The sequence below is a fragment of the Rhodococcus sp. OAS809 genome (assembly GCF_040546695.1).
GTDB lineage: Bacteria > Actinomycetota > Actinomycetes > Mycobacteriales > Mycobacteriaceae > Rhodococcus_F > Rhodococcus_F qingshengii.
Window position 1 is genome coordinate 4627323 of sequence record NZ_JBEPOI010000002.1, and the last position, 57671, is coordinate 4684993.

Annotated in this window: 49 protein-coding genes (2 of these 49 cut by a window edge); 27 read left to right on the plus strand and 22 right to left on the minus strand. The window is 61.8% G+C overall.

The genetic code is table 11. The features are described 5' to 3' along the window. Positions 1 to 35, minus strand: partial view of an SDR family oxidoreductase gene (locus ABIE52_RS24485; RefSeq protein WP_003942902.1) — the 5' portion only. It extends 793 nt beyond the left edge of the window; only the first 35 of its 828 coding nucleotides appear in the window; the start codon lies at positions 33 to 35; its stop codon lies off the left edge, out of view. 162 nt (positions 36 to 197) lie between these two features. Between ABIE52_RS24485 and ABIE52_RS24490 the strand changes: the two genes are divergently transcribed. Then, positions 198 to 1430: a PucR family transcriptional regulator gene (locus ABIE52_RS24490; RefSeq protein ID WP_042451555.1), complete on the plus strand. Its 1233-nt coding sequence runs from the start codon at positions 198 to 200 to the stop codon at positions 1428 to 1430. A gap of 4 nt (positions 1431 to 1434) precedes the next feature. Here ABIE52_RS24490 and ABIE52_RS24495 read toward each other — a convergent pair whose 3' ends face one another. Continuing rightward, a complete protein-coding gene (locus ABIE52_RS24495) occupies positions 1435 to 1782 on the minus strand; it encodes a hypothetical protein (RefSeq protein ID WP_030536118.1) in 348 nt (115 codons plus the stop codon). A gap of 225 nt (positions 1783 to 2007) precedes the next feature. Between ABIE52_RS24495 and ABIE52_RS24500 the strand changes: the two genes are divergently transcribed. Further along, entirely contained in the window at positions 2008 to 3093 is a 1086-nt protein-coding gene (locus ABIE52_RS24500; RefSeq protein ID WP_003942925.1) for a TerC family protein, read from the plus strand. Positions 3094 to 3154: 61 nt separating this feature from the next. Here the strand turns inward: ABIE52_RS24500 and ABIE52_RS24505 are convergent, their stop codons facing one another. Beyond that, positions 3155 to 4201, minus strand: coding sequence for an NADP-dependent oxidoreductase (locus tag ABIE52_RS24505; protein WP_030536117.1), 1047 nt, complete (start codon positions 4199 to 4201; stop codon positions 3155 to 3157). A 368-nt stretch (positions 4202 to 4569) separates the two neighbouring features. On the opposite strand from ABIE52_RS24505, the gene ABIE52_RS24510 reads away from it, so the two are divergent. Next, positions 4570 to 5835: a cytochrome P450 gene (locus ABIE52_RS24510; protein ID WP_007730518.1), complete on the plus strand. Its 1266-nt coding sequence runs from the start codon at positions 4570 to 4572 to the stop codon at positions 5833 to 5835. 138 nt (positions 5836 to 5973) lie between these two features. After that, the gene (locus ABIE52_RS24515; RefSeq protein WP_050656919.1) at positions 5974 to 6555 is read left to right on the plus strand and encodes a PadR family transcriptional regulator; all 582 of its coding nucleotides are present in this window, start codon (positions 5974 to 5976) and stop codon (positions 6553 to 6555) included. 95 nt (positions 6556 to 6650) lie between these two features. Here ABIE52_RS24515 and ABIE52_RS24520 read toward each other — a convergent pair whose 3' ends face one another. Next, entirely contained in the window at positions 6651 to 7373 is a 723-nt protein-coding gene (locus ABIE52_RS24520; RefSeq protein ID WP_007730520.1) for an IclR family transcriptional regulator, read from the minus strand. Positions 7374 to 7653: 280 nt separating this feature from the next. On the opposite strand from ABIE52_RS24520, the gene ABIE52_RS24525 reads away from it, so the two are divergent. Further along, positions 7654 to 8580 carry an alpha/beta hydrolase gene (locus ABIE52_RS24525; RefSeq protein ID WP_007730522.1) on the plus strand — a complete coding sequence of 309 codons (927 nt, stop codon included), beginning with the start codon at positions 7654 to 7656 and terminating at the stop codon, positions 8578 to 8580. A gap of 5 nt (positions 8581 to 8585) precedes the next feature. On the opposite strand, the gene ABIE52_RS24530 is transcribed toward ABIE52_RS24525, so the two are convergent. Continuing rightward, a complete protein-coding gene (locus tag ABIE52_RS24530; RefSeq protein ID WP_192712749.1) occupies positions 8586 to 9236 on the minus strand; it encodes a Dabb family protein in 651 nt (216 codons plus the stop codon). Continuing rightward, on the minus strand, positions 9229 to 9576 hold the full coding sequence (locus tag ABIE52_RS24535; RefSeq protein ID WP_007730530.1) for a hypothetical protein: 348 nt from the start codon (positions 9574 to 9576) through the stop codon (positions 9229 to 9231). Before ABIE52_RS24535 ends, ABIE52_RS24530 begins: the two co-directional genes overlap by 8 nt. Positions 9577 to 9817: 241 nt before the next feature. Here ABIE52_RS24535 and ABIE52_RS24540 point away from each other — a divergent pair, with 241 nt between their 5' ends. Both ABIE52_RS24540 and ABIE52_RS24545 read left to right on the plus strand, forming a co-directional pair. Then, positions 9818 to 10705, plus strand: a complete 888-nt coding sequence (locus ABIE52_RS24540) for an SDR family NAD(P)-dependent oxidoreductase (protein WP_192712794.1) — start codon at positions 9818 to 9820, stop codon at positions 10703 to 10705. Positions 10706 to 10752: 47 nt separating this feature from the next. Continuing rightward, complete coding sequence (locus ABIE52_RS24545) at positions 10753 to 11616, plus strand: SDR family NAD(P)-dependent oxidoreductase (RefSeq protein WP_162114094.1); 864 nt, start codon at positions 10753 to 10755, stop codon at positions 11614 to 11616. Between the two features lie 27 nt (positions 11617 to 11643). On the opposite strand, the gene ABIE52_RS24550 is transcribed toward ABIE52_RS24545, so the two are convergent. From ABIE52_RS24550 to ABIE52_RS24560, 3 genes are all read right to left on the minus strand, one after another. Continuing rightward, positions 11644 to 13140, minus strand: a complete 1497-nt coding sequence (locus ABIE52_RS24550) for an MFS transporter (protein WP_231917407.1) — start codon at positions 13138 to 13140, stop codon at positions 11644 to 11646. Positions 13141 to 13294: 154 nt separating this feature from the next. Beyond that, positions 13295 to 14758: a benzaldehyde dehydrogenase gene (locus ABIE52_RS24555; protein WP_050656920.1), complete on the minus strand. Its 1464-nt coding sequence runs from the start codon at positions 14756 to 14758 to the stop codon at positions 13295 to 13297. A 93-nt stretch (positions 14759 to 14851) separates the two neighbouring features. Then, positions 14852 to 15742, minus strand: coding sequence for a LysR family transcriptional regulator (locus tag ABIE52_RS24560; RefSeq protein ID WP_003943104.1), 891 nt, complete (start codon positions 15740 to 15742; stop codon positions 14852 to 14854). A gap of 124 nt (positions 15743 to 15866) precedes the next feature. On the opposite strand from ABIE52_RS24560, the gene ABIE52_RS24565 reads away from it, so the two are divergent. The 4 genes from ABIE52_RS24565 to ABIE52_RS24580 all read left to right on the plus strand — a co-directional run bounded on the left by ABIE52_RS24565 (position 15867) and on the right by ABIE52_RS24580 (position 20517). Then, the gene (locus tag ABIE52_RS24565; RefSeq protein ID WP_003942969.1) at positions 15867 to 17234 is read left to right on the plus strand and encodes an NAD(P)/FAD-dependent oxidoreductase; all 1368 of its coding nucleotides are present in this window, start codon (positions 15867 to 15869) and stop codon (positions 17232 to 17234) included. A gap of 49 nt (positions 17235 to 17283) precedes the next feature. Then, positions 17284 to 18036 carry an IclR family transcriptional regulator gene (locus ABIE52_RS24570; RefSeq protein ID WP_003943227.1) on the plus strand — a complete coding sequence of 251 codons (753 nt, stop codon included), beginning with the start codon at positions 17284 to 17286 and terminating at the stop codon, positions 18034 to 18036. Positions 18037 to 18134: 98 nt separating this feature from the next. Further along, positions 18135 to 19325 carry a 4-hydroxybenzoate 3-monooxygenase gene (locus tag ABIE52_RS24575; RefSeq protein WP_192712750.1) on the plus strand — a complete coding sequence of 397 codons (1191 nt, stop codon included), beginning with the start codon at positions 18135 to 18137 and terminating at the stop codon, positions 19323 to 19325. A gap of 322 nt (positions 19326 to 19647) precedes the next feature. Continuing rightward, positions 19648 to 20517 (plus strand): TIGR03619 family F420-dependent LLM class oxidoreductase, encoded by an 870-nt coding sequence (locus ABIE52_RS24580; protein WP_192712751.1) that lies wholly within the window; start codon positions 19648 to 19650, stop codon positions 20515 to 20517. Between the two features lie 44 nt (positions 20518 to 20561). Here the strand turns inward: ABIE52_RS24580 and ABIE52_RS24585 are convergent, their stop codons facing one another. Continuing rightward, positions 20562 to 21884 carry a ClC family H(+)/Cl(-) exchange transporter gene (locus ABIE52_RS24585; RefSeq protein ID WP_192712752.1) on the minus strand — a complete coding sequence of 441 codons (1323 nt, stop codon included), beginning with the start codon at positions 21882 to 21884 and terminating at the stop codon, positions 20562 to 20564. A gap of 114 nt (positions 21885 to 21998) precedes the next feature. Further along, complete coding sequence (locus ABIE52_RS24590; RefSeq protein WP_064113644.1) at positions 21999 to 22619, minus strand: LysE/ArgO family amino acid transporter; 621 nt, start codon at positions 22617 to 22619, stop codon at positions 21999 to 22001. 75 nt (positions 22620 to 22694) lie between these two features. Here ABIE52_RS24590 and ABIE52_RS24595 point away from each other — a divergent pair, with 75 nt between their 5' ends. The 5 genes from ABIE52_RS24595 to ABIE52_RS24615 all read left to right on the plus strand — a co-directional run bounded on the left by ABIE52_RS24595 (position 22695) and on the right by ABIE52_RS24615 (position 29881). Continuing rightward, positions 22695 to 23588: a LysR family transcriptional regulator ArgP gene (locus ABIE52_RS24595; RefSeq protein WP_007730552.1), complete on the plus strand. Its 894-nt coding sequence runs from the start codon at positions 22695 to 22697 to the stop codon at positions 23586 to 23588. Positions 23589 to 23720: 132 nt separating this feature from the next. Then, complete coding sequence (locus tag ABIE52_RS24600; protein WP_192712753.1) at positions 23721 to 25193, plus strand: class I adenylate-forming enzyme family protein; 1473 nt, start codon at positions 23721 to 23723, stop codon at positions 25191 to 25193. Positions 25194 to 25278: 85 nt separating this feature from the next. Continuing rightward, entirely contained in the window at positions 25279 to 27126 is a 1848-nt protein-coding gene (locus tag ABIE52_RS24605; protein ID WP_042451545.1) for a DUF3556 domain-containing protein, read from the plus strand. After that, positions 27123 to 28556 (plus strand): phytoene desaturase family protein, encoded by a 1434-nt coding sequence (locus ABIE52_RS24610; protein WP_192712754.1) that lies wholly within the window; start codon positions 27123 to 27125, stop codon positions 28554 to 28556. The genes ABIE52_RS24605 and ABIE52_RS24610 overlap by 4 nt, the downstream gene beginning before the upstream one ends. A gap of 35 nt (positions 28557 to 28591) precedes the next feature. Further along, complete coding sequence (locus ABIE52_RS24615) at positions 28592 to 29881, plus strand: PucR family transcriptional regulator (protein WP_030536101.1); 1290 nt, start codon at positions 28592 to 28594, stop codon at positions 29879 to 29881. Between the two features lie 107 nt (positions 29882 to 29988). Here the strand turns inward: ABIE52_RS24615 and ABIE52_RS24620 are convergent, their stop codons facing one another. Further along, the gene (locus ABIE52_RS24620; protein WP_192712755.1) at positions 29989 to 31299 is read right to left on the minus strand and encodes an HNH endonuclease signature motif containing protein; all 1311 of its coding nucleotides are present in this window, start codon (positions 31297 to 31299) and stop codon (positions 29989 to 29991) included. 116 nt (positions 31300 to 31415) lie between these two features. Here ABIE52_RS24620 and ABIE52_RS24625 point away from each other — a divergent pair, with 116 nt between their 5' ends. The 7 genes from ABIE52_RS24625 (at position 31416) to ABIE52_RS24655 (ending at position 42907) form a co-directional block, all read left to right on the plus strand. Then, positions 31416 to 32723, plus strand: coding sequence for an SWIM zinc finger family protein (locus ABIE52_RS24625; RefSeq protein WP_230359183.1), 1308 nt, complete (start codon positions 31416 to 31418; stop codon positions 32721 to 32723). Continuing rightward, complete coding sequence (locus ABIE52_RS24630) at positions 32720 to 34204, plus strand: DUF5691 domain-containing protein (protein WP_192712756.1); 1485 nt, start codon at positions 32720 to 32722, stop codon at positions 34202 to 34204. The genes ABIE52_RS24625 and ABIE52_RS24630 overlap by 4 nt, the downstream gene beginning before the upstream one ends. A gap of 59 nt (positions 34205 to 34263) precedes the next feature. Further along, positions 34264 to 35334: an ATP-binding protein gene (locus tag ABIE52_RS24635; RefSeq protein WP_031330719.1), complete on the plus strand. Its 1071-nt coding sequence runs from the start codon at positions 34264 to 34266 to the stop codon at positions 35332 to 35334. Next, positions 35331 to 37517 carry a DUF5682 family protein gene (locus ABIE52_RS24640; RefSeq protein WP_192712757.1) on the plus strand — a complete coding sequence of 729 codons (2187 nt, stop codon included), beginning with the start codon at positions 35331 to 35333 and terminating at the stop codon, positions 37515 to 37517. The genes ABIE52_RS24635 and ABIE52_RS24640 overlap by 4 nt, the downstream gene beginning before the upstream one ends. Further along, positions 37514 to 38677, plus strand: coding sequence for a VWA domain-containing protein (locus tag ABIE52_RS24645; protein WP_047269390.1), 1164 nt, complete (start codon positions 37514 to 37516; stop codon positions 38675 to 38677). The genes ABIE52_RS24640 and ABIE52_RS24645 overlap by 4 nt, the downstream gene beginning before the upstream one ends. Before the next feature lie 42 nt (positions 38678 to 38719). Further along, the gene (locus tag ABIE52_RS24650) at positions 38720 to 40342 is read left to right on the plus strand and encodes an MFS transporter (protein ID WP_042446444.1); all 1623 of its coding nucleotides are present in this window, start codon (positions 38720 to 38722) and stop codon (positions 40340 to 40342) included. A gap of 237 nt (positions 40343 to 40579) precedes the next feature. Next, positions 40580 to 42907 carry a putative bifunctional diguanylate cyclase/phosphodiesterase gene (locus ABIE52_RS24655; RefSeq protein WP_192712758.1) on the plus strand — a complete coding sequence of 776 codons (2328 nt, stop codon included), beginning with the start codon at positions 40580 to 40582 and terminating at the stop codon, positions 42905 to 42907. Between the two features lies 1 nt (position 42908). Here ABIE52_RS24655 and ABIE52_RS24660 read toward each other — a convergent pair whose 3' ends face one another. Both ABIE52_RS24660 and ABIE52_RS24665 read right to left on the minus strand, forming a co-directional pair. Then, positions 42909 to 44033 (minus strand): GGDEF domain-containing protein, encoded by a 1125-nt coding sequence (locus ABIE52_RS24660; RefSeq protein WP_047269442.1) that lies wholly within the window; start codon positions 44031 to 44033, stop codon positions 42909 to 42911. Positions 44034 to 44154: 121 nt separating this feature from the next. After that, positions 44155 to 45594: an amino acid permease gene (locus tag ABIE52_RS24665; RefSeq protein ID WP_047269391.1), complete on the minus strand. Its 1440-nt coding sequence runs from the start codon at positions 45592 to 45594 to the stop codon at positions 44155 to 44157. A 163-nt stretch (positions 45595 to 45757) separates the two neighbouring features. Here ABIE52_RS24665 and ABIE52_RS24670 point away from each other — a divergent pair, with 163 nt between their 5' ends. Next, positions 45758 to 47290 (plus strand): PucR family transcriptional regulator, encoded by a 1533-nt coding sequence (locus tag ABIE52_RS24670; RefSeq protein WP_452623734.1) that lies wholly within the window; start codon positions 45758 to 45760, stop codon positions 47288 to 47290. Here the strand turns inward: ABIE52_RS24670 and ABIE52_RS24675 are convergent. The 3 genes from ABIE52_RS24675 to ABIE52_RS24685 form a co-directional block, all read right to left on the minus strand. Then, positions 47266 to 48702 carry an aldehyde dehydrogenase family protein gene (locus tag ABIE52_RS24675; RefSeq protein WP_192712760.1) on the minus strand — a complete coding sequence of 479 codons (1437 nt, stop codon included), beginning with the start codon at positions 48700 to 48702 and terminating at the stop codon, positions 47266 to 47268. The genes ABIE52_RS24670 and ABIE52_RS24675 overlap by 25 nt on opposite strands. Further along, positions 48699 to 50072: a 4-aminobutyrate--2-oxoglutarate transaminase gene (gene gabT / locus ABIE52_RS24680; protein ID WP_076948621.1), complete on the minus strand. Its 1374-nt coding sequence runs from the start codon at positions 50070 to 50072 to the stop codon at positions 48699 to 48701. The genes ABIE52_RS24675 and gabT overlap by 4 nt, the downstream gene beginning before the upstream one ends. Positions 50073 to 50190: 118 nt before the next feature. Then, positions 50191 to 50997, minus strand: a complete 807-nt coding sequence (locus tag ABIE52_RS24685) for an alpha/beta fold hydrolase (RefSeq protein ID WP_007730588.1) — start codon at positions 50995 to 50997, stop codon at positions 50191 to 50193. A 75-nt stretch (positions 50998 to 51072) separates the two neighbouring features. On the opposite strand from ABIE52_RS24685, the gene ABIE52_RS24690 reads away from it, so the two are divergent. Next, positions 51073 to 51834 carry a DUF2127 domain-containing protein gene (locus ABIE52_RS24690; protein ID WP_003943067.1) on the plus strand — a complete coding sequence of 254 codons (762 nt, stop codon included), beginning with the start codon at positions 51073 to 51075 and terminating at the stop codon, positions 51832 to 51834. Here the strand turns inward: ABIE52_RS24690 and ABIE52_RS24695 are convergent. After that, a complete protein-coding gene (locus tag ABIE52_RS24695; RefSeq protein WP_054826906.1) occupies positions 51818 to 52957 on the minus strand; it encodes a cation:proton antiporter in 1140 nt (379 codons plus the stop codon). The two genes, ABIE52_RS24690 and ABIE52_RS24695, sit on opposite strands and share 17 nt — an antisense overlap. 7 nt (positions 52958 to 52964) lie before the next feature. Then, positions 52965 to 53327: a hypothetical protein gene (locus ABIE52_RS24700; RefSeq protein WP_192712796.1), complete on the minus strand. Its 363-nt coding sequence runs from the start codon at positions 53325 to 53327 to the stop codon at positions 52965 to 52967. A 272-nt stretch (positions 53328 to 53599) separates the two neighbouring features. On the opposite strand from ABIE52_RS24700, the gene ABIE52_RS24705 reads away from it, so the two are divergent. Both ABIE52_RS24705 and ABIE52_RS24710 read left to right on the plus strand, forming a co-directional pair. Next, positions 53600 to 54046: a cupredoxin domain-containing protein gene (locus ABIE52_RS24705; RefSeq protein WP_042446430.1), complete on the plus strand. Its 447-nt coding sequence runs from the start codon at positions 53600 to 53602 to the stop codon at positions 54044 to 54046. Positions 54047 to 54127: 81 nt separating this feature from the next. After that, positions 54128 to 55918, plus strand: a complete 1791-nt coding sequence (locus ABIE52_RS24710; RefSeq protein WP_192712761.1) for a CocE/NonD family hydrolase — start codon at positions 54128 to 54130, stop codon at positions 55916 to 55918. Between the two features lie 18 nt (positions 55919 to 55936). On the opposite strand, the gene paaI is transcribed toward ABIE52_RS24710, so the two are convergent. The 3 genes from paaI to paaZ form a co-directional block, all read right to left on the minus strand. Then, positions 55937 to 56305, minus strand: coding sequence for a hydroxyphenylacetyl-CoA thioesterase PaaI (gene paaI, locus ABIE52_RS24715; protein WP_047269444.1), 369 nt, complete (start codon positions 56303 to 56305; stop codon positions 55937 to 55939). A gap of 66 nt (positions 56306 to 56371) precedes the next feature. Continuing rightward, entirely contained in the window at positions 56372 to 56683 is a 312-nt protein-coding gene (locus ABIE52_RS24720; RefSeq protein ID WP_007730606.1) for an EthD family reductase, read from the minus strand. Between the two features lie 6 nt (positions 56684 to 56689). Further along, a protein-coding gene (gene paaZ, locus ABIE52_RS24725) for a phenylacetic acid degradation bifunctional protein PaaZ (RefSeq protein WP_192712762.1) crosses the window boundary here: on the minus strand, positions 56690 to 57671 show its final stretch. 1061 nt of this gene lie beyond the right edge of the window; the window shows 982 of its 2043 coding nt (coding positions 1062-2043); its start codon lies beyond the right edge, outside the window; the stop codon is at positions 56690 to 56692.

Sequence of the window (57671 nt, forward strand, 5' to 3'; positions counted from 1 at the left end):
ATGACCACTACCTGACCGTCGAAAGGTTTGTTCATTTACTCCAGCGTCTCCAAAGATAGGGGTTGGTTGCAGTGAGATGAATCTGCAGGGATGTGATTGTGGACCAGTCGAAACCGGGTTGCTAGGGCTTCTTGGCCGAAGTGAGACGATAGATTTGTGACTAAGTCACAATCAGGGTGACAAGTCGGGGAGGCGCCATGGACACATCGGAGTTGGACGGCTGGATTGCAAATCTCGCGCCCATCTATCTCCAGCCGGAGGTGATCGACGGTTTCGTTCAACGCATCGACGACGCCATTGCGGTGGCCAATCCTGAAGTGGCGGGTGATCGGGAGCTACGACGCGATGTGGATGCGAGCACTGCGGCGCAGCTTCGAGTCATCGTGGCCGCGATCGCGGGCGGTTCCCAGGAGGTCACGCCGCCGCCGGAGTCGGTTGCGCTTGCACTCACCGTTGCCAGGCGCGGTATGGATCTTCGAGTCCTGCTCAAGATCTACGGTGCCGGACGGCTCGCGATGCTGGGCTTCGTCGACGAGTCGATAGAAGCACTCCCGATCGGTCCGGAACTCAAGCGCGCACTTCTGGTCCGAGTGTGGGGTTCGGCGATGAGATGGCTGGAAGTGACCACCGAATTGTTGGTGGCAACGTATGCGAAGGAGCGTGAGAGCTTGGCGCGCGGCGCTTTTGCGCGTCGGTCCGAGACGGTGCACGCGATTGTCGCAGGCGAAGCACTTCACTCCGATGAGGTGTCGCAGATTCTCGACTACCCGATGCGGCGCCACCACACTGCGTTTGTTCTCTGGACGGACGACACCGATCCGGCCGCCGACGTATTGGCCCGATTGGACTCGTATGCGCGTTCCTTTGTGGACGAGTCGAATGCCGAGCGCGTGCTGACGCTGCCTTCGGGGGCGCGCGAGGTGTGGTCGTGGGTCGCGCATTTCGACGACCATGAGTGGGCGGCGCTCGATCGTGCTCGGAATTCGGATCTTCGTGTCGCGGTGGGGGCCAGCGGTTACGGAATGGAAGGATTCGCGCGCAGTCACCGCGAGGCTCTCGCCGCGCAGCGCATCGCGGTCCGTTCCACGGGTTCGCCGGGGGTCACCGTCTACGAAGATGTTCAGGTTCCCTGTCTGCTCACCGAAGATCTGGACGAACTGCGTGCGTTGGTGGCTCGGGAATTGAAAGGCCTCGCCGGCGCGGACGGCGTCACGACGCGTATCCGAGACACCGTTCGGGTCTATTACGAGAACAATTGCACTGCAGCCGCTACCGCCGTGGCGCTCGGTCTGCACAAGAACACCGTGCGGTATCGACTCGATCAGGCCGAAAAGCTGTTAGACCGCAGCGTGGACCAGCGTCGGCTGCCAACAGAGTTGGCGCTCATCGCGCTGGAGAGCTACGGAGCCGCCCTCCTGGCGAACCCGTGACTCGCTACTGCATGTCGTCGAGCCCGGGGAGCGAATAGCCGGAGCTGTCATCCCAATCGGCGGGGGTGTCGTCGAGTGAAACGTCCCAGTCTGCGTCGGGCACCGCTCGCCGGAGTTCGGTCAGAGCGTTGAACCAGTAGACGAGCGAAGGGATTACCTCGGTCGGGTCGCTCGAGATCTTTGTCGAACCGTTGAGCAGAGTGTCGGGGATATCCGACGGATAGAGGTCCAGGACCTCGTAGTCGAACGGAAATTCGTCGTTGTGGACGGCGATGAGTCGGTCGACTTCGGCCTTCTCGTCGTCGGTCAGCGGTGTGGTGCGGACGGCGGAGTAGTACAACGAGGTGCTCATGCTTGCCAGGCTAGAACAAGATGCCGTCCAGCGGCGGTTTCGGACGCAACACCCTCAGATTGCATGGTTTCGGCAACTTCAGTTGTGAAAGTCGTCGATATTTCGACCGGGATGGATAGAAGTCGGCAAGGAACACTGGAGAAGACGGCGAGACGGCCGTCCGAACCCAGTGAAGGAGCTCCCCGTGACCGCAGTCATCAGTGCCATTCGGGTAGGTGGTCAGCGATGAACGTTCCCATGTGGGCGTGGGCCGCGTTCGCCGCAGTCATCGTCGTCATGTTGCTCATCGACCTGCTCGCCCACCGCGGCGCGCACGTCATCGGCTTCAAGGAAGCGGCCTGGTGGAGTGCACTCTGGGTCGGTTTGTCTCTCGTATTCGCGGTGGTCGTCACCCTGACCTTGGGGGTGAACTCGGGCGTCGAATTCACCACGGCCTGGCTGTTGGAGAAGAGCCTCTCCGTCGACAACCTCTTCGTGTTCGCCCTGATCTTCGGTTACTTCAAGGTGCCCCGTGAATACCAGCACCGCGTGTTGTTCTTCGGTGTCATCGGCGCCCTGATCTTCCGCGGTATCTTCCTCGCCGCTGGCGTTGCCGTGGTCAGCAAGTTCACGGCCGTTCTGTTCGTCTTCGCCGCCATCCTGCTCTACAGCGCCTACAAGCTGCTCAAGGACGACGACGAGAACTTCGATCCGGGAACCTCGCTGGCGGTTCGCTTGCTGCGCAAGATCATGCCGGTCCGTGAGGAATACGCAGGAACCAAGTTCTTCGTCAAGGAAGCCGGAAAGCGCGTCGCAACACCACTGTTCGCCGTCGTCGTCGCCATCGAAGCTGCCGACCTCGTGTTCGCAGTCGACAGCGTCCCGGCAGTGCTGGCAGTGAGTGACGATCCATTCATCGTCTACTCCAGCAACGCGTTTGCGATCTTGGGTCTGCGTGCCCTGTACTTCCTGCTCTCGGGCCTGCTCGAGAAGTTCCACTACCTGTCCAAGGGTCTGTCGATCATCCTCGCCTTCATCGGCGTGAAGCTGATCATGCAGGCCAGCCACAAGGTGATCAGCACGTCGATCCCCGAGATTCCCTCACTGGTCAGCCTCGCGGTGATCATCGTGGTGTTGGCAGGCTCGATCATCCTGAGTCTCAAGAAGCCGCTACCGGAAGAGCCTGAGGCCGAAGAGGTTGCGACCGGTGATGCACCGATCGACCTCGAGAAGTCAGGTGCTGACGGCAGCATCGAGAAATCCGGCGTCCAGCTCGCAACCGGCGAGCGCGACGACGATGACGACAAGGTAGATGCTCGGCCCAGAGGCTGACGCCTGATCGGCTGAACGAATCGAAAAGGGAGACCACACAACGACGTGTGGTCTCCCTTTGTCAAATCATCACCAACTGCTTCCCCCGGTTGTGGCCCGAAAGCTGCCCGATCAAGGCCGCTGGGGCATTTTCGATGCCCTCGGTGACATCGTTGCGGTAGCGCAGTCCACCTTCGGCGATTCGAGCGGACGCCCACGCCCGGTACTCCGGGTACCGGTCGTAGTGGTCGTAGCAGACGAACCCTTCGATGCGTAGACGTTTGCGTAGTACAGGGCGTAGGGGAGGCCCGACTTCGCTTTCATCCTGGTTGTATTCGCTGATCATTCCGCACACGACGACCCTTCCGAAATCGGCCATGCGATCGAAAACCGCTCGCGTGATCGAGCCTCCGACGTTGTCGAAATAGACGTCGACGCCCTTCGGACACAATTCGTCCAACTGCTCGCCGATGTTCGCCGTCTTCCTATCTATGCAGGCGTCGAACCCCAATTCCTCCACAACGTATTCGGTCTTCTCACCCCCGGCGATTCCGATCACCCGGGCGCCCGCCAGCTTCGCGATTTGGCCTGCAACCATGCCGACTGCTCCGCCGGCCGCCGAAACCACGACTGTGTCTCGCTCTCGGACGTCGGCGACCAACCGCATTCCGCAGTGTGCGACAAATCCTGGCTGTCCTAGAATTCCGAGTTCATCTCCTAGGGAAGCTCGATTCTCCCTCGGTATGCGGTCCAGGGCAGCGCCTTTGATTGTGTGATAAACCTGCCAGTGCGTGCCGCCTCGAACCAAATCACCTGCCGCAAAGTCAGGATGCCGCGAAGAAATCACTTCGCCGACTGCGATGCCGTCCAAACCGGAGTGCGCAGGCACTACTCCAGCCAAGACGACGTCGCCGATACCGGCAACAGCTCCCAACGGCCCGGGGGCAGAGCTGGTGGACGGTAGGCGTCTTCGTATCGCCGGATCGATCGAAAGATAGTGGGCGCGGAACAGAACTTCGCCGTCCGCGGGCGGCCGGATCGGAACCTCGTCGATCCGAAAATCTTCTACGACAGGCAAGCCGCGGGGAGCTCGAACGACTCGCACAGCGCGGTTCACATATTCGGTCATGCGCAATTTCCAATCTGCTTCGACACCGGTTCGCATCACTTCTCGGGACGATTGCCCGGAATTGATCTCGCCGCCTTACTGATTCACGGCGAAGACGTCTGGGAATTCTGTCCTCGAGCAGCAAGGAGCGCACCTTCCCGCCCGCTCAGTGAGAATGTGGCAACCCGACGTCCGGAGCGCGACTTCATTTCCCATACAGCGGGCGGTTTGTTGGTTGCCTCGTAGTCCGACTGTGAAGCTCTGCGCAGTTCAGTTCAGCGCAGCGCTGACGCTCGTCACCAGTGGTATTCGGCTGTGGATTTTTACGAGGGCGTCAATGATCTGCCAGATCTTGTGTGAGTGATTTTGTCGAGGACGAGAGGTTGACTATGACTTCGCCGGTGGGTTCGGAGCGTGCGGTTCATGACACAACGGATTGGCTCAGAACGGGATTGGTCGATCCAACGGAGCCAGGCTTCCTGTCCGATCCGTACGCGCGGTACGCGATTGCGCGAGAAGTTGCTCCGGTACAACAGCATTCGAATGGCGTATACATGCTTTTCGCCTACGACGACGTGAAACGCGCACTGGCGGACAAGTCGCTGAGTTCGTCGGAACAGTATGCACTCGAGGCACCGCGCAATATGCGGATCAAGGCGGCCGGTGGCAGCGACGCCTACTTGTTGCGCCCATCGTTGTCGAAGCTGGATCCACCGGACCATCTGGCATTGCGCAAGCTACTGGCGCGCCCGTTCACGCCCAGGGCAATCAAGCGTTACGACGCGCGGGCGAAGGAAATCGTCGACGAGTTGCTTGCCGATCATGGACGGGGCTCCGAGATCGAGCTGGTGACGGAAGTTGCTCATCCGCTACCGATTCGCCTTGTCTGCGAAATTTTCGGTATCCCCGTACCTGCCGACACCGATACGATGTTCGAGTGGACCCGTAAGGGACTCAACCTACTCGATCCGTTTCTGACTGCCGAGCAGACCAGCGACTACATTTCCGCTCAGCGTGATTTCTCGGCACACCTTCAGGACGTTATCGCTTGGAAGCGCAACAATCTTGGCGACGACATCCTGTCGGACTTCATCTCCGCCGGCGACGAAGGCGAGATAATCGGGCCGGATCAAGTTGCCGCTACCGTGCAGACTTTGGTCATCGCCGGACTGGACACCACAGTCAATCAGGTCGGTCTCACCATGAATGCACTTATGGGCCATCGTGATCAGTGGGAACGACTCGTCGACGACAGGGCACTGCTCGATCACGCGGTAGAAGAAGTCCTGCGCTATGAGCCGACGGCGCAGTTGATGATTCGCATTGCTCCCGAGGATTACGCGGTGGGAGATGCGGTGATTCCGGCCGGAAATCACATTGTGACGTGGCTGGCGTCGGCAAACCGCGATGAAACTCGATTCGGTCCGAACGCGGACAGATTGGACTGGTCGAGGTCAAATGTCCGGGACCACATCACGTTCGGTCACGGTGCGCACGCTTGCCTCGGTGCGTGGTTGGCCCGGCTGGAGATCAAGACCATCCTGAATGCGTTGATCGACAAAGCGCCGAAGACCGAGCTCGTCGACGGTGGAGTGACGTGGGGTGGCACGGCCTTTATCCGCGGTGTCTCCGAACTGCGATTGAACCTTTTCTGATTGCACGAATTCGTGAACAGACCACTCGGTGGGCAAGTCGGTGTCAGATGGTCGACGTCTTGTTAGTCTGGGCCGGTGCCTGATCCCGCAACTGCGTGTTACCCGGCATTGCCCGCGACAAGTTGGGCAGTGCTGGGAATGCTCACATTCGGAGAAGAACTCAGTGGCAGCGATCTGAAAAGCTGGGCCGACTGGAGCATCGGGTTCTATTACTGGAGCCCGTCGGTGAGCCAGGTCTATACCGAGCTCAAAAAGCTGGAAACGCTGGGATTCGTCAGTTCGCGGGAGGTTTCGGAATCGGGTGGGCGTCGTCGACGAGTGTTCACGATAACCGAATCCGGTATCGAGGCTCTCAGATCATGGTCACGCCGATCGGAGATCGAAACCCCCGTTCTCAAACATGGAGTGATGTTGAGACTGTGGGTCGGCCACCTCAACGACCCCGATCAGCTCAAGTCGATAGTGCTCGATCACATCGACAACCTCGAGGCAAAGAAGCTCAAGGCAATCGAACACGCCGATAACTCGGAGAATGAACCCGCCTGGGCATTTACCGAGATGAGTCTGCGATGGATAGGCCGCCATTTTCAGATGGAGATCGACCTCGCCGCTCAGTTGCTCGATGACATCGATGAGGCCGCCGCTCGATTCGCGCAAGGCGACGCCAACGCTCTCGGCTTGCCGCAGCCCGTCAATGCCGGTAGTTGGAAGTTGATCTGAGCGTGCGGAGGTACAACTCTCCAGATTCTGCCCCACGCCAATAGAATTGTGCTGTCGAGGTTTTCGTGCCCAGTCTTCGTGCCCAGTCTTCGTGCCTACTGAGCTCGCATGCTTTCGGTGGTCCGGACGCCCGCATTTCGCCACAGGGAAGCGGCTGTTTCCCGAAGAAGCCCGGTGAGAGGCGAGTTCCGCTCGTCGAGCGGCATTTGTCGGAGCGGTCCGCAGATCGACAGCGCGGAGGTCGCGACGCCGATCGGGCCGATCGGAGTGGCGATCGTGCCGAATCCGTCGATCGGCGTGTCACGGCCGTATCCCACGCCGGTTTTTCGGACCTCGTCGGCCGCCTCTCCTCGCTCGTTGTTGAAGGTGTGGAGGACCCTGCCGACGAGAGTTCCGTCTGCGCGCGTGCTGAAACCGATCCGATTCGGAATCATGCTGGCGAAACGACCTGCCATGTGGGCGCGGCACACCACATTTGAGCCGTCGAGAATCGTCATCTCGACGATCAGTCCGGTACGCCGGTGCAATTCGTACAGGTGCGGATGCGCAGCTGAGTGAAGTCTGTCCTGGTACACGGCCAACGAGCCGAGTTCCACGAGCCGCAACCCGAGCGTGTAATCGCGGCCGCTGCGGTGCAGCCACCGAAGTTGGACCAGATGGTCGAGTATGCGGTGGGCTGAAGACCTTGGAAGCCCGGTTCGTCGGACAATCTCGGCGAGGGTGAGACGATCTCGACCGCCGAACGCATCCAGTAGCAGAGAGACTCGGTCGAGGAAGGCGTTCGGCGTTGCGGGATCGACCTCGAGCTGGAGCGACATGTGTTCCCTCTGCTATCCCGTAGTCAAGTTGGACAACTGCCCTGGACAAGGCTATTTCGATTAGGAATGATGACATGTTTTTTCTGCTTTGTGAAGAAGGCCACCCTGTGGATCGGACGCCTCCGGTGCTCGTCGGCGGAAACGGACCACTGATCGGGAGAGCGGGTTCCTTGCTTGGTGGTGGGCGATCTACGTTGACGTGATCACACGCCAAGTGGACAAACGCGGATGCCGGCGCAGACGTAGCGCCACCCGCCGGGCTGAGAGACCAGGAGACGATATGACGATTCAAGCGGAAGTCACCACGATGCTCGCAACCCTCAACGCTGGATTCCCGGATGTCACCAGTGTCCCGCCGTCGGAGCTACGAACTCTGATTCGGAACCGACGTGCGCCGCTGACGGGTCTTCCCGACATGCTTTCAGTCGAGAATCACGTAATCGACGGTCCCGGTGGAGATCTGGCAATTCGCGTCTTTCGTCCGCATGGAACCTCGAACGACGTTCCTCTCGTGGTCTTCGCTCACGGGGGCGGTTTCGTGTTCTGCGATCTGGACAGTCACGACGAATTCTGTCGATCGATGGCGCAGGGAGTCGGCGCAGTAGTGGTTGCCGTCGACTATCGGTTGGCGCCGGAGCATCCGGCACCGGCAGCCCACGACGACGTCTACGCCGCGGTGGCGTGGGCCAGCGAGCATGCTGCCGAATACGGTTCCGACGCAGGTAAAATCGCACTTGTGGGCGACAGTGCGGGAGGGAACCTCGCGGCGACCGTGGCTATTGCCGCTCGGGATCGGGGTGGTCCGGAAATCGCCCTTCAGGTTCTCATCTACCCCGTGATCGACGACGACTTCGAAACCGAGTCGTATCGGCTCTACGGCACGGGTCACTACAACACCACCGCAGCGATGGAATGGTACTGGCAGCAGTACGCGCCTGAAGGTCGCGACGACGCCCGTGTGATTCCTACGCGTGCGGAGACGCTCGCCGGTCTTCCGTCTGCTGTCGTCGTGACAGCCGAACTCGATCCGCCGTGTTCGTCAGGTGACGCGTATGCGCAGATGCTCGCGACGGCTGGCGTTTCGGTGCGCCATCATCGCTTCGAAGGATTGTTCCACGGCTTCCTCACTATCCCGTCTTTGTCACTGACCGAGCCTGCGCGACAGAAGCTTTGGGCGATGACGCGCGAGGCGCTCGGTAGCGAGTAGGCAGATCACTTCACTGTCAGGAGTCTCTCGGTGAGATTGCCGAACGTGTGACAGATTCTGTCGTGGACCACGGCCTCGGGACATTCGGGGTCGAACCACCGGTCCACCACTGCCCAGTGAATCGGATGATCGAGGTACTGGGTCTGCAGTGAGCCGAGGTCGGTGAACTCCTGCTCCCAGACATGAGTCCATGGTGTGTGCCCGGTCGCTGCGTCGACTCGGCTGAGACGCCAGGCGCAGATCGACGAGATATGGGTAGGCATCCTGAGCAGATCCCGTTCGAATTCCTCGAGTACGTCCTGGGGTGTGCTGGGGGATACCCGGATGAACAGCGCTCGGTACACCTGACCGGCGGCGTCGGCGCCGGAACGTCCCGTGGTCCCGGACGAGTACTCGGCGCCGTGGAAGTGGTCGACGGTGGCGCAGCGCAGGCTGTCGTCGACCGCATCTCGGGCTGTCTGCCAAGCCATCTCGTCTTCGAACTGAAGATGGACGATCAGATCTCCGCCGTTGATGACGCCGGGAAGTGTCGTACAGACGAGACGACGCAGCGCGTTCGACGATTCGGCAACTGCGGCAATGTTCTTCACTGCAGCGGTCCACTCGTCGGCGCCCGCCCCGTTGGCGGCGTGCACGACTCTTGTCACGTTATACATTGCTCAGTCCTTCGATGTCCTTTGCTGCGGCGGCCATGGAGCGACTCCGTTCGATTATGAGCGGAGCCATTGCATCCCACCACTGCCTGAGGGTGGAGTCTCTGCGGCCCTGGCGCGTCATCGACCACCAGCCGGCCGTGCCGTCGACCGTCCAGGTGACGGTCAAGGTGTTCGGGTCTTGATCGCACCACAACGGAGGGCTGACGAGTACGTCGGCGAGTGTCATGCCGCGACGCTGTGCACTCGGCAAATACTGGTCGAGTAGCGCGTCGACGAACTGTCGACCGCATCCCGGTTTCGTGACTATCCGATCGATCACGTAGAGCGTTTCATCTGCCATTGGTGAAGATTACTTTCCCCTAACCCGTTGTGATGCTTTCGATCTCACACAGCGGGAGATAGCGGATTTGGTCATGTGCCCGGCATTTCGACACCTCCCGTCAGGCGGGAATCGTTGCTGTGCAACAGAATCGGATGATGCAACATGGCGGACAACGATTGCGTGAAATGCAGTCGAACTCAGGTCGAACACATACGTCATGTGTTCGATGTCGTGAAGTGGAAGAGCCTTGGAGGAGCAGTTGAATCACTCGCTGGTAGGGAAGACCGCGCTGGTGACCGGGAGCAGTCGAGGCATCGGCAGGGCGATCGCCAGGCGACTGGCGGCAGAGGGGGCAACCGTGGTCGTCACCGCACGGTCGGCTCGGCCTACCGCGGCAGTCCGTGCCGACAGTAATGTCGTCATCGGCGGTACGTTGTCCGAGACCGTCGAGATGATCGAGTCGCAACACGTTCGTGCACTTGCCATTCCGGCCGATCTCGAGGATTCCGAGGCTCGCGACGGATTGATCGAGAAGGTCGTCTCGCGGACCGGAGGTATCGACATCCTCGTGAACAATGCCGGGTTTGCCGACTACGCGCCGATCGAGAAGATGTCGCTGGCGACGTTCGATCGGACCCTCGACCACTACATTCGCGCGCCGTTCGCCCTGTCGAAGGCAGCCATCCCCTACATGCGAGAGCGCGGCGCAGGCTGGATCGTGAACATCGGTTCCTCGACGGGACTGAATCCGATCAGGCCCTTCCGCGACTACAACAAGACGTCGGGTGACGTGATTTACGCGTCGATGAAGGCAGCACTGCACAGGTTCACACAGGGCCTCGCCGCGGAGGTGCTGGACGACAATATCGCGGTCAACTCGGTGGGGCCTTCCACTGCGATCTCGACTCCCGGCGCCGACGCACTCATTCCGGATGGATACGAAACCGAGCCCGTCGAGTATCTTGCCGAGACGGTACTGGCCATGTGTTCTCTTCCCGCGGCCGAGCGGACCGGCCTTGTAGCCTTCAGTCTTCATTTTCCCTGGTATCAGGATCTGGTCGTGAAGGCGCTCGACGGGCAAGGGCTGATGCCCAGACGTGAGCCACCGACGTGGTGCAATCCCAACATTCTGCCCGAAGGAATCTGAAGTCTCTGTCGAGCAATAGTTTCGGCGACACAACCCGAGGAGTGGAGATGTCCCACGCTGAACGCCGGTTCGGTACCGGCACGGCCGTCGTGACCGGTGCGGGGGCCGGTATCGGTGCAGGGTTCGCCCGACACCTTGCGCGGCTGGGAATGACGGTGGTCGTTGCCGACATCGACGAGGAGCGTGCGTCGCTCGTCGCCGAGGACATTCGCGCGGCCGGTGGGAGAGCTGACGTCCATGGAGTGGACGTAGCGGATGCCGATGCCGTGAAGAGGATGGCGGACAATGTGTTCGATCGTTACGGCAGCGTCGAGTTGCTGGTCAACAATGCCGGAGTGGAGACGGCCGGGTTGCTGTGGGAAGTCAGTGGTGCGCGGTGGAGACGGTTGATGGAGATCAACGTCGACGGCGTCTTCTATTGCCTTCGTGCTTTCGTGCCATTGATGTTGAAGGTGGGTAAGCCGGCGTGTGTGGCCAATCTGTCTTCTGTCGGCGGGATCAACAGCGCCGCGGTGCAAGGACCGTACATCGTCAGTAAGTTCGCGGTGCTGGCGATGACCGAGAGCTTGCACCAAGATCTGTCGTTGGTCGACTCTCCGATTCAGGTCAGTGCTGTTGTTCCACACTCGATCCGGAGTGAGATCTTTCGTGCGGCCCAGCGTGACGCGCCGACTACGAACGTCACGGCAAACGCTGTCTTCGATGCAATGCAACAGGCGAACGTCGAATCCGGACTCGACCCGCTCGATGCCGCCGAGCACATGACCGAAGCAATAGCGCGTGGGGACTTCTGGGTGTTCTCCGACGACGACGCGTGTCGGCAGTTCACCGACCGCCGAGCCGCTCAGCTTCGAGACCTGCTACCTCCCGCCGATCCTCGCACAATGCTCACACGCATGGGCATCTCGTGAATGCGGAGCTGTTCGGAGCAGGCCTGTTCACGCGCTGCCGTTGACAGACGTCGACGCACTCTTGGGGAGGCCTGACCAACCCACCAGGCCGACCAGAGCGAAAGCTACGGCGGCAGTGACGAAGGTGACGGTGAAGGCGGATTCGCTGGGCAGAGCGGATACGCCCTCTGGCAGGTTCGCGATGGTCATCGAGGCGAGAATCGTAGTCACCACTGCACTGCCCATGGCGCTGCCGGTGGAACGGGAGATCGAGTTGATGCCGTTGGCTATTCCACTCTGGTGTCGCGGAACGCTCGACATGATGATCGCGGGCATGGCCGCGTAGCCCAGGCTCACGGCGGCGCCGATCACGATGCCGGCACCGATGACCGACGCGGTGTGCGTGTGGTCGTACGCGAGCCAGGCGAACGGCACCGCACCACAGATGGCGGTGAGTCCCAGGACGAAGCGTGGCCCACGCACTCTGATGAGCCGCCCACCGATCGGTGCTGCGATCAGCGAGGCAATCGCACCCGGCAGCAGGAATTCCACCGACGCACGCAGAATGCTGGCGTCGAATCCGTATCCCGTGAGGGCGTGGGGAAGCTGCACGAGATAGGAGATGCCCAGGAAGTTGGCGAACATTCCGAAGCCCAGCATGACCCCCGCCAGATTCGCCATCATCACGGGCCGGTGGACGAACATTCGCATGTCGACCAGTGGTTCGTCGACGATCTTCTCGATCCAGACCCAGACTGCGAACATCACGATCGAGCCCAGGAAAACACCGATGGTCACGGGTGAGAACCAACCCCATTGGTGGCCTTGCGAAATCGACAACAGGAGCAGAAGGAGTGCAGCGCCCAGGCTCAGCGCGCCGATGACGTCGACGCGCCCGCCGCTCTTGTGCTTGGTTGCCGGAACCAGCGTGACGACGGCGACGAGGGCAAGCAACGCGAACCCGGTGGCCATCCAGAAGGCATTGCGGTAGTCGGCATCCGGAGCCGATGTGAGAAGTCCGGTGGCTACGAGGGCGAGCCCGCTGCCGAATGCGAGAGTTCCGCTGACCAATGCCATCGCGCCGGGAAGCTTGTGTGGGCGGACCTCTTCACGCAGGACCGACAGAGCCAGCGGGAAGATGGCGGTGGCGGTCCCCTGGAGGACGCGTCCGAGGATGAGAAGTGGCAGATTGTGTGCCAGTGCGGCGACGATCGAACCGATGACCATGACGACCAGAACGCCGACCAGCGTGCGCTTCTTGCCGTGCTGATCGCCGTAGCGGCCCAACAGGGGAGTGAAAACGGCGGCCGACAGCAACGTCGCCGTCGTCACCCAACTGATGCCGGCCGCGGATGCGCCCAGATCGGACTGAATACGCCCCAAAATCGGGACGGGCAGTGTCTGCATCATCGAGACGATCATCGCGGCCAGGCTGAGCGCCCCGATGATGACGGCCTCGCGGCGCGGCGATGTTACGACGGATACATCCGGGGTGTCGTGGACCGTTGGCTGCGCAGCGCTGTCGGTCGTCACTGAATTCGTCAAGTGGGTCCTTCTCGGGAATTACAAGAGAAATTGCTTAATGTGCCGAAGTAATTTTCTCTGGATGGTAAGTCCGCGAGATCGATCCCGTCAATGCTGGTCAGTGAGCCCCTGGGGTCAGTTCGGTGTATTCAGGACCAACTCGGCGTGTTCCGGACTAGAAGGGGTAGACCGGGAGTGCGCTCTGCGCAGTCACCCACTGCGTTTCGGTGAAGGCGTCGAGGTTTGCGCCGATACCGCCGACGCGGCCACCGTTACCCGAAGACGCCATACCGCCGAACGGGATGACTGCTTCGTCGCCGACGGTCTGATCGTTGATGTGTACGAGGCCGGTGGGGATTTGTTGGGCGAGCTCGAGCCCGCGCATGGCGTCGGAGGTCAGAATGCCCAGTGACAGTCCGTACTCGGAATCGTTGGCTATGGCGACGGCCTGTTCGACGGTGGCGAAGGAGGTGACCGGTGCGACTGGCCCGAAGACTTCGTCGGCGAATGCCGGCGCGGTGAGTGGGGTGTCGGCCAGCACGGTGGGCCGGTAGAAGAGATCTTCGTAGGTGCCGCCGGCCGCCAGTTTTGCTCCGGCCGCGATGCTTCCGGTGACCAGGGAGTGGATGTGGTCGCGTTGTTTGGCGTCGATGATGGGTCCGAGTGCGACCTGACCGGTGAACGGGTCGCCTACCGGAAGCTTGTCGGCGCGTTCGGCAAGGAGTGCGGTGTAATCGGCGGCGATGCTTTCGTGGACGAGCTGGCGGCCGGTGGTCATGCAGATCTGCCCCTGGTGCATGAACGAGCCGAAAGCGCCTACAGATGCAGCCTTTTCGAGGTCGACGTCGTCCATGACGATCAGTGCGTTGTTTCCTCCGAGTTCGAGGTGTGCTCGTTTGAGATGGCGGCCCGCCAGTTCACCGACAGCGCGTCCTGCCCGGGTCGACCCGGTGAATGCGATGACGCGAACGCTCGGATGAACCACGATTGCCTCACCGGCGTCAGCGCCACCCGGCAGCATGCCGAACACTCCGGCAGGCAAACCGGCTTCTTCGAAGATGCGGGCAAGAACCACACCGCCACAGATCGCCGTGCGCGGATCAGGCTTGAGGATCACCGAATTGCCCAGTGCCAGTGCGGGAGCGACTGCACGGATCGACAGAATGATCGGGAAGTTGAACGGTGCGATGACGCCGACGGTGCCGACGGGGACGCGACGAGAGAAGCTCAGCCGCGGTTGCTCCGAGCGCAGCACCTCGCCGACGGGGTGTGCGGCCAAAGCTGCTGCGTTGTAGCACTCTTCGGCAGCGGTGTGGGTTTCCAGTCCGGCTTTGGCGGGAATGCTGCCGGCCTCGCGGATTACCCATTCGCCGATTTCGTCGGCGTACCGCTCGAACAGTTGACCGGCGCGGCGTAGAACGGCGGCTCGTTCGGTGTACGGCCTTGCTGCCCAATCCTTCTGAGCGGCAGTAGCTTTTGTTGCAGCGGCTGCCACGTCGTCTGGTGTTGCCATGCCGACCGTCGTCAACTGCTTGCCGGTGGCCGGCTCGACGACAATACGATCGTCGGCGCTACCGAGAACCCATTCGCCGTCGAAGATCTTCGATTCCCACACAGGTTCGCTCAGTAGACGCGTCATGGCCGCTCCTCGGTAAAGGGATGCAACCGCGCGCCGCATCACATGGTTGTGGACCACGTTGCTCCGTGAGGGGAGTCGATCGCCATCGCACTTTCACTCAGTGAAAGACGGATTCATGGCGTCCTTGAGCGCTTGGATCAGATCGGCGAACTCGGTCGAGTGGGTGGCGCCGCTGCGGGTCACTCCCGAGACGGGAATTCGCAAGCGGCCGTGCGATTCTCGCATGAAGCTGATGCCGGCGCGTGGAGATTCGCCTGCGGTGATCGAATACAGCAGGGTCCAGGCGCGCGGGTTGGTGATCACGTCCAGCGTGGCTGTGTGATCGCTCGGAATTGCAGGGCCCAGTTGGACGCGTCGATCTATCTCGCGGAACGCGTCCTCGACCACCTTGTGAATGAGCACCTGGCTTTGGCGCGGCGGCAGGAGCAGGGGGTATGCGGCCAGATCATTGAGGTCGACGCTTTGCTGGCCGGCCAGGGGGTGCCGGCTCGACATGACGACCAGCAGATCTTCGACGCCGAGGTCCAAGGGTTCGAGTCCGGGGCGGTCGACGCCGCCGCGAATCAGCGCGATGTCGGCGTCACCGGAGGCTACGGCGTCCATGCGGTGGGCAAAACTCTTGATGACGAACTCGACGTCCAGGTCCGGATGAAGTTCGCGCACGTGTGCGATGGCGTCCAGCGTCTGAGCGGCGAAGCTCATGTTTCCGGTGATCCGGATCCGGGCTCGTGGGTCGCGTGCGACGGAGTAGGCCATCGTTTCGAGGCTGAGGACTTGCTGCGCAATGGGCACGAGTCGCGATCCTGCCGGGGCAAGGCGAACGGCTCGGGTCGAGCGTTCGAAGAGTGTCGCGCCAAGCTCCTTCTCCAGTCGGGCGACCTGATGGCTGATCGCCGACTGCGAGATGAAGCAGCGCTCGGCAGCGCGACTGAAGCTCAGTTCCTCGCTCACGACGAGGAAGTACTTGAGTTGGCGGAAGTCCATGAGGACAGCTTACTTATGAGCAATCGAGATAACAGTCTTGCGAATACTCCAGCTAGCTGGACCCGACCCATGATCAGTCCATACCGTAATAGTCATACTTTCAATTTGGTTGAGGAGATTTGTTGTGGATAGAACAGCTGCGGGTCGCGCTGACATCGACGCGACTGGACACGAGCAGACTCAGGTAGTCATCGTCGGTTCGGGATTCGGAGCCCTCGCCGCGGCCAAGACCCTCGCGAAGTCCAAGACGCCGTTCGTCCTCATCTCCGCCACCACCGAGCACCTCTTTCAGCCGCTGCTCTACCAGGTGGCGACGGGCGTTCTGTCGGCAGGCGAAGTTGCTCCGCCCATCCGCACGATCCTGCAGAAGTACCCCAACGCCGACGTGCGTCTCGGTCGCGTCGTCGAGGTCAACGCCGAAGAGAACACCGTCGTCTACGAGGCTTCAGGCACCCGCCACACTCTCGGATACCGCTCGCTCATCGCAGCCACCGGTGCCACCCAGGCGTACTTCGGTCATGACGAGTTCGAAAAGGTCACCTACAAGCTCAAGACCGTCGAGGATGCCGAGGTCCTGCGTAAGCAGATCCTGCGTTGCTTCGAAGAGGCTCACACCACCAACGACGCGCTGGTTCGCCGCAACCTGCTCAGCTTCGTTGTCGTCGGTGCAGGCGCGACCGGCGTCGAGCTCGCCGGACAGATCAAGGAACTGGCGCGTCGCTACTTCGCCAAGTCCATCAACAACATCAGCGCCGACGAGGTCACGGTCACCATGGTCGAGGGCGCGGGCGTTGCGCTTCCGGCCTTCGGCGGCAAGCTCAGTGAGTACACACAGGCCTCGCTCGAGAAGTCGGGTGTCGAGGTTGTTCTCAACACTATGGTCACCGCCATCGACGAGCACGGTGTCACCGTCTCTTCGGCAAAGACCAAGGAAGAGAAGCGCATCGACGCCGAGACCGTCATCTGGTCGGCCGGTGTTCGAGCCAACGACTTCGCCGCAGTGCTCGGCGAGGCGACCGGTTGTGAGAGTGACCGTGCAGGTCGTCTGCTCATCAATCCGGACTTGACCGTCGGCGGGTTCGCCAACGTCTTTGCCATCGGCGACATGACTTCGCTGAACGGTCTGCCGGGTCAGTCGCCCGTTGCAATGCAGGGTGGCCGTCACGCAGCGAAGACTGTGAACGGAAAGGTCAAGGCCGGAACGCCTTTCAAATACTTCGACAAGGGCAGCATGTCGATCATCAGCCGATTCAGCGCTGTGTGTCGCGTCCGCAAGGTCGAGTTCAAGGGCACGATCGCCTGGTTCATGTGGCTGGCCGTGCACGTGATGTATCTGGTGGGCTTCCGCAACCGGTATGTCGCTGTGATGTCGTGGTTCGGTTCGTTCATCGGTCACCGTCGTCCGCACTTCCACTACGCGCAGGAGCCGATGAAGATCGAGGCCACGCCGCCGGTGACCGAACGCGAACCGGAATTGGCGCACTCCGCGTAGCTTCGCACCGCCTGAACACGTTTCGCCTGATGTCAGTCACACTGTGTGAATGGCATCAGGCGAGCGTTCGTTGATCGGCCGGGCATTTATCGTGCTCGGTGCCTTCGACGCGAAATCGCCGCGGTTGACGCAGTCGGAGATCAGTCGTCGCAGCGGTTTGCCTCTGCCCACCGTCCATAGACTGTGTGGGCAGTTGGTGGCTGAGGGCGCACTCGAGCGTCGGAGTGACGGCAAGTACCAGGTCGGAGTCCGGTTGTGGGAGATCGGCGCTCTCGCTCCCGGCGCTCACGGCCTACGGCAGGTGGCGTTGCCGTTCCTCGAGGACCTGTACGAGGTCACCCGAGAGAACGTGCAGTTGGTCGTTCGTGAGGGCACCGAGGCTCTGTACCTCGAGCGCTTGTCCTCGCGTAGCGCCGTCACCGTGGTCGGCCGTGCCGGCGGAAGATTGCCGTTGCACGCGTCCAGCGGTGGATTGATTCTCCTCGCGCACGGCGGAACCGAGCTTCTCGACGACGTCCTTCGCGCCGGCCTCGAGTCGTTCACTCCCAAAACCATTACTTCCGAGCGGATTTTGCGAGCAACTCTCGACGAGATCAGGCGCGCCGGATTCGTGGTCTGTCGCGAGTATCTGAACGTCGGAACCCTTGCCGTCGCCGCTCCTGTCCGCGAAGCCGGGGGCAGTGTCGTGGCAGCGGTCTCGACAGTTGTTCCGGTGGAGCAGGATCCGGCTCCTTTACTGCCGGCGTTGGTCGCGGCCGCCCGTGGAATATCACGCGGGCTTGGTAGCGGTGGGTTTCGATAGCTCGTTTCGGTCTTTCACTGAGTGAAATTGCAGCTGTTCAGAGGAGTGATCGTGGTCGAGGGTGGTCTCAATCGTCACTCACCTCAGGAGCTCTCTGTATGTCTTCTTCACGCACCCAGGTCGGAATCGTCGGTGGTGGTCCCGCCGGGTTGATGCTCTCGCATCTGTTGCATCTGAAGGGAATCGATTCGGTTGTCCTGGAATGCCGCACCCGCGAAGAGGTAGAAGGCACCATTCGTGCCGGCGTGCTCGAACAGAACACGGTTGATCTCATGGTCGAGACCGGACTCGGTGATCGACTGAAGCGGGAGGGCCTCGAACATCACGGAATCGAGTTGCGATTCGGTGGACGAGGGCACCGAATCGCGTTCGACGAACTGACCGACGGGCGAGCAGTCACGGTGTATCCGCAACACGAGGTGCTCAAGGATCTGATCGCGCGGCGTCTCGCTGACGGCGGGGACATTCGATTCGGAGTGTCCGGCGCGCAAGTACACGATCACGAATCGGATCGCCCGAGTATCAAATTTGTCGACTCGGACGGAAATGATCAGAAGCTCGAGTGCGCCCTGGTGGCCGGTTGCGACGGTTCACGCACCGGAACGCGAAAGCTGATTCCCGAACCGTCGATCCGAACAGATCATTTCCGCCAGTATCCCTTCGCGTGGTTCGGCATCCTGGCCGAGGCGCCGCCGTCGTCCGAAGAACTGATCTATGCCAACCATGAGCGCGGGTTTGCACTGATCAGCACACGGACGCCCGAGGTACAGCGTCATTACCTTCAGGTCGATCCGGACGACTCCGTGGACAACTGGTCCGACGATCGAATCTGGGACGAGCTGCACATGCGCGTCGACGGTGAGGGGGCGGAGATCAAGGACGGCAGGATCTTTCAGAAGTCGATCCTCCAGTTCCGCAGCTTCGTGTGTGAGCCGATGCAGCACGGCAACCTGTTTCTTGCAGGGGATGCGGCGCACACCGTGCCGCCGACCGGCGCGAAGGGAATGAATCTCGCGATCGCCGACGTCTACGCACTGGCGAAGGCAATGGACGGTTTCTTCACCTCGTCCGACCGAAAGATGCTGGACGGGTACACCGAAACGGTGTTGCCGCGTGTGTGGCGGACGCAGCACTTCTCGTGGTGGATGTCGTCGATGCTCCATCGCTTGCCAGACGACAGCGGTTTCGGGCATCGCCGACAGTTGGCCGAGTTGGACATGGTCACGCGTTCGGTGGCCGGACGAACGCTGATCGCCGAGAACTACGTCGGAACTCCCTTGCATCAGTAGGCCGATTCGCAGGTTGCACGGTGCGAAATCAGGGGGAGTGGGGTGCCAGGTGTCACCAGGACACCGAAGTTCTTGGTATGTGTCCGCCAGGCGGGAAGCCGCCGAGCCGAAGTAGCGGGAGCTTTGTAACCTCGAACACGTCCTTGTCCAACCGAGGGTGGCTGATGCTTCGACCGCACTGCGGGGGAGTTGTCGTATGACTGAGCGTTGCAAGAAGTGACTGTTCAGGATCCACTGTCTCCCAAGCCGATCGGTGCGAACCGAATTCGAGCTCATCGAGGCACTTCAGTCGCTCCGGTCAACTGAACAGAGGGATCTTCCGATGAAGTTCAGCCTCGCCGTGGCGATGATTCCCCTCTCTCAACTCGTTGCACTTGCGAAAGTGGCCGAAGAATGCGGCTTTTCTTCGATCACGATGCCCGACTCACTGTTCTTTCCCGAGCGGGGCGCTACCGGGTATCCGTATACCGCTGACGGTGTGCGGATGTGGGACGCGAAGACACCATTTGTAGACCCCATGATTGCCGCGGCCTTCATGGGACCCGGAACGTCGAAGATTCGCTTTTATCCGCAGGTGCTCGAGCTCAGCTCACGCAATCCTCTGCTGCTGGCAAGCCAGGTGGGGTCGGTCGCGAATCTGACAGGAGGCCGCTTCGGTCTCGGGGTCGGTGTGGGCTGGGCGCCAGAGGAATTCGAGTGGTGCGGCGCTTCCCCCAAGGATCGAGGCCCGCGAGTCGACGAGATGCTCGAGGTACTGCGACTGGTTCTAGGCGGCGGTATGGTCGAACATCACGGCAAGTTCTTCGACTTCGACAGGCTGCAGATGAGCCCGGCGCCGATCGATCCCGTCCCCATCTACATCGGAGGACATTCCGCGGCCGCATTGCGCCGTGCAGCGCGAGTGGGTGACGGTTGGACCTCGGCTACAGTCTCTTTCGCTGATCTGCAAGCTCTCATCGCGAGGATCGGCGTCCTGCGGGTCGAGTACGGGCGCGCCGAGTTCCCGTTCGAAATTCAGGCCGTCTGCGCCGATCGCTTCGGTCTCGACGGCTCCTTGGAACTGGCCGATAGCGGAGTGACGGAATCGATCGTCATTCCTTGGGCCATGTACGGCCTCGGGTTCGACTGCGACCTGGAAGCGAAGAAAGGTGCGGTACGCAGGTTCTCCGAGGAAGTCATCTGCAAATTCTGAAATTCACGTAGCGCGCCCGTGCTGCAATGACCCGTGTGCGGGGATCAATCCGTATGCGGGCGTTGCGGCTCCAACATCCGTTCGCGCAGACTGTCGTAGATAGGTGCCGACCCTGCCGACGTGGTGACGAATACCGCTGCCGCAGTGGCAGCGAGCATCGGGACCAGCGTCGACGTCACCGCGGTCATTTCGACCACGATCACGATGCCGGTGAACGGTGCGCGTACTACGGCGCCGAAGAAGGCCGCCATACCGACGGTGGCCATGGTGACCGTGAGCCCGGCGTCCACTCCGGGCACGAAGCTCGACAGTCCGGTGAAGATCGACCCCCAGAGCGCGCCGAGAGCGAGTAAGGGAGCGAACAGTCCGCCGGGAGTTCCAGCGGCATACGAGAGCGGGCCGGTGAAGAACCGAACCACCAAGTACAGCAGCAGGATCGGCAGTACGAAGGTCCTTCCGCCGACGATCATCTGTGCAAGAACGTCGCCGCCCCCACTGGCCAACGGGTCGAGGAACAGCGTCAGGCCGATGACGGCGCCGATCGTTGCGCCGATGACAGTCGGTGGGATCTTGTCGAGCCGTGCCACGATGTCGAGTAGTCCTAGAATCAGGCGGTTGTACGCAATACCCAGTAGCCCCGTGAGGATTCCGAAGACGACGAACAGTGGCAAGAATGCGAGTTGCGGTGTCGGGACGGTGCCGACCTCGAAATCGGGTTGATCACCGATGACGATCCGTGCACAGCCCACCGCCACTGAAACACCGAAAAGCGTTGGCAGCACGGTGCGCAGCCGGAACGAGTGCGTCACCTCCTCGCAGACGAACAGTGCTCCCGCGATCGGCGCGTTGAATGCGACAGCGAGTCCTGCTCCGGCCGTGGATGTTTGCAGCATGGCGACGTCGGGTTCGGTGAGGCGGGCTCGCCGTCCCGCTTCTGCTCCGATCGCCGCACCCATGTGTACGGTGGGGCCTTCACGACCGAGAACCAGACCGGAGCCGATCGCCAAGAGGCCGCCGATGAATCTGGCGGGTAGGAGATTGATTCCCGGCGGTTTCGCTTCACCGCGGGACACCGCCTCGACGTGCTGGATGCCGCTTCCCTTTGCGAGAGGCACTCGTCTGACGATCAGTACGGCAAGTACGGTGCACAGGGCCACCAGGAGGACCGGCACGAGCCACCCGACGTACGGAACGTGATGCGCCCAGTTCACGATCGCCTGACGAAGTTCGTCGGCCCTGATCAGACACCAACGGAACGCGCCGCCGACAAATCCGACCCCGACGCCGGCGACCGCAGCGAGTAGACACAGCAAACCCAGTCCGCGGTTGGAGTCACGCGGTTCGGTGCCGCCATCGTCCTCGGTCATCGTGATCAGCCCTACCTGATGGTCACAACTCGCGACAGGTGAATTGAGCTTCCTCATCTTGGACGGTAACCCATCCCGCTACCCGCAGGGTCGGATCGAGGTTGTGCAGCCTGGTCACAATTCGACAAGCAGGCTGATTCCGAGAACCGCCATCATCACGGCGATCAGAGCATCGAGAACCCGCCACGCGTTGGGTTTCGCGAAAAGCGGCGTCAGCAGACGTGCGCCGTAACCGAGGGCGCCGAACCAGACCACACTTGCCGTGATGGCACCGGCGGCAAACCACCAACGTCCGATCTCGCCGCGACCGTTGGCGATAGAACCCATGAGCACGACGGTGTCGAGGTACACGTGTGGATTGAGCCAGGTGAGGGCCAGTGCCATCGTGACGGCGGCAATCCTCGACCCGTTGCCATGTCGATCCGGTGCCAACGTCTGGGGGTGAAGTGCCCGCTTGGCGGCGAAGATCGCATAGCTGAGGAGGAAAACGGCGCCGGCGATACGAACGAACGTGATCATCGACGGTGCGTGTTCGAGGAGGGTCCCGATTCCGCCGACGCCCGCGAGGATCAGAATTGCGTCTGACAACGCGCACACTGCGACGATCGGGAGTACGTGCGATCGCGTCAGACCTTGGCGAAGAACAAACGCATTCTGGGCGCCGATTGCGACGATCAATGACAGTCCGACTCCGAAACCGACGAGGGCCGACGCAGGGTCGTTGGTGCTGAGCATGTTGTCGAGCCTGCCGCGCAGATATCATTCAGTCCAGCTAATGATTCTAAGGACACATCAGAGTAGCTTCAGATTATGTTGGATTTCGAGCAACTGAGGGCATTGCACGCCGCGGTCGACGAGGGAACCTTCGAGGCGGCGGCGCGGAAACTACACATCACGCCTTCGGCGGTCAGCCAACGAATCAAAGGTCTCGAGACCTCGGTTGGCCGGATCCTGGTGCAGCGCACCAAACCCGTCCAGGTCACCGATTCCGGGAGAGAAGTCCTGCGTCTTGCACGTCAGATAGACGCTTTGTCGCGTGACACCGTGCGAGAGCTCGGCCTTGAAAATGGTTCAGGGATGTTTGCGCGTGTCTCGATCGCGGTCAATGCCGATTCGCTGTCCACCTGGGTTCTCGGGGCCCTCGCGGAGTTCACGCAAGAAGTCAGTTTCGATTTTCATCTCGACGATCAAGACCACACCACCGAACTGCTGCGCGACGGTTCGGTCATGGCTGCCGTCACGTCTGTTGCGTCACCGATTCAAGGGTGTACCTCCAGTCGGTTGGGCATCATGCGGTATCGGCCGATGGCGAGTGCGGAGTTCTGCCGTCGTTGGTTCGCAGACGGTGTCACGGCCGAATCCCTTTCGGAGGCGCCGCTGGTGGTGTTCAATCGCAAGGATCTGCTGCAGGATCGGTACCTCGATCAAAAGGTCGGCCACCCCGCCGATCCGCCCCGTCATCTTGTTCCTTCATCGGCAGACTTCGCGGACGCCGTCAGGCGGGGATACGGCTGGGGATTGATACCGGACCTGCAGCGCGGCGACGACGATCGCTCCGGCGTGCTGATCGGATTCGATCCGGACTTCGTGGACGACGTTCCGCTGTACTGGCAGCAGTGGAAACTGTCGTCACCTGTCTTGCGCCGGATCTCCGAGGTGGTGACCAGACGCGCCCACGAGGTGTTGCATCAGCCGTCGAGCTGATGCATACCGTACGTGTGGTGTTGTGCTCAGGGAACAAAGAACCTGGACAAGTTGATCCCCTGGGACCGTTTCTTCGGCCGCAGGACGCCGATAGTGTTTTGAGTCACACACGAATGAAAGGTGCTGACTCTCGTGGCGAACATCGGATATCTGGCTTGGGATCTTGCAGAGAAGTACGGGCAGAAGCCGTGCTTGCGGGACGACCACGTCGAACTCACGTATGAAGAGTTCGCAGATCGCACGGAAGCTGTTGCCGCGCAATTGGCTGGACTCGGAATCGGCCTCGGTGACGTGGTGGCGATCATGCTGCCCAATCGCGTCGAGTTGCTGATCGCGATCATGGCTGCCTGGCGCATCGGTGCTGCCGCTACACCCATCAATCCGATGTTCACCGCGAACGAAGCGGACTACCAGATCGCGGACTCCGGGGCCGAGTTGGTCATCACCGCCACTGCCGACGCACCCTCGGGCGGCCGCGCAGTGTTGGCTGTCGAGGATCTGGCGACAGTGCCGCCGACCGATCCCCGACCCGGAATCGATGTTGCAGCAGACGATCTGGCGTTGCTCATCTACACCAGCGGCTCCACCGGACGGCCCAAGGGAGTGATGCTGACTCATGCCAACCTGCAGTTCATGGCTTCATCGATGGGCAAGAACATCGGTGTTACCGGCGCGGATCACTGCCTGCTGATTCTGCCGCTGTTCCATGTCAACGCGATCTGCGTCAGCGTCTTGACGCCCTTACTTGTCGGCGGACAGGTGAGTGTCACCGGGAAGTTCTCGGTTTCGAGATTCTTCGACGACGTCGCGCGGCTTCGCCCCACGTATCTCTCGGCGGTGCCGGCAATCTACGCGATGCTGACCTCACAGCCGGAAGACCCTTCGATCGACACGTCGTCCTTGAGGTTTGCCGTGTGCGGTGCGGCGCCGATCAGCAAGGAACTCCTCGAACGCGCTGAGCAGCGTTTCGGTTTCGTGATCGTGGAAGGTTACGGACTCACCGAGGGGACCTGTGCGTCGGCCTGCAATCCTGTGGACGGCGTGCGCAAACTCGGTACGGTCGGCCCGGCGTTGCCCGGCCAGCAGATTTCCATTCTTGCCGAGGACGGAACCTTTGCGCCCGCCGGGACTGCCGGAGAGGTGGTCATCAAGGGTGGCAACGTGATGCGTGGCTATCTGGGTAAGCCGGAGGAAACTGCGAAGACCGTCAAGGATGGTTGGTTGCATACCGGTGACGTCGGAGTCCTCGACGAGGACGGCTACCTGACCCTGGTCGATCGCATCAAGGACATGATCATCCGTGGGGGAGAGAACATCTACCCCAAGGAGATCGAAAACTCCCTCGCTACACACCCTTCCGTGCTCGAGGCAGCCGTCATCGGCGCTCCGCACCAGGTCTACGGAGAGGTGCCAGTTGCCTATGTTGTCGCCTACCCCGATGCGCCCGTCACCGAAGACGAACTGCTCGAACATGTCACGGCCTTGCTCACCCGAGTAAAGGTGCCAGTGGCGATCTACGTCGTCGATGCGCTTCCCCGAAACCCGGTGGGCAAGATCGACAAACCTGGAATGAGACGAGCTCTGAGCGCAACTCCCGCTCACTAGTCACTTCCCCGTAGTACCAGCACAACTCGACGACGTCCGTCGAGTCGATCCGTCATGCCCACATTCCGTATTTCAGGAGCAAATCATGGGATTCAAAGAAGGAAACTTCCCTCCCGTCGATCCGGCAACGTTCATGGACAAGCCGTTTCTCGAGCGTCTGCGTGACATGTCCACGCACTGGGTGGATTACGGCTTCGGTACGCCGAAGATGGTCCACACCGTCTACATCATGAAACTGTTGTTCCTCTACCTGGCAGCTGGAACAGCCGTTGCCACTTTGACTTCCGGCCTCTCGTGGTTCGACATCGGATCGTGGTGGAACCAGCCGATCGTCTACCAGAAACTCATCATCTGGACGATGATGCTCGAGATGCTGGGCTTGGCAGGATCCTGGGGACCGCTCGCCGGCCACTTCAAGCCGATGACCGGTGGAGTTCTCTACTGGCTCCGCCCCGGCACGATTCGTCTGCCACCGTGGCCGGGCAAAGTGCCGCTCACCTCGGGTGACACCCGCACGGTGTTCGACGTCTTCATCTATGTCGCCGCAGTCGCCAATCTCCTTGTTGCCGCTGTTCTCCCCGGTGTTCACACCACAGGAATCGACTCGGCAATCGCTGACAATGCCGGACTGGTGCGCCCGACGGTCTTGTACTCCTTCCTGGTACTCATGGTGATTCTCGGGTTGCGGGACAAGGTGCCCTTCATCGCTGCCCGTAGTGAGCAGTACCTGCCGGCGATCTTCTTCTTCACATTCCTGCCGTTCGTCGACATGATCCTGGCGCTCAAACTGCTGATCGTCATGGTGTGGATCGGTGCCGGTGTCTCGAAGTTCGGTCGCCATTTCTCGCTGGTGGTTCCTCCGATGCTCAGCAATACCCCGTGGATCCCGTCGAAGAAGATCAAGCGCGCCCACTACCGGAATTTCCCGGAGGATCTGCGGCCTTCACACCTGGGCGGCGGCGTCGCACACGTGGCCGGAACGATGGTCGAAATCGTCACCCCGTTGATACTGCTGTTCTCGACGAACAAAACCCTCACGATCCTCGCCGTGATCCTCATGGTCGGATTCCATCTGTTCATCGCGTCGACCTTCCCGCTTGCCGTCCCACTCGAATGGAATCTTCTGTTCGCCTACGCCTCGGTCTTTCTGTTCCTGGGATTCCCGGCATGGGACGGCTACGGACTCGGCGCCATGTCCTCACCGTGGATTACCGCGGGAATTGTTGCAGCCCTTGCCTTCTTCCCCATTCTCGGAAACCTTCGACCCGATCTGGTGTCCTTCCTGCCGTCGATGCGCCAGTACGCCGGCAACTGGGCATCCGCGACGTGGGCATTCGCGCCGGGCGCTGAAGCCAAGATCGACCAGTTCATCAAGCGTCCGTCGCCGGATACGCGCAATCAGTTGATGACGATGTACCCCGAAGATGTGTCCGATGTCGTTCTGCATCAGCTGTTGGGCTGGCGTTCCATGCACAGCCAGGGGCGTGCGCTGTTTTCTCTGATGATCAGGCACCTCGGCGACGACATCAACACGTACTCACTGCGGGAAGCAGAGTTCATGTGCAACTCCATCGTCGCCTTCAACTTCGGTGACGGGCACCTGCACGACGCGAAGTTGATCGCAGCCATTCAGCGTCGCTGCAATTTCGCACCCGGTGAGTTCCTGGTGACCTGGATCGAATCGCAGCCCATCCACAAGGGAACGCAGGAGTACCAGGTGATCGATGCCGCTCTCGGTGTCATCGAACGAGGTACTTTCAAGGTCGCCGACGCAGTCGCCGAACAGCCGTGGTTGCCGAACGGGCCCATTCCGTTCGACGTTCAGTGGACACTGGACGTACGGGCCGACCGCGCGGCAACGGATCCGCAGGTTGTCTCCGAACCGAAGATGCGTACGAGGGTCAGCGGTAGCGAGCAAGAGGTGAGTAAGTGACAAAGGCCGTAGTCGTCGGCAGCGGGCCCAATGGGCTCGCTGCCGCGGTACACCTCGCACGTAGCGGTGTGGACGTGCAGGTGCTCGAGGCTGCCGACCAGATCGGCGGAGGCACCCGCTCCGGTCCGATCGACGTGCCGGGGTTGATCCATGATCACTGCTCGGCGTTTCACCCGATGGGTATCGGATCGCCGTACCTGTCCAAGCTGGACCTCGAGCGATACGGGCTGATCTGGAGATGGGCAGAGGTGGACTGCGCGCATCCGCTCGACAACGGGGACGCCGGGGTTCTGTACCGCTCGCTGGAGCAGACGGCTGCGGGACTCGGCGCTGACGGGCCTCGATGGCAACGCATGTTCGGTGACTTGTCGACTGGGTTCGATGCGCTGGCGTCCGATCTGATGCGCCCGATCGTCAATGTTCCGCACCATCCGCTGCGGCTCGCAGCTTTCGGTCCGCGAGCGCTGCTTCCGGCAACGGTGACCGCGAAGTTGTGGAAGACGGACAAGGGGAAGGCGCTGTTCGGCGGGGTTGCCGCACACGCCTTCTATCCACTCAACCGTCCGGCCACCTCGGCGGTGGGATTGATGATCACTGCTGCTGGTCACCGCTACGGTTGGCCGGTTGCCGAGGGAGGTTCGCGGTCGATCACCGACGCGATGGCTGCGATGCTCCTCGATCACGGCGGCAAGATCGACACCAGCGTTCGGGTTCGTACGGTCTCCGAGATTCCGGACGCCGATGTTGTTCTGCTGGATGTCAATCCGGGGGGTGCGCTCGAAATTCTGGGCGATCGACTCCCTGGTCGAGTGGCGAGGGCCTATCGAAAGTTCAAGCAGGCTCCCGGAGCATTCAAGGTCGATTTTGCGATCGAAGGTCATGTGCCGTGGACCAATCCGGACTGTGCTCGGGCCGGAACTGTCCATCTGGCAGGTGGTTTCGACGAAATCGTGGCCGCTGAGCGTGAGACGAATTCAGGCCGTATGCCGGACCGGCCGTTCGTGCTGCTAGGTCAGCAATACCTGGCTGATCCCACCCGATCTGCCGGGAACATTCATCCGCTGTATGCCTATGCGCACGTGCCTCACGGTTACGCCGGCGACGCTACGGAGGCGATCATCCGTCAGATCGAGAGGTTTGCGCCAGGATTCCGGGAGCAGATCGTCGCGACGTCGAGCAGTGGTACAGCTGACCTGGCAGAGGACAATCCGAATCAGGTAGGCGGCGACATCATCGGAGGTGCCAACACCGAACTGCAGGTTGTCTTGCGTCCGCGCGTCGCAGTCGATCCGTACAGCACGGGGATCGCGGGCACTTACCTGTGCTCGGCCTCGACCCCGCCGGGTGCCGGAGCACATGGAATGTGCGGGTACAACGCAGCCGAATCGGCTCTGAAGTACCTGCGACGAAAGGGTGCGGAAGTTCTGTGAGCAGTCCATCGCACAAGGAGCGAGGCGCCGGTGCGATGCGGCGCCTCGCCCGAGTGCCTGCAGCCGCGGAGCCGGAAGTGCTTGCGGTGGTTGCCGAGTTGGCACGACGACTCGACGAGCGCAGCGCCGACATCGCGCGTGAGATGGCCTTCATGATGGCTCACGAAATCGACCAATTGGATGCAGACGCCAAATTGCTCGAAATGCTCGAGGCCAGCGTGCAGGGAAACATCACGACGATCATCCACGTATTGGCCAACGACATTCCGATTGATCATCTCCAACCCACCACTGCTGCAGTGGAATACGCTCTGCGTCTGGCGCAGCGGGATGTCCCGTCCAACTCCCTTGTCCGGGCCTATCACATGGGCCAAGGCGATCTGATGCGGATCTGCCACGACGAGATCAGCACACTGGATATTCCGGCGCGACTCACTTTGGCTGTCCTGAAACACACTTCGGACGTGGTCTACAGCTACATCGACTGGATCACGCTCTACGTCTTCGACGCGTACGAGCGGGAACGCAGTCGATGGATGGCAGCGCAGGGAAACCTCCATTCGGCCGCAATCCACGCACTCCTGTCCGGCACCAACGCAGATACCGCTGCTTTCGAAGCGGAGACCGGGTACCGCCTCGGTCAGAACCACGTCGCCCTGGTGGTCTGGTCGACGTGGGATGCCGACGTCATGGGCATCAATACGCTGGACCGACTCGTACGTGATCTCGGCGCAGCGGCGGGAGCGGACAAGCCGCCGATCATCACCGCCATCGATCGGCGCACGGTGTGGGCGTGGCTGCCGTTCGGTCGCCGGGTGCCTGCGCCGGATCCGGAGGTTCTCGCGGCGGCAGTGCCGTTGGACGGCGGGGCGCGGGTGGCAATCGGACTGCCGGGGTCAGGGGTCGACGGTTTCAAACGGTCCCACGAACAGGCAACCGCCGCCTATTCGGTTGCTGCCGTCCCGGATACACCGCAGCGACCTGTGGTGAGCTTCGGAGACCGCGGCGTCGCTGTGGTTTCACTTCTGTCCGAGAACATCGATTCGACGAAGTCATGGGTCTGGGAGGTGCTTGGCCCGTTGGCGGAAGATACGCCCTCTGCTGCATCCTTGCGGACGACGTTGAGTGTGTACTTTGCACATGGTGAAAGTCATCTGCACACTGCCAATCACATGAATCTGCACCGGAATACGGTGAAGTATCGCATCAACAAGGCGCTCGGCGATCCAGTTGCTGCCGGCCGAGACAAGTTGGATCTTGCTCTGGCCCTGCAGGTTTGTGAGTTGTTGGGCAGATCGGTCTTGCGCCCCGCGCGAACGTCGTGAGTTGTGGAAAGTTGTGGACGCGCCACGGCCTGTGGGCTCCGTATCGGGTTTTGATGTCCGATGCGGAGCCTGGCCGTGTTCTGTTGTCGCCAAAGAGGTTTGACCCCTCAGGTTTTGAAGGTGGTGTTCGCGGGCCGTGGGTGCTGGCCGGGGTCGATCGAGGGCGGCGGGACGAACCAGGGTTTGTTGTCGGCGCCGATTCGGATTTCCCATTTGCCGACGAACCCGGATTTCCGGTGCATCAGTCGGTGATGTGAACGGCACAGCAGGACCAGGTTGTTCATCACCGTCGGGCCGCCGTTCGCCCAGTGCCGGATATGGTGCGCATCCGTCCAGGCAGGCACACATGAACACCCCGGGAACGCGCAGCCTCTGTCTCGGGCGATCAACGCCACTCGCTGTTCGGGGGTGACCAATCGTTTTCCGGGTTTCGCATCGAGCGGTGCGCCGTGATCGTCGAGCAGGACGGTGGAGAGGAAGCAGTCGCAGCCGAGGAGTCTGGTCTGTGACACGGACAGTGGTCCGAGCCAGGGCATGTGCCCGACATCAAGATCGGCCAGGTCCAGAGAGTCGTCATCACCCGAATCCGAAGACTGTGCGGCACAATCCCGATGCTCCGCCAGATCCCGAGCATTGATGTGCACGTTCACATGCGGACGCTGACCACCATCGGTACCGGTTTTCGCGCAGTCCAGATACCGGCGGATCAGTTCGGTGAACCCGTCCGCGGTGCGTTTCGCCGCCGACCGGGCATCCGGGGTTCCATCCGGTGCTGGGGTCGGCATCGTCAGACTCGACAACGCCGACAGCAACATCTCACCGGTGAGAGCGTCGAAATCACCACGCACCACCACTCGACCGTTCAAGGTCGACGCGATCCGGAGCTCGTTGAGATCGACATCTTCGGCGGGCGGGATCTCATCCGATTCGAACACTCGCTCCAAGGTCGCGATCACGTTCCGCACTTTCGTCGTCGTCGCTTCCACACCCGACGCAGCCGCCAACAACAAATCGATGCACTTCGGTAATGCCTCCTCCGGCATGCCTTTCGGCGGTGACTCGCAGAACGCGACGATCAACACGGCATGATCGAACGAGCAATCCCCGCCATCGAACCGAGCCGCCACCGCCGGAAACGGCCGCAAAGCTGCACCCAGCGCGGCGATCTTCTTCCCGTCCCGAACCTGCAGCATCGTGTTCGCCGCCAACCAGGACCCCACTCCGCGGCTGGCAATCACCTGATCATCGGGACGCAACGACAACTCGTCCACCACCGCCACCCGCACAGCCTCGAGACGCAGAATCTCCGCACTCGCCTCGACAGCAGCGGTACGCAACTCGGCAGCAGACAACTGCCACAGGCGTCCGCGTAACCCCACCGCAGAACCAGACACCACATCCGACAACAAGACACTCATTGAATCCCCCGATCCCCTCCCCAAATCATATTCGAACATGCGTTCGAGTCAAGGGGTTATTCACCAACGAATCGGCCTGACTCTGTGATGTCAGCGGGTTGTCATACTGTGGTCGAGTGACTTCGCCGTGGACAGCTGGGCAGGTGGCGTCGGTAGCTCCGGACGCCGCATCGCTGGCCGCTGCGCGCAAGTTGGCTGGTTCGTGGAGCCATGCCGGCAACAGGGGTCTCGCGCTCTGGGGGCTGTGTCAGGGCAGCGGCTCGAAGCCGTATCAAGCAGTGGTCGACCTGCGGGGCCCTGCATACAAGTGCTCGTGCCCCAGTCGAAAGTTTCCGTGCAAACATGCTCTGGGGCTGTTGGTGGAATGGTCGGAAGGGCGTGTGCCGTCGGCGGACGAGCCCGCCGACTTCGCGGCAGAGTGGTTGTTGCGCCGCGAGGAGAAGGCCGAGACCCGCGGCGAAAGGGCTGAGACCGGCGACGAGGCTCCCAAGAGGGCTCCCGACCCGGCGACAGCGCAGAAGCGCGCCGACCGCGTTGCGAGCGGTCTCGTCGAATTGGACCTGTGGATCACCGATCAGATTCGCAGTGGTCTGGCAGCGATGGACACATCCTGGGCGGGCTTCGACGCAGTAGCTGCTCGAATGGTGGATGCTCAGGCGCCTGGTGTCGCAGGCACACTTCGAGCCTTGGCGGGCACCGTTGCGTCTACCGAGAACTGGCCCGAGAAAGTCCTCGACGAGTTGGCTCGGTTGCACCTGCTGGTTGCTGCGCATCAGAAGCTGTCCGAGTTGCCGGAAGATCTTGCCCATTCGGTGAAAGCACACGTCGGCTATCCGGTCTCAACCGAGAGTGTGATGGAATCGATTCCGGTGAAAGAGAACTGGATGATTCTCGGTTCCGGGATCACCGAGGAGAAGCGACTGTTCACCCGAACGGTGTGGATGCTCGGCAGGAATTCGAAGCGGTGGGCCATGCTGCTCGACTTCTCCCACGGGTCACCCAATTTTGCCACCGAAACGCCGCCAGTCGGGTTTCTGCTCAACGCCGATGTTCATTTCTATCCCGGTGCCGCGGCATTGCGGGCGCGGATAGGGGTCACGCACGGAGAACCGGAGCCCTTCACAACCATGCCGTTCGGAAGCATCGACACTGCGTTGCAGCAGTTTACCGATGCCCTCGCCGCGGATCCATGGTTGCGCTCGTGGCCGGCAGTGATCAGTTCGGTGGTCCCGTCGTTCGTCGACGGATCATGGTTTGTCGTCGACGAATCGGGCACAGCGCTTCGGGCAGAGGGTGATTCGGATCTTCTGTGGAAGTTGCTCGGCATTTCCGGCGGTTACCCGGTCACAGTCTGCGGAACGTGGAACGCGCTGGCTCTTACTCCGATCTCGGTTTTCACGGGAGGGCAGGTGATCGTGCTGTGAGTACATTGATCTCAGCGGCGCTCCTTGGGACAGCCAGAACAGCAACAACATTCGAGGATCTGCCGGCTGAAGTGCGTGGCTACGCTCGCGAACTCGACGGCGATCCTGCCGAGATGCTTCTCGCAGGAGCAGCGTTGGAGAGGGCGTACCGCCGTGGCGGTGCGGGCTCCACCACGGCGGCGGTGCCGACACCTGCGCCAGACGATGTTCGATTCACGCTGCCGGAATCCTCATCGGCGCATCTGCTGTCGATGCTCGCGGCCAAGGCGACCTTGCTCGACGAATGGTTCGCAGTCGCGTTGGAGCACAATTACCGTGCGCCTGATCATCTGGTCGCCGAGTTGCTTTCCTTTGCACGTGCAAGTGAAGCTCACCGGGAGAGCATCCTGCAGATTGTCGGCGAGCGTGGTCGATGGCTTGCCGCGCAAAACCCCGAGTGGAGCAAACTCGTCCGAACCAGGGATGCCAACCCGGACGTGTGGCGTCACGGAAGTTCGTCGCAGCGCACACAGTGGCTGATAGACACTCGTCGAACAGATCCCGCGCTGGCGCTGGCCGAACTCCGAAAGTCCTGGGGCACCGAGCGGGGCGAACAGAAGGCTGCCTTCGTCGCGGCGCTGGCAAACGGACTGAGTGCGGATGATCAACCATTGTTGGAGGAAGCCCTCGACGACCGTCGCAAGGACGTGCGACGCGCGGCAGTGGAAGTACTCGGACAACTCCCCGAATCGGAGTTCGGGGAGAGAATGGCTGCTCGGGTTCGGAAATGGGTGCGGGTGGAAAGGAAACTCGTTCGGTCCACGCTCGTCATCGTCCCGCCTGAGGAAGTCGATTCAGCGGCGAGGCGAGACGGCATCGAAGACCGGCCGAATCCACACACCGACTATCGTGCCGAGTATGTGCGTCAGGCGATCGGTTCTGCGCCGTTGTCTCTGTGGAACAACATGATCGGTGGACCAGGCAAGGTCTTGGGGATGAGCGTTGACGAAAGCTGGGAGCCGATCCTTCACGACGCGTGGTCCACCGCCGCAGTCGCGCAGAACAATACGGAATGGGCGCTGGAACTCTTTCGTATGCGCGGCACCGCCACCGATCGACGCGTGCTCCCGTTGGTGCCGGCCAAGGCGCTGGCTGATCTGTTGAGGTCCGGAAACGGCGACGCCAATGTTCTGCACCCCGGCCGGGCAGCGATCTACGACGCTCTGCGAGGTCCATGGCCCGAGGACATCACCCGGGCAGTGGTGGCCCAGTGGGAACGAGTTGCGGCCAGACGTGCCGACGGAGGCGCCAAGGCCGGCGAATTCTCACGCTACAAGTACGTCGCATCGCTGCGCCTGGCCGAGACTCGATTTCCTTACAGCGCAGTAACTTTGCTGGAGCGTGCTGCGGAACGTGCACGTGACCCGGACTGGCGGCAGACCTTCGCCAGAACTGCCAGTGCCATCACCCACCGCAAGACTCTGCTCGAGGAGCTCAAGTGACTGACAGCGTAACCGTGCCCACCACGGAACCGGAAAAGCTCGCGCAACCGGCAAAGCTGATGCGGCCCCACGCAGAGCAGGAGTACGCGCTCGAACTCGAAGCACTGGCCGCGCAGGACACCCGTCCGCGTCCACCGTCGTGGAACTTGTCGCCCTGGGCCGTGGTGACGTATCTGTTGGGTGGCACTCTCGACGACGGAACAGTCATTTCACCGAAGTACGTCGGTCCACGGCGGTTGATGGAAGTGGCCGTCGCAACTCTTGCCACCGACCGGGCGCTACTGCTGTTGGGGGTTCCCGGTACGGCCAAGACCTGGGTCTCCGAACACCTTTCGGCCGCAATCTCGGGTGCGTCGACGCTCCTGGTTCAAGGCACGTCGGGTACGCCCGAGGAAGCTATCCGCTACGGCTGGAACTACGCACGTCTTCTCTCCGAGGGGCCGACCGCCGGTGCACTGGTGCCTTCTCCCGTGATGACGGCGATGGAAACCGGGAAGATCGCCCGCGTCGAAGAGTTGACGCGTATTCCGGCCGACGTGCAGGACGCCCTCATCACCATTCTCTCCGAGAAGACGTTGCCGGTGCCGGAGCTGGGCATCGAGGTGCAGGCAGCCAAGGGCTTCAACCTGATCGCTACCGCCAACGATCGCGATCGCGGTGTCAACGACCTGTCGTCCGCACTGCGTCGACGGTTCAATACCGTAGTCCTCCCTTTGCCGGCCAGCGAGGAAGACGAGGTGGCCATCGTGGCACGTCGAGTCGAACAGCTGGGCGCAGCACTGGAATTGCCGACAACCCCCGCAGCAGCCGAGGAAATTCGCCGAGTCGTCACCGTGTTCCGGGAACTGCGATCAGGCACGACCACCGACGGCCGCACCAAGTTGAAGTCCCCGTCCGGAACTCTGTCGACGGCGGAGGCGATCTCGGTGGTCACCAACGGTTTGGCGTTGTCTGCGCATTTCGGGGACGGCGTACTGCGGGCATCCGACGTCGCTGCCGGAATCCTGGGCTCGGTGATCAAGGATCCGGTCGCAGACAAGGTGGTGTGGAACGAGTACCTCGAGGCAGTAGTGCGTGAACGCGGCGAGTGGTCCGACTTCTACCGGGCGTGCCGCGAGGTCACCGGGTGACCATCGTGATTCCGGACCTGCGTGTCCGGGTCTTCGGTATCCGTCACCACGGCCCGGGATCTGCTCGTTCGGTTCGGCAGGGCCTGGAAGAGTTCTCGCCTGACGTCGTCCTGATCGAAGGGCCTTCGGACGCAGACCCGTTGGTGATGCTGGCGGCGTCGGAATCGATGGAACCACCGATTGCGTTGCTCGCGTACGCCACTGGCGAACCGTCGAAGGCGGCCTTCTGGCCGTTTGCGGTGTTCTCACCCGAATGGCAAGCGCTGCAGTGGGCTGCGAAGAACGGTGTGCAGGCACGGTTCTGCGATCTGCCCGCCTTCAACGTGTTGGCGGGTCAGGGGATTCGTACTGTCCGCGAGGGCGATCCTCTGTCGGAACTGGCCGCGGCCGCGGGTTTCGACGACACCGAGCGCTGGTGGGATTCGGTGATCGAATCGAGCTCGGGCGCAGATTCTTTCGATGCGATCACCGAGGCGATGGAGGCGCTGCGTGAGACAGTGCCGATCGACGAGGAGACAGCGCATCGCGAAGCGTACATGCGTCAGGTGCTGCGAAAGACGTTGAAAGATGGCGCTGAGCGGGTAGCGGTCGTCTGCGGAGCCTGGCACGCGCCGGCGTTGGTCGGAGCCTTGGGGCCGGCGGCACCCGATGCTCGCATCCTCAAAGGAATGTCCAAGGTCAAGACCTCGCTGACCTGGGTTCCCTGGACACATTCACGCCTGGCGTCGGCATCGGGTTACGGCGCCGGAATCACCTCGCCGGGCTGGTATCACCACCTGTTCACCGCGAACGACAAGACGATCACGCGGTGGCTCACCAAAGTTGCGCGGGTGCTCAGGGACGAGGACCTTCCGATCTCGAGTGCTCACGTCATCGAAGCTGTCCGGTTGGCAGATACGTTGGCGGCACTGCGTTCTCGACCCTTGGCGGGATTGTCGGAGGTCACCGAGGCAACGAGGTCGGTGATGTGCGACGGGAACGACGTTCTTCTGGATCTGATCACGCGAAGATTGGTTGTGGGCGAAGCGCTGGGCGCGGTGCCCGAGGAAACGCCGACAGTCCCACTCGAAGCAGACCTGCGCGCACGCTCGAAGACCTTGCGGCTCAGACAACAAGCGGGAGCAAAGACTCTCGATCTGGACCTGCGACGCGACATCGACGTCGAGCGTTCCCAGTTCCTGCACCGACTGGGGATCCTCGAGATCGATTGGGGAACCCCGGCCGACAGTGAGGTCCGTTCCACCGGAACGTTCCGGGAGACTTGGGCGCTGCAATGGAAGCCCGAATTCTCGGTCTCGGTGATCGAGGCGTCGCTGTGGGGCACGACGGTGGTTGCAGCGGCAACATCATGTGTCGTCTCGAAGATCAACGAGCCGGACATTTCTCTCGCGTCACTGATCGGACTACTGGAGAACTCGCTCCTGGCGAACCTGCCGGCAGCGTTGTCCGCTGTGCTGGAAAGTGTGAAAACGGTTGCGGCACTGGATCATGACGTGTCGCACCTGATGGCGGCGCTGCCCACGCTGACGCGAACGCTGCGGTACGGCGATGTGCGCGGAACCGACGTGTCGGCATTGGTCGACGTCGCCGACAGCCTGTTGATCCGCATTTGCACCGGCCTCGCAGTCGCCGTCACGGGCCTGGACGATCCCAGTGCCGAGGAGTTTCGCGAACACCTCGACAAGGTTCACTCGGCAGTCATGGTTCGTGACGATCGCGATGCGAGCGCACGGTGGCTGCAGGCCATGGCCGGCGTGATCGACCGTGACGACGTCAACGGATTACTCGTCGGACGGTTGGTGCGGCTACTGCGCGACAGCGGTTCGATCACGGAAACCGCTGCAGCCCAGCGCTTGTCTCGGGCCCTGTCCGTGGGAAGCACGCCGACCGGCAAAGCCGGGTGGGTCGACGGGTTTCTCGGTGGAGGAGGGCTTGTGCTCGTTCACGATCGAGCGTTGCTCACGCTGATCGACACGTGGGTTCGCCAACTTCGTGAGCAGGACTTCATCGACACGCTTCCACTGCTTCGACGTACGTTCGGAGCGTTCGAGGCGGGGGAGCGTCGAGCGATCGGTCAGGCGGTCAGAGGTGGACGACGCGTCGAAACGACAGTGGAGACCGATGCTCGACGCGGCAGAGCGGCAATGGCGGTCGTTGCGGACATCTTGGGGGTGGGCGCATGAGCGACGACGATCAGCGCCTTCGACGCTGGAGACTGATGCTCGGGGAATCCGCCGAAGAATCGACGGGTGGGCTGGGCCAACCGGGCGAGCGTCGAATGGATGCAGCTCTTGCCGCACTCTACGATTCGTCCGGCCCGACCAAGGGGCGACGCCGCTCAGCCGGATTGGGGGCGTCGGCTCCGTCCGTCGCCAGATGGCTCGGCGATATCCGGACGTACTTTCCCAGCACGGTGGTGCAGGTGATGCAGAAGGACGCGATCGACCGACTGGGTTTGGCGCAGTTGCTGCTCGAACCGGAACTGCTCGATGCCGTCGAGCCCGATGTGCATCTGGTCGGGACGCTGCTGAGCCTCAACCAGGTCATGCCGGAGGCCAGCAAGGCCACTGCTCGAATGGTCGTCGGCAAGGTGGTTCGGGAAGTCGAAGAGCGAATCGCGCAAAAAACGAAGGCCGCGGTGACCGGGGCTCTCAATCGTTCGGCCAGAACGTCGAATCCGAAGTTGCGTGACATCGACTGGGACCGAACCATCCGAGCAAATCTGTCGCACTACCTTCCGGAGTATCGAACCGTCGTCCCCGAGCGGCTCGTCGGATACGGCCGCAAGTCGAAATCCGTGCAGCGCGACGTAGTCCTGGCGATCGACCAATCGGGTTCGATGGCGTCCAGCGTCGTCTACGCATCCGTGTTCGGCGCGGTGTTGGCGTCGATGCAGGCGCTGAAGACTTCGCTCGTGGTTTTCGACACTGCCGTCGTCGACTTGACGGACAAACTGTCCGATCCAGTCGACGTCCTTTTCGGGACCCAACTTGGTGGGGGCACGGACATCAACCGCGCTATCGCGTACAGCCAGTCACTGATCTCGCGTCCTGCCGAGTCGATGTTCGTTCTGATCTCGGACCTCTACGAGGGCGGTATTCGCAACGAGATGTTGCGCCGGATGGCCGCCATGAAGAACTCCGGCGTTCAAGTCGTGGTTCTACTGGCACTCTCGGACGACGGGGCACCGTCGTTCGATCACGACAATGCAGCGTCGCTGAGTGCCCTCGGGATTCCCGCGTTTGCGTGCACGCCGGACAAGTTTCCGGAACTGCTGGCGGTGGCTCTGGAACGCGGGGACGTGTCGGCTTGGGCGGATCAGCTCAGCCTCGAACAGCACTGACCGGTCTGCTTCGAGAACCTGAACACCGGGTACACCCGCACGATGGGTGACGGACAGGTTGCTGGTTCGACGACGCAGGCGGGTTCAGGACTGGTTCTCACGGTGTTGGCATCCAGCCAATTCCTGATGACCTTGGACAGTTCGGTCATGAATGTTTCGATGGCAACCGTCGCCGAGGACGTCGGCACGAGCATCACCGGCATTCAAACCGCGATCACGCTGTACACCCTGGTCATGGCGACTCTGATGATCACGGGCAGCAAGCTGGGGTCGATGATGGGTCGTCGCCGGGCCTTCGCGCTCGGCTTGATCATCTACGGCGCAGGTTCTCTGACAACGGCGCTCGCTCCCAATCTTGCGGTCCTGCTGATCGGATGGTCGTTCCTCGAAGGCGTCGGTGCGGCACTCATCATGCCCGCGATCGTCGCGCTCGTCGCCACCAACTTTCCGGCGCAGAAGCGCCCGGCTGCCTACGGTCTGGTCGCTGCCGCCGGCGCGATGGCCGTGGCGGTCGGGCCGCTGATCGGCGGCGCCGCGACGACATTTGCGTCATGGCGTTACGTGTTCGTCGGCGAAGTCGTGATCGTTGTCCTGATCTTGCTGGTGCTGAGCAAGGTGGTCGACGTCCCACCGTCGAAGTCGCGCCTCGACTACGTCGGATCGATCTTGTCCGTGGTGGGACTGGGCATGATCGTCTTCGGTGTACTGCGCTCGAGCGAGTGGGGTTGGGTGCAGGCCAAACCCGACGGACCGCAGTTGGTCGGGCTTTCCCCGGTGGTGTGGCTGCTGATCGCCGGGCTCCTGGTCGTGTACGGATTCCTGCGCTGGGAGGGACGCCTGGCCGCTGCGGGGAAGGAGCCGTTGCTTGATCCGGCGATGCTGCGAAACCGCGAGCTCAGTGGCGGGCTGTCGATGTTCTTCGCGCAGTTTCTGGTCCAGGCGGGCGTGTTCTTCGCGGTCCCGTTGTTCTTGTCCGTAGTTCTGGAGCTCAGTGCCCTGGAGACGGGAGTTCGCATCCTGCCGTTGTCGGCGGCGCTCGTCGTGGCGGCGATCGGTATTCCGAAGCTACGGCCTACCGCGAACCCGCGACGCGTGGTCCGAGTCGGATTGTTGGTCATGGTCGTCGGCATTCTGATGCTCGTTGCAGGCATGGACCCTGGCGCCAATGCGGCGATCGTGATGATTCCCATGCTGTTCATGGGTTTCGGCTTGGGGTGCCTGTCTTCGCAGCTCGGAGCCGTCACGGTGTCCTCGGTCCCGGACGAGCGCAGCACCGAGGTCGGCGGGTTGCAGAACACCGCCACCAACCTCGGCGCTTCCTTGGGAACTGCCCTGATCGGATCGGTTCTCATTGCCACTCTCACGACGTCGGCGATCGCCGGAATCGAAGACAATCCGGCGGTTCCGACATCGGTGCAGCAGCAAGCGAGCACCGACATGGCCTCGGGCGTGCCGTTCCTGTCGACGACGCAACTCCGATCCGCTCTCGATGACGCCGGCGTCGCCGAGTCCACGGCGGATGCGATCGTGGACGTGAACGAAGAAGCCAGGCTGGACGCGTTGCGTGTCGCTTTTGCCGTGGCAGCGCTGCTCGCAATCGCCGCGTTGTTCCCGACCGCTCGAATCCCCCGCGTCGCGGTCGGCGACAAACGTGGTTCGAGCTAAGAATCAGCAATCGCGGATCGACCTGGACGATCGACGGAGCGACCTCTGGATATAGTGATCTGCGCACAATCGATTCGTCAGATGGCTACCGTTGTGAAGGAAACAAGCAGCGAGTCTGAAACACTGACGTTTCACCGGATAAGGGTTCGGTGGGGAGCCAGGGGAGGTTCGGATGGCCAGGCGAGCGGATTCGACGCCCGCTGATGGCGCCTGCGCAGATGTCGGGATGCCTCGCTGATGAGCCGTCCGAGTCGATTGGGCAGGCAAGATCCTGCTTCGGAGGCCGACTGCAACAGCCTGTTTCGCCGTCAGATAGACGAAGCTGCAGCCGTCGCGCCGTTCGCCAATCTTGCGTACATGGCGAGTTTGGTCGTGATTCTGACCTACACCGTCCCGCCCGGACGTCAGACGCTCAGGTGGTTGGGTGGCGCCCTCATCTTTCTCGTCCTCGCGAATTCGATCCGAGTATGGATTCCCCTTCGCTGGCGGCCGTCGAAGCACACCCCGCGCTACGACTACGTGGGTCTGCTCGTCGAAGTGATCGTGGTCGCGACCCTCGACGTCACACTTTTCGCTCTGCTCTTTCACGACATGGACGTCTTCCGCGACTTGGTTCTGATCGCGACGATGGCCGGGATCATGGGCGCCGGGACCGTGACGTTCTCGAGTCTGAGATCGGTGAGCCTGACCTGGATCTACATTCACGGCCTCGGCGTCTTCACTGTTCTCGTCGTCCACGCCGAACCACACTTTCGCATACTTGCGATTCAGTTGTGCATCTACATGTTTGCGCTCACCGTAGGGGCGGTCTATCTGTCGGCCTCTTTCCAGAGACGTTGTCTCGCAGAGTTTCAGGCGGAATCCGAGCGTCAGACTGTGGCGTTGTTGCTCGACGGTTTCGAGGGCGGTTCCCGCGACTGGCTGTGGGAGTGCGACACCAACGGCCGGTTCTCCCACACCTCGGCACGTCTCGCCGAGGTCGCAGGTATGACGGTGGACGCGTTGCAGCAACTCACCTTCGGACAACTCCTCACCAGACTCCAGATCGCATCGAGTCCGGAGGGGCGTGCGGCCGCGGCCCAGATGATCGACAAACTCGAATCGAGTGCTCCCTTCCGGGACACTGTCGTGCCGGTGCATGTCGACGGTAGGCGACGCTGGTGGTCTCTTTCCGGCAATCCACGGGTCCTCGAATCCGGCGTGATTCTGGGTTGGCGCGGTGTCGGTTCCGACATCACGGAGAGGTATGTCCACGAGCAGGAGATCCTTCGCCTTGCGGCCACCGACTCGTTGACCGGGTTGCCGAACCGTCGTGCGTTCGGAGTGGCGCTCGAGGAAGCGATCGACTCCCGCGCGCCGGAGAAGCAGGTTCTCGTCGGGATTCTCGACCTCGACAACTTCAAATCGGTGAACGACACCCTTGGCCATCCGATCGGGGACCAATTACTTCTCGAAGTCACGAAACGCCTTCGCGACGTGATCGGTTCGGACATGTGCTCGCGGATGGGCGGTGACGAATTCGGGCTGATCGTCTGTACGTCTTCGCGCGACGATCCCGGTGTGATCTTCGATCGGTACCTGGAAGTGCTGCACGAACCATTCTTCGTCGAAGGCAATCGGATCGAAGTGCGGGCCACGATCGGTTACTCGAGCGCGCCCGAGGATTCGACGGACGCCGACGGATTGGTGATGCTGGCGGATCTGGCTCTGTACGAGGCGAAGTCGACGGGACGCAATCGAGTGGGTAAGTTCTCACCGCTGCTGCGGGCGAGGGCATCGGCGCGGGCGACGGCGTTGCACGAGCTGGACAGAGGGATCGAGGAAGGGCAGTTCGATCTCCATTACCAGCCTCAGGTCGACACTCAGACCGGTGAAGTGGTGGCCTTCGAGGCTCTTCTTCGGTGGAACCATCCCAGCCGCGGCCTCATCGGGCCCAGCCAGTTCATCTCGGTGGCGGAGGAAACCGGAATGATCATTCCCCTCGGCGCGCAGGCAATGGCGATGGCGACCGCCGCTGCTGCGGGGTGGCCGACCGGAATTGGCGTCTCGGTCAACGTTTCACCAGTGCAGTTGGTGTCGCGAGAGTTCGGTGCGATGGTGAAGAAAGCGCTGACGGATTCGGGCTTGCCTCCGCAACTGCTGCAGCTCGAAATCACCGAGACAGGTGTTGTGGACGATCGCGCGATCCGGGATCTCTACAAGCTGCGTGAGCTCGGGGTCACCGTCGCACTCGACGATTTCGGCACCGGCTATTCGTCCTTTGCCACGCTCCAGAGACTTCCAATCGACGTTCTCAAGATCGATCGCATGCTGGTCACCGACTCGGACGATCCGAAGATGTCCGTGGTGAAGTCCATTGTCGAATTGGCCGCGGCCCTCGGTATGAAATCGTTGGCCGAGGGCGTGGAGACCATCGAGCAGTTCCGCCGCGTCCAGTGGGTCGGGTGTGACCTGGTCCAGGGTTACCACATCAGCAAGGCTCTGACCGCTGAGCGCGTCGATGTGTATCTTGCCGCGACGGACACGGAAACTGGGCGCAGCGTCCACCCACTTACGTGGCTGTGAATCAGATCTGAGCCGAGCGGATCGTATTACCGCCTGCCGCCTTCGCTTGATACATCATCGAATCCGCGACATTTGTCGCCGCCAGGATTGCGGAAGCACCGCCGCTCCACGCCTTCGATTCGGCGGTCATCATCACCGCTCCGACGCTCACCGTTGTGGGGATCGCGTCGGAACAATCCGACAGCGCCGCGTTTATCCCTTCGATCAACAGGGTTGTCGATTCGGGATCGCCGGCGATGACGGCCAGGTATTCTTCCCCGCCGGTTCGAGCGATGACTCCGCGTTCGCCGAGATGTGTGCTCAATCGGTTCGCGGTTCTCCTGATGACATGATCGCCTTCGGCATGACCGTGAAGATCATTCACCGTTTTGAATTTGTCGATATCGACGACGATGAAGGCGAGAGATGAAGAATCGTCTCGGGCGCTCTCGAAGAGATCGCCGACTGCCCCTTCCAGTCCCCGACGGTTGAACAGTCCAGTGAGGGGATCCCGGTCCGAATACTGGGCATCGCGGTAGAGAGTGCGCCAAGTCAGGTGCGCAAAAATGGGAACGAGTGTGACAGCTCCGAAAAGAACGGTGCCGCGGGCCAGAAGCGTCGTGATATCGACGTCGCCTTCCAGATATGCAAGAACGAAAACGGTAGTCGTGACGGTCGTCGACCAAACGACATGAGCGACAAGCCACTTTGCGCTGACAAAAAGCGTCGCAAAGGTTCCGGTGACCGCGAAGACGATGCAACCGAACGTCCCGGACGAGCGATCCGGCACCAGGAGGACGGCAGCCGCGATCCCGAGATCTGCGAATATTCCGAATGCAAGCAACCCCCGGCGTCCGGGAAACGGTTGTGTGAACCAGCATGCGGCGATTCCCACACACGTACAGATCATGAAAATCGAAAGAGCTTTGCCGGGGGTGGTCGGCGGCGTATCCGGACCGATCAATTTGTAGAAAGCGGACAGTCCGAAGATGATCGTCATCATTCCGAGCAAGGTTCGGAAGATCGGAATGATTGCCCGGCTGGATCTCTGGTGCTTTATCCACTCGTAGTCGTGTGGTTCGTTGAACCATTCGTGAAGTGTTCGCCAAGAACTGTGCCCCTCGGAGGCGATGACAGGGCTCGGCATGCTGTCCATTTTGCCTTGAATTTAGGTAAAGAGAAAATCTATGTTCGACCGCTTCCATCGGATCGGCTCTTTTCGGGGAAGAGGTTCAATTATCGAGTCGAGCGCTTACTCGATGCTTGTTTCAAGCCTTCTTCGAACTGCTGTGTGCGTCGTTCGAGGCGGTCGCGAACGATCCGACTTTTCGCGTACGAGACTTTCTCACGCCGTAAGCGGCGAGGATGACCCCCAGCGCGACCAGGCTTTGGACGAATTCCGCGCGCGTGGGTTCGTTGAGACCCATTCCCACCAGGATCACGAGAATCAGACCAGTGACCACTATCGGCAGGCCGGGATACAACCAGACACGGAATTTCAGAATCTCGGGGCTTTCGCGTTCCCATCGGCGTCGGAGGCGTAGTTCGGATACACAGATCAGGATGTAAACGAACAAGCAGATTGCGCCCGACGAATTCACGAGGAACAAGAAAATCGTATCCGGCCAGATGTAGCCGGCCGCGATACAGAAGTACCCGGCCACGGTGCAGGCGAGTACGCCCTTCACCGGCACGCCGCGGCTGTTGGTCCGTGTCATCCAGGCCGGCGCGTCGTTGTAGACGGAGAGTGCGAAGAGCATCCGTGACGCCGTGTACAGGCCGGAATTGAGGCAGGACAGCACCGCGACCAGAACCACGAGATTGAGAATGTCGGCGGCGCCGGGAATTCCGAGCAGGTCGAGTGCGGAGATGAACGGAGAATCGCCGACGACGAACGAATCCCACGGCAGCATCGTCACGAGGAGGAAGGTGGCGACAACGAAGAAGGCGAGAATGCGGAAGACGACCGTGTTCGTGGCCCGTCTGATCGCTCCGGCGGGTTCGGCGGATTCCGCTGCGGCGATCGTGACCAGCTCGGCTCCGGTCATGGAGAAGATCACGGCGACAACGCCCACCAGTACGGGGGTGAAGCCGTTCGGCAGAAATCCTCCGTGGCCGGTCAGATTGCTGAAATCGACTTCACTGCCGGGCCAGATGCCGAAGACGAACAGACTGCCGAGCACGATGAAGCCGATGATGACGGCGACCTTGATACCCGCAAACCAGTATTCAGCCTCGCCGAAGTTGCTGACGGAGAGAAGATTGACCCCGGTCATCACCAACAGGAGTACCGCTGACATGAGCCAGAGCGGGACACCATGGATCCACCGGGAGAGCAAGGTTGCTCCGACGACGGATTCGATGCCGACGACGATCACCCAGAAATACCAGTAGAGCCAGCCAGTGGTGAAACCCGCCCAGTCGCCCAACGCCATGCGCGCGTATTCGGTGAACGATCCCGTACACGGCTTGGCCACGGCCATTTCGCCGAGCATGCGCATCACCAGGAACACGATGATGCCGCAGATCGCGCACGTGATGACTGCGCCGGGGCCCGCCTGGTTGATGATTCCGCTCAGCCCGACGAAGAAACCGGCGCCGATGACGCCGCCCATGGAAAGCATGGTCAGGTGACGCTTCTTCAAGCCTGTTTTGAGTGTCGAATGAACGCTGGCGGCTTCGGCTGTTTCGGTGCTGCTGTCGGGCATCTGGGCTCAGCTCCTATTGCATGACGCGATCAGTTCTTTCGGAGAGACGCTAAGCTCATCGTGTGATCCAGAACATGGACTTGATGTACAAATCTGAACTGGAAACTGTCAGTTCTGTCCACTGCCTTTCTATTCACTGCCTTCGGAGGTTCCGGTAATGCCGATGACTGTCCGGCGCCTGGCGGCCACCACTTCGCTCGGCCTCGCGATCGTTGCCGGTCACGACGACGTGGATCTGTCGATCAGCTGGGCGCACGCAATCGAATTGCAGGATCCGACTCGTTGGCTCGCCGGTGGAGAGCTTGTCATGACGACGGGGCTGCACCTACCACGTTCGGCGACAAAGCAATACGAGTACGTCGAGCGCATCGCGCAGACCGGTGCGGTGGCACTGGCGTTCGACACCGGCACCGTGCACGAAAGGGTGCCGGACGCGATCATCAGGGCCGGCGACGAACTGGGTTTTGCCGTGCTTTCCGTCGCCAAGGAGACGCCGTTCATCGCCATTTCGCGGGCCGTGATCGACGAACTGACCGCCGACCAGATACGAACGGTGCAGGCGGTGGTCGACGCGCAGGAGAAGTTGGCGCGTGCTCTGCTCGACGGGGTGCCGGCTCTGATCACTGCCCTGGGTCGAGCCGTTCACGCAGCAGTCTGTGTTCTCGATCGGGACGGCGCGGTGCTGGCTCTGACGGAAGGTGCGAGTTCGTCTCTGCCCGAACGTATCAGGGAGCGATCAGGTAAGGAGCGCAGCCGGATCGTGGTGGACGACGACGGTCACCTGGCCATTCACCGCCTTGCTGTGAGCGGCACGCTGGCCGTGGCGTCCGACGCCGCCTTGGATCAGTCCGAGCGATTGTTGGTGGGCCACACGGTGTCGCTGTTGACCATCGAGCTTGCCAAGCCGTTGCGGGTTGTCGATGCCGAACAGCGGCTGAGGTTGGCCGTTACGACGATGGTGCGCCAGGCCGGCGGTGACGTCGACGAAAGTCTGTTGCGGTACTTCGGATTCGAATCCGAAACCACGGTGGTGGCAACTGCCTTGACCGATGTCGGACCTTTGCTTGCGGCCACCGACATCACTTCAGCGGCCCTGGAAGAAGAGTCGGTGCCGTACCTGTTGGCCCCGCTGAATGACGGAACCGGTGTGTGGTTCGTCGTGAAAAGTGAAGTTGCGGAGAAGGTCACGCGCAGTGTGTATGCGAGAGTACGGGAGAATTCACGCCGGAGTATCAACGGTGGAATCGGTGGCGTCCGGCCGATTAGCGGTGTTGCGGCCAGTCTGCGCGAGGCCGTCTCTGCTGCCAAAGTGGGGCAGGTCGAAGGACACACACTCGTTCCGTTCTCGGAACTCGGGACTTTCAGTCTCTTGTTGAGTGTGCAGTCGAGCGATGTTCTGCAGTCGATCGCGGCCAGCGGTCTCGGTGTGCTGGAAGGCTACGACGCCGAGAACGGTTCCCGTCTGGTGGACTCGATCGAAGCGTTCCTGCACCACAATGGTCAATGGGAATCCGCTGCAGCGCAATTGGGTGTTCACCGGCACACGCTGCGTAACCGCATGGACAAGGCTGCCGAGTTGATCGGGAGAGATCTCGATTCCGCCCACACCCGGTCCGAGTTGTGGATCGCACTCAAAGCTCGTGAACTGCTGCAGGCGGAATCGAATTCAGATCACGCTCGGCCGCCCCTGAGATAGACGGTGGTGGTGTGAGTGAAGAACTCTCGCGCCGCGTCGCCTTGTTCCTTGGGGCCGTATCCACTCCTCTTCGCGCCGCCGAAAGGTACGTGGGGATCAGCGCCCGCCGATTCCGAATTCACGTGCAGGATCCCCACGTCCAGATCGTCGATACCGGCCAGTGCACTGGTCAGGTCTTGCGTGAACAATGCTGCGGACAAACCGAATTCGCCCTCGTTCGCCAAGCGGAATGCGTCTGCGGTTGTTGCTGCCCGCTGCACCGCCAGTACCGGGCCGAAGAGTTCCTCGAACCACAGTTCGGTGCTCGACGGTAGTTCCAGCACTGTCGGTTGGACGTAGTAGCCCGACTGCGGCGCTTCGGCGGTGGCGACAACCCTGGCGCCGCCGTCGACGGCTCGATTGATCCCCCCGATGATCGACTGCTGCGCGTATGCGCTGACCACGGGACCTGTCGTGACGTCGGGATCGAGTGGATCTCCGACTCTCAGTTGCTTGACTTCAACGGTCAGCCTGGCCAGGAATTCCTCGGCGATGGATTCATGGAGCACCAGACGTGAAGTGGCCGTGCATTTCTGGCCGGTTGACCGAAATGCGCCCAGCATGACCTGCTCGACCGCAAGCTCGAGATCTGCGTCGGCAAGTACGACGGCTGCGTTCTTTCCGCCCATTTCCGCCTGTACCGGAACTCCTCGCGCCGCAGCAGATCCCGCGATCTTTCGGCCGACTCCGGTGGAACCGGTGAAGGTGACGGCGTCGAGGTCCGGGTGATCGACCAGCGCTTCACCGGCCGCGCTGTCGGCGAGGATCATGTTCAGGACTCCGTCGGGTAGGCCCGCTTCGGTCAGTGCCTGCGCGAGACGGAAGGCCAGAAGGGGCACCGCGGCAGCCGGTTTCCAGACGACGGTGTTTCCGTACACCAAGGCAGGCGCAATCTTCCATGCCGGGATCGCGATCGGGAAGTTGAACGGCGTGACGACGCCTACCACTCCGAGAGGTTTGCGAGTGACGAGAATCTGCTCGCTGCTACGTGGGGAGGAATACACCGTTCCGGTCTCGCGGTCGGCGGCGTTGCCGTAGTAACGCAGAATCTGCGCTGCGCGGCGCACCTCTCCGATACCCTCGGCCAGCGTTTTCCCTTCTTCGCGGGTGAGTTCTTCGCCCCAGGCCTCAGCGTTGGATTCGATGATTTCCGCTGCGCGAGTGAGGTATGCGCCGCGTGCGGACATCGGCAGGCGGGCCCAGTCGTTCGCGGCGATGCGGGCGACGCGAACACCGGTCGCCATTTCGGAGGCACCGGCGCGGCCTCCGGTGGCGACAACCTCGTCGGGACGGGCCGGGTTGGTGTCCGTCAGTGTGCCGTCGCTGCCCGTGACCCAAGCTCCGCCGATCAAGCTGCGCACTGCGACGCTCATCGGACTGCGGCCACAGCGTCGCGAAGAATACCGAGTCCTTCGGTCAGCAACTCGTCGGAGATGCTCAGCGGTGGGAGGAAACGGACGACGTTTCCATAGGTGCCGGCGGTGAGCAGAAGGAGACCGTGCGCGTGGGCGTAGCTGACGATCTGGGCGACGGCCTCGCGATTCGGAGCCTTGTCCTCGTCGTGGACGAGTTCGATTGCAATCATGGCGCCGCGTCCGCGAATGTCGCCGATTATGTCTGTGTCCGAAGCGATTTCGGACAAACCTGTGGTCAGAATGTCGCCGATGTCCTTGGCGCGGTCGAGGAGCCCTTCCATCTCGATCGTCTCGAAAACTGCCAGGGCGGCCTCGCAGGCAACGGGATTGCCGCTGTACGTACCGCCGATACCACCGGGATGCGCGGCGTCCATGACGTCGGCACGGCCGGTCACGGCGGCGAGTGGCATTCCGCCGGCGAGACCTTTTGCGGTTGTGATGATGTCGGGGACGAAGTCCTCACTCTCGCTGGCGAACCAGGATCCGGTTCGTGCGATACCGGTCTGGACCTCGTCCGCGACGACGAGAATGCCGCGCTCACGGCAGAATTCCGAGATTCGCTTCAGGAATCCCGGAGCGGGAACGATGAAACCGCCCTCACCCTGAATCGGTTCCACGACCACAGCGGCTACCGATTCGGCGCCGATCTGAGTGTCGATCGCAAGACGGAACTGGGCGAATGCTTCGTCGGCCGCGTTTTCGGGGCCGCTCGGCCAACGGTAGGGGTATGCCATCGGAACCCGGTAGACCTCTGGTGCGAACGGGCCGAATGTGGCCTTGTACGGCTGGTTCTTGGCTGTCATCGTCATGGTCATCAACGTGCGACCGTGGAATGCGTGGTCGAAGACGACAACTGCCGGGCGACCGGTGGCGGCACGTGCGTATTTCACGGCGTTCTCGAGCGCTTCGCTGCCGGTGTTGAACAGCGCTGTTCGCTTCTCGTGATCTCCCGGGGTCAGGCGGTTGAGCGCTTCGCAGACCTCGAGGTACCCCTCGTAGGGGTTTGCGAGGAAACACGTATGGGTGAACTGACCGAGCTGGCGCGTGGTGCGTTCGACCACGCGCGGCGCACTGTTTCCGACGGTGGTCACGGCGATGCCGCTGCCGAAGTCGATGAACGAGTTGTCGTCGACGTCGACGACAACTCCTCCGCCCGCTGCGGCAACGTAAATGCTGGATCCGCTGGTCAGCCCGGCCGGCAGTGCGGCGCTCCGGCGCTTTGCCAAAGCGCGCGAGTTGGGGCCGGGCACTTCGGTGACGAGGCGTCGTATCTGGGGAAGGGTCGGTCCACCGATGCACGTTTCCGTGCCGTGCTCGAGAATGGTCATCGCAGTGCCTCCAGTCGTTTTCCGAACTGTAGGACGGCGATGAATGATCCGGACATGGCCGGATTGTCGAGTGGCTTCTATCTCATAGGACGCCGCGTCCAGCAGGTTGTCCAGCAGGTTACTGTGCGAAACTGCCGAGGAATCGTTGCAACAGTGGGTTGTACACCTCAGGGGCTTCCCAGAACGCTGCATGCCCCACACCGGGAATCACGTAATACGTGCCCTCCCAGAGATTCGCGAAGGTCAACGACGCGACATACGACGTGTTCACGAACGGGTCCTCGGCGCCGTCGATCACCGCGAGAGGCACAGACGCCGTTGCAACCAGAGCCTTCTGATCCGATTCGCGGCCGGCGCCGAATGCGTCGAACATGATCTTGCGAGCGCGTCCGTCCGTGCGTATCGCGGCGTCGAGTGCAGCCTGCTCGAAGGGAACGGCGGTCATTCGTGCGTAGAGTTCGGCTTCTTGCGCGGTGATGACCTCGGTGCCGCCGATGGACAATCCGTCGCCGGCTTTGAAGGCGTCGCCGAGCGTCTCGGGATTTGCCGGCGGCGTACCGGTGATGACGATTCCGGTGAGCCCGGGGAATTTCGCGATCAACTCGAGAGCGATGTGTCCGCCGAGCGACCAGCCGACGACAACGGCTCTTTCGACGCCGAGTTCGGTCAGAACATCGACGATGGCGTCGGCGTAACCGTTCTGCGTGTATGCGGCTTCGGGATCGCTCGCGTCCTCGGAGTCGCCGTGGCCGAGTAGGTCCAGAGTGATCATGCGGTAGTCGCCGGCCCAGTCGGCGTCGACCTGATGACGGAAGATGGAGCGGCTGGCCGAGTTCCCGTGGATGAAGACAACCGGAAAACCGTCGGTGGCACTGTCGTCGACTGCCATGACGCCATGCCGGGTTTCGATCTTGGTGGTTGTCATCGGAATCCTCATCGTTCGAAGTGCACGGTCAGCGGGTATCCACGCTACCGGGCATATGCGGCATAGAGTTCACCCGTGGACTTCGCATTGCGCTCGTGCAGTTGGCACGGTCACGAGACCTACGCTCCGGACGAACCTGAGCTGCGGGATCGACTACATGTGGATACTGCGGTGGGTCAGGCGTGGCGGTGCCTACGTTGCGGCAACTTCGTCCCGGGAGCGCCCCGAGCATCGGGACCGGCGGACGCCGCCCCCGAGGTTCCGCGGGGGAGGCTGCTTCGCGACCGGTTGATCATGCGACTTCTCGCCACCGAGAGAATGTTCCGCGCTCTGGGTTTGGTTCTTCTGGCGATCGGTGTGTTCGAACTGAGATCGTCGAAGGGTCGCGCCGAGGACGCCTTCGAGAACGAATTGCCGTTGATCAGGCCACTTGCCCGTCAATTGGGCTGGAACATCGACGATTCCAAACTGGTCCATCACATCGAGCAGGCGTTTTCGTTGTCCGCTACGACGCTCACCTGGATCGCAGTCGGGCTGTTGGTCTACGCCGGCCTTCAAGTGATCGAGGCAGTCGGCCTGTGGATGGTCGAACGCTGGGGCGAGTACTTCGCGGTGGTGGCGACCAGCTTGTTCCTGCCCCTCGAAATCTACGAATTGACCGAGAAGATCACGTGGTTGAGGGCCGGGTTGCTGCTGGTGAACATCGCTGCCGTCGTATGGCTGATCTGGAGCAAGCGACTCTTCGGTGTCCGCGGCGGCGGCGCGGCGTATCACGCCGAACATTCGGAGGAGAGCTTGCTGACGGTGGAGAGGGCCGCGGTCAAGCAGGCTTCGTGAGACCAGCTTTCGACGCGGCAGCACCCGCCAGCGTTGCTGCACCGATCGTGATCATGGCGGCGAGGAGGATGGCTGCGGGTTCACCGTCGCCCATCACCCCCAATTGAGTGCCCACCGTAACTGCGGCAACCGGTACTCCCAGTTGTGCGGCGGACAGCACGCCGAGAGGGAGCGGGAGACCGAGGGCGCGTATCGCGGCGTGAACCACGAGAGTTGCTCCGCCCAAGACCAATCCGAGCCAGATGGCGGACGGATGGGTGACGAGGTCGCGCAGATTGATCGCCGCTCCCAACCAGACGAAGAAGAGGGGAGCGAAGAAGCCGTCGGTGATGGCGAAGAGCTGTTTGGCGAGGCGGCGGGGTTCACCGATCGCGGCAAGAACGAGCCCGAAGGCGAAGCCCGCGAGCATGATCGACACGTGAGTGCTCGACGCCAGCGCTGCCAGAGAAAAGAGGATCACCAGATTGATCCGGAGTTCGAGTGCAAACTTTCGTTTCTCCGAGAATTTGTGGAGCCTTCGCCAATGGCCGGACCGGTGGAAGGCTCGCAGTACGAAGAACAAGGCAACCGCACACGCCGCCACAGCCAGTGCGCCGACACCGGCACGAGGGGCATTGTCCGGATCGATCACCAAAGGCAGCGCAACAATGCAGACGGTGTCCGCGATCGCGACCTGGGCAGTCATCTGCAGAACCGAGGTTCCACCGAGCCCCAGCGAATCGACGATGGGGAGAATCAACGCCGCGGACGACGACGCGATCAGGACCGCGTACAGCGCGGCGTGACCGGTGCCGAATGCCGTCGCCACACCGTAGCCGGCAACAACCGACAGAAGTCCGACGACAACCGAGCGAACGGCACCCTTGCCGATTGCCGCACGGACTGCCGGATCGCGGACCGGGACGTGTGAGCCGGCCACCATCATCGTGAGCGCGAATCCGATATCGGCCAGGAACGTGAAAGTCTGGTCCGAAGAGTCGAGCAGCCCGAAACCGGTGACACCGAAGACGACGCCCGCGGCAAGTTCGCCGACCACCACGGGGACATGCCAGCTGACGCGAGCGCCGAGCAGCGGGCCGAGAATGCCGGCCAGCGCGACGAGGGCAAGGATGCCGAAGGTCATCGACGACCTACGAGTTAACTGTCGAGGGTGCGATCTTCGCGGGGATGGCGGTGTTCTCGTTCACGTGGTAGCTCGCACAGACACGGTGGTAGCCGTCGGCGATCTGCGCCGGTACTCCGGCGCGGAAGTCTCCCTGCACCAGCAGGATCGGCGACAGCGCGATCCCCTTGCGGATCTTCAACAGGTCGGCAGCAACGTGTGGGTTGTCGACCGGAAGCAGAGGGAGCCCAGCAGCCCGCAGGATGTCTTTGGCCTTCTTCGAGACCAGCGTCGCCGTCTCGAGGGCGTACACGAGAGCTTGGACCTGAACCGGCGTCGCGCCCAACTGGAGGTAATCGCGGGCTGCCGGGTAGTCGTGCTCGTCCGGCAGGTCCTTCCAGAGAACGGCGGGAGCCTTCTCGGCTACCTTCGGCTCTGCTGTCTTGGGAGCCTTGGGCTGCGCTGCCTTCGACGCCTTCGGCTGGGCTGCCTTCGACGTTTTGCTCTTGGCCATCTGTGCTGTTTCCTTCAGTGTCGGTCCGCGAGTGGAGCTGGTGCAGAAATCGTGCACTATCAGCGCCGCAGGCACCACATCGGAGCTGTTTGGCCCCCTAGGCGGCGGGTAATCAGCAGACTGCGGGGGAACGAGCAGGAGGCGAAGCAATGAAGCGGATTCTCGCAGTGCTCGCAGCGCTGATCCTGGCGGTGTTCGCACTGACCGCGTGCAGTGACAACAACGATTCGTCGGACAACGATTCGGCCGATCACGACGGCATGGGGATGACCAGTATGCCGATGACCAGCATGCCGACCAGTATGTCGATGCCGAGCATGCCTCTGGGTATGTCGACGCCGGGAGCGTCGTCGATGGGAATCGTGATCAGCGGTTTCGAATATTCGACGCCGGAGTCGGTGATGCCCGGACAGGTACTGACCATTCAGAACAACGACACCGTCGAGCACTCGGTCACGTCCGATACCGCGGGGTTGTTCAACGAGGACATCGAAGCGGGTGAGACGGAAACCATCACGGTGCCGAACGAGCCTGGAACGTACACGTTCCACTGCACCTACCACCCGAGCATGCACGGCACCTTGACGGTCAAGTAGAGGTCGGCTCGGTCTGGCGTGACTTTCGCGAGAAAACGTTGGCGGCACGCGCCGGATTGAGCTGGTGGAGAACAGATCCGGGTGTACGGTTTTCAGGTGCGCCGGAGAACAGCGATCAGTGTCGTCACGCTCGTGGTTTGCGCCCTCGGCTTTTCGCCGCCGGCGCTCGCGGATTCACCGAACGGCTCGTATTCGTCACAGCTGCTGTACTTCTCGGTCGATGTCGGGCCTGAACTCTCGACGCCGTGCACCGTCGTCGGTGAACTCTTTGTTCCCGATGGCGTCGACGCTGACAACCCAGCTCCCGCGATCCTGACCACCAACGGGTTCGGCGGTTCGTACAAGGACCAGATTCCTGCCCTGCAGAACTTCGCCGAGAACGGGTACGTCGGACTGACGTATTCGGGATTGGGTTTCGGCGGCACGAGTTGCAAGATCACACTCGACTCTCCCGCATACGACGGTATCGCCGCTTCCCAGTTGGTCAGCTTCCTCGGCGGCCAAGAAGGGATTGCCTTCACGGATCAGGCTCTGACGCAGCCCTATCCGGCGCTCACCACGGTCGTTCAGGACTCCGTCGATCACACCGGTGCACCGTCGACGAACGACCCGCGGGTCGGAATGACGGGTGGCTCTTACGGCGGCGGCATTCAATTCGCCGCCGCGAGTGTCGATCCCCGCATCGACACCATCATCCCCATGATCACCTGGAACGATCTCTCGTATTCTCTGGCGCCCAACAGCACCGGGACCATCTCCGGAGTGTCGACTGCGGAGCCGGGAGCAGCGAAGGTGCTCTTTGCATCGCTGCTCTTCGGCGCGGGCATCGCGAATTCCGGTGTGGACGGTTACATCGCAGATCCCGCACGGCTACCCGGCTGCCCGAACTACGTCCCTTACATGTGCAACGCGATCGCCGAGGCAGTGGTGACCGGCGATATCGGACCGCAAGTAGTGAGTGAGCTCCGAGCGTCGTCGGTCTCGTCGTTCGTCGACCGGATCAACATTCCGGTACTGCTTGCTCAGGGGCAACAGGACACCCTGTTCGATCTGAACGAGGCAACCGCGACTTACGACGCGCTGAAGGATCGTGGCGTCGATGCCAAGATGATTTGGCATTCGTGGGGGCACAGCCACTTGGCCGCTGCGCCGGGCGAGTTCAGCTTCTCCGCACCCGACGAGGATACCCAGTACGAGACCGGTCGCTTCATGGACTGGTTCGATCACTACCTCAAGGACGAGAACACGGAGACCGGCCCGGAATTCGCGTATTTCCGCAACTGGATCGACTACGAGGGAAACGCGGCACCGGCCTACGCGACGTCCGACACCGTCGATGTCGGGACCGCTCGCGCCTTCCATCTGTCCGCTGACGGGGGACTGCTACCGGACGGCACGCCGGTGATACCGGGTTCGAAGACGATCGTCACCGCACCGGCTGGGCTGCCGACGGGCGTAGAGCCACTCAATATCAATCCGGCCGGAAACATTCCGAATGCACAGATTCCGGGAACCGAGGCGCTCTGGACCACTGCGCCGATGACCGAGGCGATGGACGTGGTGGGAGCCCCCACTGTGACGCTGCGTGTTGCGGCGCCCGGACAGCCGGTGGTGTTCGCGAAACTCTACGACGTGGCTCCGGACGGAACTTCCTCGCTGATCAACGGACTCATCTCACCCATACGCATCAGTGATCCGTCGCAGCCGGTGCCGGTGACGATGCCGGCGATAGTGCATCGATTCGAGCCAGGGCATTCCGTGCGTCTCGCGATCACCGGTGGCGACATCAGTTTCCGTGGGGGACTGCAAGGTATGCCGGTGACGATCTTTGCCGACGGTTCCGGCCCCCTCGAACTTCCCGTCGTGGGCTGATACACCGTGGGCTGAATTTCAGCGGGTGATGGTTCGACTGTCGCCGCGGAACTCGGCCACGACGGCGTCGCCATTGCGAACGGTCACGTCGTAGATCCCACTTCGGCCGCCTCGAGCCTTCTCGGTGGCGACCGCGGTCAAGGTGTCGCCCAGACGGGTCGGACGCAGAAATCTGATGTCCGCGCGCGCTGCAACGGCTGAATCCTCGTAGCCGTTGCAGGCGAGCGCAAACGCGGTGTCCGCGAGCAGGAAAACATAACCGCCGTGTGTGATTCCGTGACCGTTCACCATGGTTTCGCCCACGGTGACGGTCACGGTTGCGCTACCGGGCGCCAGCTCGGAAATCTCGATACCGAGTGCCTGCGATGCCTGGTCCGCGTCGAACATCTCTCTGGCGGTGATGCTTCCTGTACTCACGAGACAACTCCTGTGTGATCGGGAAATTGCAGGGGTCTAGAGGACCGAGACAACTTCCTGGACATACATGTCGACCGTGCCGGTGGCAAAGTTTGCGACATCTTTTCCAGCGGCGCCCATCTCCGGGGACTTCAGGCCGCTCTGCATAGTCTCGAGATCGGGAAACTCGAGGTTGGCGACGGCATAGAAGACTGGATCGGAGCCGTCCAGCGTCGAGCACTTGCTGAACGTGAAGTCCGAGAGCCCTGGCACTGCGCTGGCGAGCGGGACGTGGATCTCGTTGTAGTACTTGTCGAAAGCCTCCGGATCGGTGGGGCGTCCGTAACACACTGCTACTCGATAGGTCATGTGCTTTCAATTCCCTTCGGGGCGAGTCTTGGCTACCAGAGTCAGGACGTCGTATGTCGCGACCGGATCGTTGTCCTGGTTCGTCACCACGGCGTCCCAACGAACCTCACCGTAGTCGGCGCTGCTGCGAGGTGTGATGGTCTTGGCTGTGAGGGTGACCGTCAGGCTGTCTTCGGCTTTGACCGGAGTCAGGAACCTGAGGCTGTCCACGCCGAAGTTCGCGAGAACCGGGCCGGGAGCCGGGTCGACGAACAGGCCCGCAGCGAGTGAGACAACAAGATAGCCGTGCGCGACGATGCCGCCGAAGAGTGGATTCGCCGCAGCGGCCACCGGATCGGTGTGAGCGTAGAAGGTGTCACCGGTGAACTCTGCAAAATGATCGATGTCTGCGAGTGTGACCTGGCGCGGACCGCCGACAACAGTGTCACCGATCTTCAACTCGGCGAGACTCTTTCGGAATGGATGTTCGGATCCGGTCGTGCGCTGCGATCCGGTGAACCAGCGCTCGCCGACTGCGGTGAGGACGTCGGGTGTGCCCTGTACGGCGGTCCGCTGCATGTGGTGCAGAACTCCGCGGATGCCACCCAGCTCCTCACCGCCGCCGGCACGGCCGGGACCGCCGTGTACGAGGACTGGAAGGGGAGAGCCGTGGCCGGTGGATTCCTTGGCGTCGTCGCGGTTCAGCACGAGCACTCTGCCGTGAAAAGCTGCGAGACCCAGCACCAGTCGACGTGCGATGTCGGTGTCGGCAGTGACCACCGAGGCGACGAGGCTTCCCTCGCCACGGGCCGCGAGTTCGATCGCATGATCGATGCCGTCGTATCCGATGACGGTGCTGACGGGTCCGAAGGCCTCCAGTTCGTGTACCTCGTGCGCATTCTCTTCCGCCCGGAGAAGGACTGGGGAAAGGAAGGCTCCTGACTGGCCGTCGGCACCGACCACGTCCACGTTGTCCGGGTCTCCGAATACGATGGTTGCCGACTTCGTC

What these genes read in the sequence shown, in the direction of transcription:
- ABIE52_RS24490 (WP_042451555.1), top strand. Translation starts at nt 198, where the DNA reads ATGGACACATCGGAGTTGGACGGCTGGATTGCAAATCTCGCGCCCATC.
- ABIE52_RS24495 (WP_030536118.1), bottom strand. Translation starts at nt 1,782, where the DNA reads ATGAGCACCTCGTTGTACTACTCCGCCGTCCGCACCACACCGCTGACC.
- ABIE52_RS24500 (WP_003942925.1), top strand. Translation starts at nt 2,008, where the DNA reads ATGAACGTTCCCATGTGGGCGTGGGCCGCGTTCGCCGCAGTCATCGTC.
- ABIE52_RS24505 (WP_030536117.1), bottom strand. Translation starts at nt 4,201, where the DNA reads ATGACCGAATATGTGAACCGCGCTGTGCGAGTCGTTCGAGCTCCCCGC.
- ABIE52_RS24510 (WP_007730518.1), top strand. Translation starts at nt 4,570, where the DNA reads ATGACTTCGCCGGTGGGTTCGGAGCGTGCGGTTCATGACACAACGGAT.
- ABIE52_RS24515 (WP_050656919.1), top strand. Translation starts at nt 5,974, where the DNA reads ATGCTCACATTCGGAGAAGAACTCAGTGGCAGCGATCTGAAAAGCTGG.
- ABIE52_RS24520 (WP_007730520.1), bottom strand. Translation starts at nt 7,373, where the DNA reads ATGTCGCTCCAGCTCGAGGTCGATCCCGCAACGCCGAACGCCTTCCTC.
- ABIE52_RS24525 (WP_007730522.1), top strand. Translation starts at nt 7,654, where the DNA reads ATGACGATTCAAGCGGAAGTCACCACGATGCTCGCAACCCTCAACGCT.
- ABIE52_RS24530 (WP_192712749.1), bottom strand. Translation starts at nt 9,236, where the DNA reads ATGTATAACGTGACAAGAGTCGTGCACGCCGCCAACGGGGCGGGCGCC.
- ABIE52_RS24535 (WP_007730530.1), bottom strand. Translation starts at nt 9,576, where the DNA reads ATGGCAGATGAAACGCTCTACGTGATCGATCGGATAGTCACGAAACCG.
- ABIE52_RS24545 (WP_162114094.1), top strand. Translation starts at nt 10,753, where the DNA reads ATGTCCCACGCTGAACGCCGGTTCGGTACCGGCACGGCCGTCGTGACC.
- ABIE52_RS24555 (WP_050656920.1), bottom strand. Translation starts at nt 14,758, where the DNA reads ATGACGCGTCTACTGAGCGAACCTGTGTGGGAATCGAAGATCTTCGAC.
- ABIE52_RS24560 (WP_003943104.1), bottom strand. Translation starts at nt 15,742, where the DNA reads ATGGACTTCCGCCAACTCAAGTACTTCCTCGTCGTGAGCGAGGAACTG.
- ABIE52_RS24570 (WP_003943227.1), top strand. Translation starts at nt 17,284, where the DNA reads ATGGCATCAGGCGAGCGTTCGTTGATCGGCCGGGCATTTATCGTGCTC.
- ABIE52_RS24575 (WP_192712750.1), top strand. Translation starts at nt 18,135, where the DNA reads ATGTCTTCTTCACGCACCCAGGTCGGAATCGTCGGTGGTGGTCCCGCC.
- ABIE52_RS24580 (WP_192712751.1), top strand. Translation starts at nt 19,648, where the DNA reads ATGAAGTTCAGCCTCGCCGTGGCGATGATTCCCCTCTCTCAACTCGTT.
- ABIE52_RS24585 (WP_192712752.1), bottom strand. Translation starts at nt 21,884, where the DNA reads ATGACCGAGGACGATGGCGGCACCGAACCGCGTGACTCCAACCGCGGA.
- ABIE52_RS24590 (WP_064113644.1), bottom strand. Translation starts at nt 22,619, where the DNA reads ATGCTCAGCACCAACGACCCTGCGTCGGCCCTCGTCGGTTTCGGAGTC.
- ABIE52_RS24595 (WP_007730552.1), top strand. Translation starts at nt 22,695, where the DNA reads ATGTTGGATTTCGAGCAACTGAGGGCATTGCACGCCGCGGTCGACGAG.
- ABIE52_RS24605 (WP_042451545.1), top strand. Translation starts at nt 25,279, where the DNA reads ATGGGATTCAAAGAAGGAAACTTCCCTCCCGTCGATCCGGCAACGTTC.
- ABIE52_RS24615 (WP_030536101.1), top strand. Translation starts at nt 28,592, where the DNA reads ATGCGGCGCCTCGCCCGAGTGCCTGCAGCCGCGGAGCCGGAAGTGCTT.
- ABIE52_RS24620 (WP_192712755.1), bottom strand. Translation starts at nt 31,299, where the DNA reads ATGAGTGTCTTGTTGTCGGATGTGGTGTCTGGTTCTGCGGTGGGGTTA.
- ABIE52_RS24635 (WP_031330719.1), top strand. Translation starts at nt 34,264, where the DNA reads ATGCGGCCCCACGCAGAGCAGGAGTACGCGCTCGAACTCGAAGCACTG.
- ABIE52_RS24645 (WP_047269390.1), top strand. Translation starts at nt 37,514, where the DNA reads ATGAGCGACGACGATCAGCGCCTTCGACGCTGGAGACTGATGCTCGGG.
- ABIE52_RS24650 (WP_042446444.1), top strand. Translation starts at nt 38,720, where the DNA reads ATGGGTGACGGACAGGTTGCTGGTTCGACGACGCAGGCGGGTTCAGGA.
- ABIE52_RS24655 (WP_192712758.1), top strand. Translation starts at nt 40,580, where the DNA reads ATGAGCCGTCCGAGTCGATTGGGCAGGCAAGATCCTGCTTCGGAGGCC.
- ABIE52_RS24660 (WP_047269442.1), bottom strand. Translation starts at nt 44,033, where the DNA reads ATGCCGAGCCCTGTCATCGCCTCCGAGGGGCACAGTTCTTGGCGAACA.
- ABIE52_RS24665 (WP_047269391.1), bottom strand. Translation starts at nt 45,594, where the DNA reads ATGCCCGACAGCAGCACCGAAACAGCCGAAGCCGCCAGCGTTCATTCG.
- ABIE52_RS24670 (WP_452623734.1), top strand. Translation starts at nt 45,758, where the DNA reads ATGACTGTCCGGCGCCTGGCGGCCACCACTTCGCTCGGCCTCGCGATC.
- ABIE52_RS24675 (WP_192712760.1), bottom strand. Translation starts at nt 48,702, where the DNA reads ATGAGCGTCGCAGTGCGCAGCTTGATCGGCGGAGCTTGGGTCACGGGC.
- gabT (WP_076948621.1), bottom strand. Translation starts at nt 50,072, where the DNA reads ATGACCATTCTCGAGCACGGCACGGAAACGTGCATCGGTGGACCGACC.
- ABIE52_RS24685 (WP_007730588.1), bottom strand. Translation starts at nt 50,997, where the DNA reads ATGACAACCACCAAGATCGAAACCCGGCATGGCGTCATGGCAGTCGAC.
- ABIE52_RS24695 (WP_054826906.1), bottom strand. Translation starts at nt 52,957, where the DNA reads ATGACCTTCGGCATCCTTGCCCTCGTCGCGCTGGCCGGCATTCTCGGC.
- ABIE52_RS24705 (WP_042446430.1), top strand. Translation starts at nt 53,600, where the DNA reads ATGAAGCGGATTCTCGCAGTGCTCGCAGCGCTGATCCTGGCGGTGTTC.
- paaI (WP_047269444.1), bottom strand. Translation starts at nt 56,305, where the DNA reads ATGTTCGACGCGGACCAGGCATCGCAGGCACTCGGTATCGAGATTTCC.
- ABIE52_RS24720 (WP_007730606.1), bottom strand. Translation starts at nt 56,683, where the DNA reads ATGACCTATCGAGTAGCAGTGTGTTACGGACGCCCCACCGATCCGGAG.